At 72.4% G+C, this 57,671-nt stretch carries 50 protein-coding genes and 1 riboswitch (2 of these 51 cut by a window edge); of the genes, 12 read left to right on the top strand and 38 right to left on the bottom strand.

Translation table 11 applies throughout. The features are described from left to right. From ACIA77_RS37615 to ACIA77_RS37605, 3 genes are all read right to left on the bottom strand, one after another. Positions 1–428, bottom strand: the beginning of a protein-coding gene (locus ACIA77_RS37615) for a helix-turn-helix domain-containing protein (RefSeq protein WP_395890869.1). The gene continues 841 nt to the left of window position 1, outside the view; 428 of the gene's 1,269 nt are visible here — the first part of the coding sequence; it begins with the start codon at positions 426–428; its stop codon lies off the left edge, out of view. A 181-nt stretch (positions 429–609) separates the two neighbouring features. Then, entirely contained in the window at positions 610–1,065 is a 456-nt protein-coding gene (locus ACIA77_RS37610) for a (2Fe-2S)-binding protein (protein WP_395890868.1), read from the bottom strand. 28 nt (positions 1,066–1,093) lie between these two features. Next, the gene (locus ACIA77_RS37605) at positions 1,094–3,340 is read right to left on the bottom strand and encodes a molybdopterin cofactor-binding domain-containing protein (protein ID WP_395890867.1); all 2,247 of its coding nucleotides are present in this window, start codon (positions 3,338–3,340) and stop codon (positions 1,094–1,096) included. Between the two features lie 389 nt (positions 3,341–3,729). On the opposite strand from ACIA77_RS37605, the gene ACIA77_RS37600 reads away from it, so the two are divergent. After that, on the top strand, positions 3,730–4,878 hold the full coding sequence (locus ACIA77_RS37600; protein WP_395890888.1) for an ROK family protein: 1,149 nt from the start codon (positions 3,730–3,732) through the stop codon (positions 4,876–4,878). Between the two features lie 3 nt (positions 4,879–4,881). Here ACIA77_RS37600 and ACIA77_RS37595 read toward each other — a convergent pair whose 3' ends face one another. Further along, the gene (locus tag ACIA77_RS37595) at positions 4,882–5,370 is read right to left on the bottom strand and encodes an SRPBCC family protein (RefSeq protein ID WP_395890866.1); all 489 of its coding nucleotides are present in this window, start codon (positions 5,368–5,370) and stop codon (positions 4,882–4,884) included. Between the two features lie 177 nt (positions 5,371–5,547). On the opposite strand from ACIA77_RS37595, the gene ACIA77_RS37590 reads away from it, so the two are divergent. The 3 genes from ACIA77_RS37590 to ACIA77_RS37580 are packed head-to-tail and all read left to right on the top strand — an operon-like array spanning position 5,548 to position 9,036. Continuing rightward, on the top strand, positions 5,548–5,916 hold the full coding sequence (locus ACIA77_RS37590) for an ArsR/SmtB family transcription factor (protein WP_395890887.1): 369 nt from the start codon (positions 5,548–5,550) through the stop codon (positions 5,914–5,916). Positions 5,917–5,926: 10 nt separating this feature from the next. Then, positions 5,927–6,658: an HAD family hydrolase gene (locus tag ACIA77_RS37585; protein WP_395890865.1), complete on the top strand. Its 732-nt coding sequence runs from the start codon at positions 5,927–5,929 to the stop codon at positions 6,656–6,658. Beyond that, the gene (locus tag ACIA77_RS37580) at positions 6,655–9,036 is read left to right on the top strand and encodes a glycoside hydrolase family 65 protein (RefSeq protein WP_395890864.1); all 2,382 of its coding nucleotides are present in this window, start codon (positions 6,655–6,657) and stop codon (positions 9,034–9,036) included. Before ACIA77_RS37585 ends, ACIA77_RS37580 begins: the two co-directional genes overlap by 4 nt. A gap of 29 nt (positions 9,037–9,065) precedes the next feature. On the opposite strand, the gene ACIA77_RS37575 is transcribed toward ACIA77_RS37580, so the two are convergent. The 5 genes from ACIA77_RS37575 to ACIA77_RS37555 all read right to left on the bottom strand — a co-directional run bounded on the left by ACIA77_RS37575 (position 9,066) and on the right by ACIA77_RS37555 (position 16,104). Further along, complete coding sequence (locus tag ACIA77_RS37575; RefSeq protein ID WP_395890863.1) at positions 9,066–9,254, bottom strand: hypothetical protein; 189 nt, start codon at positions 9,252–9,254, stop codon at positions 9,066–9,068. A gap of 42 nt (positions 9,255–9,296) precedes the next feature. Continuing rightward, positions 9,297–10,262: a Ppx/GppA phosphatase family protein gene (locus ACIA77_RS37570; RefSeq protein WP_395890862.1), complete on the bottom strand. Its 966-nt coding sequence runs from the start codon at positions 10,260–10,262 to the stop codon at positions 9,297–9,299. A gap of 210 nt (positions 10,263–10,472) precedes the next feature. Beyond that, positions 10,473–11,513, bottom strand: a complete 1,041-nt coding sequence (locus ACIA77_RS37565; protein WP_395890861.1) for an LLM class F420-dependent oxidoreductase — start codon at positions 11,511–11,513, stop codon at positions 10,473–10,475. A gap of 65 nt (positions 11,514–11,578) precedes the next feature. Next, entirely contained in the window at positions 11,579–12,784 is a 1,206-nt protein-coding gene (gene fahA / locus ACIA77_RS37560) for a fumarylacetoacetase (RefSeq protein ID WP_395890860.1), read from the bottom strand. Further along, positions 12,781–16,104 (bottom strand): DUF885 domain-containing protein, encoded by a 3,324-nt coding sequence (locus tag ACIA77_RS37555; protein ID WP_395890859.1) that lies wholly within the window; start codon positions 16,102–16,104, stop codon positions 12,781–12,783. The genes fahA and ACIA77_RS37555 overlap by 4 nt, the downstream gene beginning before the upstream one ends. A gap of 264 nt (positions 16,105–16,368) precedes the next feature. Here ACIA77_RS37555 and ACIA77_RS37550 point away from each other — a divergent pair, with 264 nt between their 5' ends. Both ACIA77_RS37550 and ACIA77_RS37545 read left to right on the top strand, forming a co-directional pair. Beyond that, positions 16,369–17,457, top strand: coding sequence for an AsnC family transcriptional regulator (locus tag ACIA77_RS37550; RefSeq protein WP_395890858.1), 1,089 nt, complete (start codon positions 16,369–16,371; stop codon positions 17,455–17,457). Between the two features lie 129 nt (positions 17,458–17,586). Beyond that, positions 17,587–18,045: an alpha/beta fold hydrolase gene (locus tag ACIA77_RS37545; protein WP_395890857.1), complete on the top strand. Its 459-nt coding sequence runs from the start codon at positions 17,587–17,589 to the stop codon at positions 18,043–18,045. Positions 18,046–18,057: 12 nt separating this feature from the next. Here ACIA77_RS37545 and ACIA77_RS37540 read toward each other — a convergent pair whose 3' ends face one another. The 5 genes from ACIA77_RS37540 to ACIA77_RS37520 all read right to left on the bottom strand — a co-directional run bounded on the left by ACIA77_RS37540 (position 18,058) and on the right by ACIA77_RS37520 (position 23,357). Beyond that, positions 18,058–18,987, bottom strand: a complete 930-nt coding sequence (locus ACIA77_RS37540; protein ID WP_395890856.1) for an RluA family pseudouridine synthase — start codon at positions 18,985–18,987, stop codon at positions 18,058–18,060. Next, a complete protein-coding gene (gene lspA, locus ACIA77_RS37535) occupies positions 18,984–19,652 on the bottom strand; it encodes a signal peptidase II (RefSeq protein ID WP_395890855.1) in 669 nt (222 codons plus the stop codon). The genes ACIA77_RS37540 and lspA overlap by 4 nt, the downstream gene beginning before the upstream one ends. A 92-nt stretch (positions 19,653–19,744) precedes the next feature. Then, positions 19,745–21,088, bottom strand: coding sequence for an aminotransferase class V-fold PLP-dependent enzyme (locus ACIA77_RS37530; RefSeq protein ID WP_395890854.1), 1,344 nt, complete (start codon positions 21,086–21,088; stop codon positions 19,745–19,747). A 40-nt stretch (positions 21,089–21,128) separates the two neighbouring features. Beyond that, a riboswitch (SAM riboswitch) is annotated at positions 21,129–21,243 on the bottom strand. Between the two features lie 79 nt (positions 21,244–21,322). Continuing rightward, entirely contained in the window at positions 21,323–22,144 is an 822-nt protein-coding gene (locus tag ACIA77_RS37525) for a phosphoenolpyruvate hydrolase family protein (RefSeq protein ID WP_395890853.1), read from the bottom strand. A gap of 1 nt (position 22,145) precedes the next feature. Next, positions 22,146–23,357, bottom strand: a complete 1,212-nt coding sequence (locus ACIA77_RS37520) for a Tm-1-like ATP-binding domain-containing protein (protein WP_395890852.1) — start codon at positions 23,355–23,357, stop codon at positions 22,146–22,148. Between the two features lie 84 nt (positions 23,358–23,441). Here ACIA77_RS37520 and ACIA77_RS37515 point away from each other — a divergent pair, with 84 nt between their 5' ends. Beyond that, positions 23,442–24,821, top strand: a complete 1,380-nt coding sequence (locus ACIA77_RS37515) for a PLP-dependent aminotransferase family protein (protein ID WP_395890851.1) — start codon at positions 23,442–23,444, stop codon at positions 24,819–24,821. Between the two features lie 10 nt (positions 24,822–24,831). On the opposite strand, the gene ACIA77_RS37510 is transcribed toward ACIA77_RS37515, so the two are convergent. The 5 genes from ACIA77_RS37510 to ACIA77_RS37490 form a co-directional block, all read right to left on the bottom strand. Continuing rightward, positions 24,832–26,310 carry a potassium/proton antiporter gene (locus ACIA77_RS37510; RefSeq protein ID WP_395890850.1) on the bottom strand — a complete coding sequence of 493 codons (1,479 nt, stop codon included), beginning with the start codon at positions 26,308–26,310 and terminating at the stop codon, positions 24,832–24,834. A 96-nt stretch (positions 26,311–26,406) separates the two neighbouring features. Beyond that, a complete protein-coding gene (locus tag ACIA77_RS37505; protein WP_395890849.1) occupies positions 26,407–27,102 on the bottom strand; it encodes an ArsR/SmtB family transcription factor in 696 nt (231 codons plus the stop codon). 43 nt (positions 27,103–27,145) lie between these two features. Continuing rightward, entirely contained in the window at positions 27,146–28,744 is a 1,599-nt protein-coding gene (locus ACIA77_RS37500; protein ID WP_395890848.1) for a penicillin-binding transpeptidase domain-containing protein, read from the bottom strand. Between the two features lie 184 nt (positions 28,745–28,928). Continuing rightward, complete coding sequence (gene ileS / locus ACIA77_RS37495; protein WP_395890847.1) at positions 28,929–32,099, bottom strand: isoleucine--tRNA ligase; 3,171 nt, start codon at positions 32,097–32,099, stop codon at positions 28,929–28,931. A 280-nt stretch (positions 32,100–32,379) separates the two neighbouring features. Next, entirely contained in the window at positions 32,380–33,681 is a 1,302-nt protein-coding gene (locus ACIA77_RS37490) for an MFS transporter (protein WP_395890846.1), read from the bottom strand. Positions 33,682–33,746: 65 nt separating this feature from the next. On the opposite strand from ACIA77_RS37490, the gene ACIA77_RS37485 reads away from it, so the two are divergent. Continuing rightward, on the top strand, positions 33,747–34,490 hold the full coding sequence (locus ACIA77_RS37485; protein ID WP_395890845.1) for an ArsR/SmtB family transcription factor: 744 nt from the start codon (positions 33,747–33,749) through the stop codon (positions 34,488–34,490). A 65-nt stretch (positions 34,491–34,555) separates the two neighbouring features. On the opposite strand, the gene ACIA77_RS37480 is transcribed toward ACIA77_RS37485, so the two are convergent. From ACIA77_RS37480 to ACIA77_RS37430, 11 genes are all read right to left on the bottom strand, one after another. After that, entirely contained in the window at positions 34,556–35,242 is a 687-nt protein-coding gene (locus tag ACIA77_RS37480) for a hypothetical protein (RefSeq protein ID WP_395890844.1), read from the bottom strand. Between the two features lie 1,380 nt (positions 35,243–36,622). Beyond that, positions 36,623–37,471, bottom strand: coding sequence for a DivIVA domain-containing protein (locus ACIA77_RS37475; RefSeq protein ID WP_395890843.1), 849 nt, complete (start codon positions 37,469–37,471; stop codon positions 36,623–36,625). Between the two features lie 52 nt (positions 37,472–37,523). Further along, positions 37,524–37,799, bottom strand: coding sequence for a YggT family protein (locus ACIA77_RS37470; protein ID WP_204097040.1), 276 nt, complete (start codon positions 37,797–37,799; stop codon positions 37,524–37,526). A 115-nt stretch (positions 37,800–37,914) separates the two neighbouring features. Next, positions 37,915–38,511: a cell division protein SepF gene (locus ACIA77_RS37465; protein ID WP_395890842.1), complete on the bottom strand. Its 597-nt coding sequence runs from the start codon at positions 38,509–38,511 to the stop codon at positions 37,915–37,917. An 80-nt stretch (positions 38,512–38,591) separates the two neighbouring features. Beyond that, positions 38,592–39,323: a YggS family pyridoxal phosphate-dependent enzyme gene (locus ACIA77_RS37460; RefSeq protein ID WP_395890841.1), complete on the bottom strand. Its 732-nt coding sequence runs from the start codon at positions 39,321–39,323 to the stop codon at positions 38,592–38,594. Further along, positions 39,320–40,027, bottom strand: a complete 708-nt coding sequence (pgeF, locus tag ACIA77_RS37455; protein ID WP_395890840.1) for a peptidoglycan editing factor PgeF — start codon at positions 40,025–40,027, stop codon at positions 39,320–39,322. The genes ACIA77_RS37460 and pgeF overlap by 4 nt, the downstream gene beginning before the upstream one ends. Positions 40,028–40,105: 78 nt before the next feature. Beyond that, positions 40,106–41,416, bottom strand: coding sequence for a cell division protein FtsZ (gene ftsZ, locus ACIA77_RS37450; protein ID WP_395890839.1), 1,311 nt, complete (start codon positions 41,414–41,416; stop codon positions 40,106–40,108). A gap of 241 nt (positions 41,417–41,657) precedes the next feature. Further along, positions 41,658–42,422 (bottom strand): anti-sigma factor domain-containing protein, encoded by a 765-nt coding sequence (locus tag ACIA77_RS37445; protein WP_395890838.1) that lies wholly within the window; start codon positions 42,420–42,422, stop codon positions 41,658–41,660. Next, positions 42,419–43,021 (bottom strand): ECF RNA polymerase sigma factor SigK, encoded by a 603-nt coding sequence (gene sigK / locus ACIA77_RS37440; protein ID WP_395890837.1) that lies wholly within the window; start codon positions 43,019–43,021, stop codon positions 42,419–42,421. Before sigK ends, ACIA77_RS37445 begins: the two co-directional genes overlap by 4 nt. Beyond that, complete coding sequence (locus ACIA77_RS37435) at positions 43,014–43,763, bottom strand: DUF1365 domain-containing protein (protein WP_395890836.1); 750 nt, start codon at positions 43,761–43,763, stop codon at positions 43,014–43,016. The genes sigK and ACIA77_RS37435 overlap by 8 nt, the downstream gene beginning before the upstream one ends. Next, entirely contained in the window at positions 43,757–45,049 is a 1,293-nt protein-coding gene (locus ACIA77_RS37430) for an NAD(P)/FAD-dependent oxidoreductase (protein ID WP_395890835.1), read from the bottom strand. Before ACIA77_RS37430 ends, ACIA77_RS37435 begins: the two co-directional genes overlap by 7 nt. A gap of 82 nt (positions 45,050–45,131) precedes the next feature. Between ACIA77_RS37430 and ACIA77_RS37425 the strand changes: the two genes are divergently transcribed. After that, on the top strand, positions 45,132–46,409 hold the full coding sequence (locus ACIA77_RS37425) for a class I SAM-dependent methyltransferase (protein WP_395890834.1): 1,278 nt from the start codon (positions 45,132–45,134) through the stop codon (positions 46,407–46,409). Further along, entirely contained in the window at positions 46,409–47,194 is a 786-nt protein-coding gene (locus tag ACIA77_RS37420) for a DUF1295 domain-containing protein (RefSeq protein WP_395890886.1), read from the top strand. Before ACIA77_RS37425 ends, ACIA77_RS37420 begins: the two co-directional genes overlap by 1 nt. Here ACIA77_RS37420 and ACIA77_RS37415 read toward each other — a convergent pair. Then, positions 47,181–47,690: a DinB family protein gene (locus tag ACIA77_RS37415; RefSeq protein ID WP_395890833.1), complete on the bottom strand. Its 510-nt coding sequence runs from the start codon at positions 47,688–47,690 to the stop codon at positions 47,181–47,183. The two genes, ACIA77_RS37420 and ACIA77_RS37415, sit on opposite strands and share 14 nt — an antisense overlap. A gap of 137 nt (positions 47,691–47,827) precedes the next feature. Here ACIA77_RS37415 and ACIA77_RS37410 point away from each other — a divergent pair, with 137 nt between their 5' ends. Both ACIA77_RS37410 and ACIA77_RS37405 read left to right on the top strand, forming a co-directional pair. Next, positions 47,828–48,262 (top strand): OsmC family peroxiredoxin, encoded by a 435-nt coding sequence (locus tag ACIA77_RS37410; RefSeq protein WP_395890832.1) that lies wholly within the window; start codon positions 47,828–47,830, stop codon positions 48,260–48,262. A gap of 226 nt (positions 48,263–48,488) precedes the next feature. After that, positions 48,489–49,703, top strand: a complete 1,215-nt coding sequence (locus ACIA77_RS37405; RefSeq protein WP_395890831.1) for an MFS transporter — start codon at positions 48,489–48,491, stop codon at positions 49,701–49,703. A gap of 1 nt (position 49,704) precedes the next feature. On the opposite strand, the gene ACIA77_RS37400 is transcribed toward ACIA77_RS37405, so the two are convergent. From ACIA77_RS37400 to mraY, 7 genes are all read right to left on the bottom strand, one after another. After that, entirely contained in the window at positions 49,705–50,538 is an 834-nt protein-coding gene (locus ACIA77_RS37400) for an NAD(P)H-binding protein (protein ID WP_395890830.1), read from the bottom strand. An 80-nt stretch (positions 50,539–50,618) separates the two neighbouring features. Then, the gene (locus tag ACIA77_RS37395) at positions 50,619–51,464 is read right to left on the bottom strand and encodes a cell division protein FtsQ/DivIB (RefSeq protein ID WP_395890829.1); all 846 of its coding nucleotides are present in this window, start codon (positions 51,462–51,464) and stop codon (positions 50,619–50,621) included. Then, positions 51,461–52,882: a UDP-N-acetylmuramate--L-alanine ligase gene (murC, locus tag ACIA77_RS37390; protein ID WP_395890828.1), complete on the bottom strand. Its 1,422-nt coding sequence runs from the start codon at positions 52,880–52,882 to the stop codon at positions 51,461–51,463. Before murC ends, ACIA77_RS37395 begins: the two co-directional genes overlap by 4 nt. Further along, positions 52,875–53,999, bottom strand: a complete 1,125-nt coding sequence (gene murG, locus ACIA77_RS37385) for an undecaprenyldiphospho-muramoylpentapeptide beta-N-acetylglucosaminyltransferase (RefSeq protein ID WP_395890827.1) — start codon at positions 53,997–53,999, stop codon at positions 52,875–52,877. The genes murC and murG overlap by 8 nt, the downstream gene beginning before the upstream one ends. Then, positions 53,996–55,495, bottom strand: coding sequence for a putative lipid II flippase FtsW (gene ftsW, locus ACIA77_RS37380; protein WP_395890826.1), 1,500 nt, complete (start codon positions 55,493–55,495; stop codon positions 53,996–53,998). The genes murG and ftsW overlap by 4 nt, the downstream gene beginning before the upstream one ends. Then, positions 55,482–56,912 carry a UDP-N-acetylmuramoyl-L-alanine--D-glutamate ligase gene (gene murD, locus ACIA77_RS37375; RefSeq protein WP_395890825.1) on the bottom strand — a complete coding sequence of 477 codons (1,431 nt, stop codon included), beginning with the start codon at positions 56,910–56,912 and terminating at the stop codon, positions 55,482–55,484. Before murD ends, ftsW begins: the two co-directional genes overlap by 14 nt. 3 nt (positions 56,913–56,915) lie before the next feature. After that, on the bottom strand, positions 56,916–57,671 hold the 3' portion of the coding sequence (gene mraY / locus ACIA77_RS37370; RefSeq protein ID WP_395890824.1) for a phospho-N-acetylmuramoyl-pentapeptide-transferase. Its footprint extends 327 nt past the window's final position; only the last 756 of its 1,083 coding nucleotides appear in the window; its start codon lies off the right edge, out of view; the stop codon is at positions 56,916–56,918.

The following is a 57,671-nucleotide window of genomic DNA, read 5'->3' as shown; positions in this document are numbered from 1 at the left end:
GCGTAGTCGTCCACCAGCGCCCACACGGCCGACGTCGCCGCGACCAGCCCGGCGAGGTCCTGGTTCTCACCGCGCGCGGTCAGCAGCACGAACCGGTGCCACACCTCGGTGAGCCCGATCCGGTACGCCCGCAGCACCTCCGGCAGCGGCGCACCCTGCAACGCGCGCGCCCGGCCCGTCGCGCGGGCCTGCGAGAGGTCGGGCATCCGCTCGCCGCGCAGCGTGCGCATCACGTAGTCGAGGTTGGCGCGCACCGAGTTGCGAAGCTCGGCGTGCGTGACGAACCGCTGCTCGCGGTACACCGGCATCTGCTCGAGGATCTGCCGGGTCGTGCTCTCGATCAGCTCCGGCAAAGCGGGTTCGACCTCGGCCGCGAGCGCCGAGACCACGGGTGCGAGCCCGTCACTCAGAACAGTCCGGTAGTGCATCGACGCCCTCCAGGCCGAGGCGAGGGGCGCTCGCACGCCCCTCGCCCGTGACCGTACGGGGACTCGCCGTTGAGCCCTCGGGAAGGTCATCTAACACGACACCCGCTCACTCGGCCGGGTGAACTTGTGACAGTTACCGCGTATGCGGACATTCACCTGTAGAACGTCCCGCATCCGCGGGTCACATCTTGGCGGCGGCCGACTTGATCGCCTCGCGGATGCGGAAGTACGAACCGCAGCGGCACACGTTCTCGATCGCGTCGATGTCGGCGTCGGTCGGGTTCTTGGTCTTCTTCAGCAGCGCGACAGCGGCCATGATCTGGCCGGGCTGGCAGTAGCCGCACTGCGCGACGTCCTGCTCCAGCCACGCTTCCTGCACGGGGTGCAGGTCGTCGCCGTCCGCGAGGCCTTCGATCGTGGTGACCTCGCGGCCCGCGCACTCCGACACCGGCACGACGCACGGGTTCACCGCCTCGCCGTCGAGGTGGCTCGTGCAGGCCTTGCAGACGTTGATGCCGCAGCCGTACTTGAGGCCGCGCACCTTCAGCTTGTCCCGCAGCGCCCACAGCAGCGGCAGGTCGGCGGGCGCGTCGACGGTGACGGTCTTCCCGTTCACCACGAAGGTGTAGTTGGGCATGCGAGAACTCCTTGGTGTGGTGGGGAGATCAGCGGGGGAACGGGTCGAAGTCGACCGGGAAGTTGATCGGGAAGCTGCGCGGCTTGGTGCCCGTGGCCCGCGCGTACGCATTGGCGATCGCCCCCACCGGCGCGGGCAGGCCGAGCTCGCCGGCACCGCCGATGTCGCTGCCGTCGGCCGGTATCACGTGCACGGTCACGTCCGGCGGCGAGTTCTTCTGCCGCGCGTAGTGGAACTGCGAGTAGCTGCCCTCCAGCGGCAGGCCGTTGTCGATGTGCAGGCCCGCGGTGAGCGTGGTCGAGATGGCGTCGGTGAGCCCGCCGAGCATCTGCGACTGGATCCCGCGCGGGTTCACCGGCTTGCCGACGTCGACGGCGATCGTCGCCTTCGTGACCCGCGGGTGCTTCCGGTCGCGCGCGTCCATCTCGACCAGGCACGCCGTGTAGGACTTGTACTCGCCGTGCACCGCGATGCCCTGGGCGAAGCCCTTCGGCATCTTCTTGCCCCACTGGCCGAGCTCGGCGACCTTGTCCAGCACCGCCTTCTGCCGCGGCTCCTTGATGAACTCGCGGCGGAACTCCAGCGGGTCCTTGCCGAGCTTCGCCGCGATCTCGTCGACCATGATCTCTTCCGCGCCCCGCGTGTTCGCCGAGTACACCGAGCGCCACGCCGAGGTGTGGAACTTGAGCGGCACTTCGTTGAGCAGCTGCGTGGTGACCCCGAAGTTGTAGGGCGACTTCACCGTCAGCAGGAACACCGTCTGCGCGAAGCTCAAGTTGCCGCCCACGGGCAGCTTCGCCGCGAACGCGGTGAGGATCTCGCCCAGGCCGTGGGCCCAGTCGGTCTCGACGCTGGCCACGCGGTGCTCGAACGTGAGCACCTGCCCGAGCGCGAACGTCGCGCGGATCTTGTGGTGGCTCGCGGCGCGGGCGCGGCCGTGGCGCATGTCGTCGATGCGGCTCCACATGAGCCGCACGGGCTTCTTCATCGCCTTGGAGATGTGCGCGGCCTCCAACGCGGCGTCGAAGAACAGCCGGCGCCCGAACGAGCCGCCGCCCTGGATCACGTGCACGGTGACCTTGTTCTCCGGCAGCCCCAGCTCTTGGGCGATGGTCTGCTTCGCGACGATCGGCGACTTCAGCCCCGCCCAGATGGTGGCGCTGTCCTCGCGGACGTCGGCGACCGCCGAGTTGGACTCCATGGGCGCGTGGCTGACGAACGCGAAGTCGAACTCGCCGTCCACGTGCTGCGTCAGCAGCGGCGGCACCGCGAACGGCAGCGCCGCGCCCTGCAGCTTCTTCTTGATCGTCTCGTTGTTCTCGCCGTCGACCGTGCCGGCGTTCCACGTGACGTCGAGCGCGTTCTTGCCGTCGAGCGCCTGGCCGAACGTCTCGGCCATCACCGCGACGCCGGTCGGGACCACGGCGAGGTCGATGATGCCGGGCATCGCGCGGACGGCGGCCTCGTTGTTGACCTTCTTCACGGTGCCGTTGATCGTCGGCGGGCGCCGCACCATCACGGGCATCGCGCCCGGGATGTCGAGGTCGAGGGTGTAGACCTGCTTGCCGGTGACCATCGCGCGTGCGTCCTTGCGCGAGGTCGGGGTGCCCACCAGCGTGTGCGCGGTCTCGGCCTTCGGCTGCACGGCCGAGACCGGCAGGTCGGCCCGCGCGGCCGGGCCGGCGAGCACACCGTAGGACGCCTTGCGCCCATCGGGGGCGTGCACGAGACCGTCGCGAGTGGACAGCCGCGAACCGGGCACGTTCCACCGGGCGCTCGCGGCGGACACCATGCGGGCGCGGGCCGTGGCGGCGGCCGCGCGGACGGGGTCATAGAGCGAGCGCAGCGTGTTCGAGCCGCCGGTCAGCTGGTTGAACAGCAGCTCGGAACGGGCGTCGGACAGCACGACTTCGACCTTGTCCAGCGGCAGGTCCAGCTCCTCGGCGACGAGCATGGCGGTGGCCGTGGTGATGCCCTGGCCCACCTCGCAGCGCGGCAGTTGCAGCCGCACGCGCCCGTCGGTGGTCACCTCGAGCACCAGCATGCCCTGCGTCGGGGCGCACGAGAGCGTGAGCACGTCGCCGAGGTCGAGGATCTCCGCGGGCTGCGGCAGCGTCGGCACGACAGCCTCGGCCTCGGCCGGCACGAGCGTGTCGAACGACAGCTTCGCGGCGACCGTGAGCGTCGGCGCGGCGACGAGGTAGGTGAGGAAACGACGGCGGCCGACCCGCCCCTCGTCGTCCGGCGCGTCGGTGTCTGTGGTGGGACTGGCCATGGGGAATCCCTTCGGGGCAGGTTTGGCGCGTCACGGTATGGACACGACAGAACGGGCGCAACGCGCAGTAGTCGTGTCGAACGATGTCTGTGACGAGGTGACAGCAAGCCGGGTCCGAATGTGTGCCGGGACACAGCCGGGGCTGGTCGGATCGGGGGTTCGTCCTCGCCCGGGCGGCGGAACGCGGGGTGCGCCGTCCGCGTGGCTCCCGGGGTTCCGGCGCACACCCCGTATCGTTTCCGGAACGCCCTGCCGCTGGTCACCGGACGGGTGAAAAGAAGGTTTCCTGCCGAAGGGCCCGGGAAGCCGGATACCTTGGCAGGACGAACCTCGGGACGAGAAGGAGCGGGCGGCACGTGGGGACTCCGCAGGTCGGCACGCCGGCCGGGATGCGCAGGATCAACCAGCGGGCGGTGCTCGACCTGCTGCGGCGTGGCGGAGCGGCGACGCGGCCGCAGGTCGCGAAGGACACCGGGCTGTCCAAGCCGACCGTGAGCCAGGCGCTGCTGGCGCTGGAGGCCGCGGGCCTCGCGCGGGCGACCGGGCACACGTCCACCGGCACCGGCCGTTCCGCCGTGCTCTACGAAGCCGACCCCACCGCCGGGTACGTCCTCGGCGTGGACATCGGGCGCGAGCACCTGCGCGGCGCCGTGTCCGACCTCGGCCGCACGATGGTCGCCCGCCGCGACGCGCGCAACACGGCCCGCTCCGGCAGCGCGCTCGTCGCCGCCGTCGGCAAGCTGGCGAGCGAGCTCGTGACCGAGGCCGGGCTGACCGACGCCGACATCGTGGTGCGCGTGCTCGGCTCCCCCGGCGTCGCCGACCCCGTGAAGCGCTGTTTCCGGCACGCGCCGAACCTGCCGGGCTGGGGCCGGCCGGGCCTGCTGGACGACCTGGAAGCCGCGCTGGGCCCCGACCTCGTGGTGGAGAACGACGCGAACCTCACCGCCGTCGGCGAGTGGGAGAGCGGCGCCGCGCGCGGCGCGTCCGTGGTCGGCTGCATCATGATCGGCACCGGCATCGGCATGGGCCTGATGGTCGACGGCCGGGTCTTCCGCGGCGCCACCGGCGCGGCCGGCGAGATCGGCTACCTCCCCTACGGGCGCACGCAATCGGGCGGCGAGGTCCCGGCCCGCGGCCACCTCGAAGAGGCCACGGCAGCCCAATCGGTCGTCCGCGGCGCCCGCGAACTCGGCCTCGGCACGGCGAAGTCCGCCCGCGAGGTCTTCCGCCTGGCCCGCGAGGGCGATGAACTGGCCCAGCGCGCCGTGCAGACCGAAGCCGACCGCCTCGCCTACACGGTCGCCTCGGTCGCCGCCGTGGTCGACCCCGAGCTCATCGTCCTCGGCGGCGGCATCGGCACGGCCGCCGACCTCCTGCTCGACCCCATCGACCGCGCACTGCGCTCCTTCACCCCGCTCGTCCCGACCGTCGTCCAGGGCGAACTCGGCGACGACGGCGTCCTGACGGGGGCGATGAGCGTGGGGCTGCGGGCCGCGGAGGGGCTGGTGTTCGAACGGCGGGTCGGCGGCGCCTGACCCTTACCGCGGTCCCGCCGCGAGCCGGGACGCTTCGGCGAGCTCGGCCAGGTGGTGCAGCGAGTTGACGAGGTGGTCAGGGGGGAACGGCGGGAAGTTGATACCGCGGTCGCGGATGAACTGCGGTACCGCCGACCAGTCGTAGGAAAGCGTGACCTCCGTGCCGGCCGGACCGAGCGGCGTGAGGTCGTAACGCCAGGTCCAGCCGCCGAACTCCAGCTCACCGTCGTCCTTCTCCTGCCCCGTGAACCAGCCGATGGCGCGCGGCGGTTCGAGCACCTGAACCTTGTTGACCACCCGGTAGCCCTCGCCGTAGTACATGTCCATCCGGAACAGCTGCCCCACCTCGGTCAGCACCGTCCGGTCGACGGGTTGCCGGACCCAGCCGGTGCCGTCGATCGCGGAGTGGGTCGCCGGATCCGCCAGGATCGCGAAGACCACGGTGGCGGGCGCGGCGATCGTCAGGGTGGCGCTCACGTTCTCCTCGGCCATGATGGGCACACTCCTCGTCTGCTCGACTCGGGCTTCCTCCCGTGTGAAGCCCTGTGCACCCAGCCGACGAACGCGCCGGCGCCGGTTCGACACCTCGGCTGAACTTTCCCGCGCGCCGATCCCGTCGGCCGCAGTGGTCGGCGGGCGGCTCGGGTGGAATCATCGGTCGCTGTGAGCATCGAGGGCGACCGGAAGTTGATCGACCCCGAACGCGTGGCCGCGGCGATCGCCGGGCTGGGCGATCGGGCGGTGATCGACGAGTGGGCGGGGCGGTTCGCGGTGGTCGCCGATCCGTCGCGGCTGGCGTTGCTCGTGTCCATCCACTACGCGCGGGAAATCAGCGTCACGGACCTCGCGGCGGCCACGGGCATGACCGACACCGCGGTTTCCCAGGCGCTGCGGCTGTTGCGCGCCCACGGTCTGGTGACCGCGCACCGCGACGGCCGGGTGGTGCGTTACCGGCTCGCCGACGCCACCGTGCACGAGCTCATCCACCGCGTGCGCCCCCACCCGGCGGGTGCCGCGGCGGAGGACCCGGACCGGTAGGTTTGCCACCATGATCGGACTGCCGGACACCATCACCGCCTGTCTGTTCGACCTCGACGGCGTGCTGACCGGAACGGCCGTGCTCCACCGCGAGGCGTGGAAACGGACGTTCGACGAGTTTCTCCGCAGCCGGGACGGCGAATCGTTCCGCGAGTTCACCGACCACGACTACGCGGCCTACGTGGACGGCCGCCCGCGCGCCGACGGCGTGCGTGAATTCCTCCGCTCCCGCGAAATTCAGCTGCCGGAAGGAAAGCCGGACGACGGGGTGGCCGAGCCCACCGTCAACGGCATCGGCAACCGCAAGAACGAACTGGTCCTCAAGATCATCGACGAACGCGGCGTGAACCCCTACCCCGGCTCCGTGCGCTACCTCGAAGCGGCGAAGGCGGCCGGGCTGCGCATCGCCGTGGTCACGTCTTCGGCCAACGGCGCCAAGGTCCTCGCCGCGGCGGACCTCACGAAGTTCGTCGAGGCGCGCGTCGACGGGATCGTGATCCGCCGCGACCACCTCAACGGCAAGCCCGCACCCGACTCGTTCCTGGCGGGCGCGAAGGCGCTCGCCGTCGACCCGGCGCACGCGGCCGTGTTCGAGGACGCGTTGTCCGGCGTGCAGGCCGGGCACGCCGGGAACTTCGGGTACGTGGTGGGTGTCAACCGCGCCGACCAGGCCGACGAACTGCGAGCTCACGGCGCCGACGTCGTGGTCGACGACCTCGCCGAACTGCTGGAGAAGGAATGACCGAGACGGGTTTCGGCTACGAGTGCTCGCCGTGGGAGCTGCGGTGGCGCGGCCTCGACGTCGACGCGCTGCAGCGCACGGAGTCGGCGTTCGCGCTGTCCAACGGCCACATCGGACTCCGCGGCACGCTCGAGGAGGCCGAACCTCGCGGGCTGCCCGGCACGTACCTCAACGGCTTCTACGAGCAGCACGAACTGCCCTACGCCGAAGGCGGCTACGGCTACCCCGAGGAGGGGCAGACGGTCGTCAACGTGACCGACGGCAAGGTGCTGCGCCTGCTCGTCGAGGACGAACCGCTCGACATGCGCTACGGCACCGCCAACGAGCACGACCGCGTGCTCGACTTCCGCAGCGGCACCCTGCGCCGCTCCACCGAATGGTCCTCCCCCACCGGCCGCCGCGTGCGCGTGAAGACCGAACGGCTCGTGTCGTTCACCCAGCGCGCCATCGCGGCGATCCGCTACGAGGTCGAGCCGCTCGACGAGGACCTGCAGCTCGTGGTCCAGTCCGACCTGCTGGCCAACGAGCCGATCGAGTCCGACACGCGTGACCCGCGGGTCGCCGCGGCGCTCGACACGCCGCTGGTGTCGCAGTTCCACCGGGCGGCCAACTACCAGGCCGTGCTGGTGCACCAGACCCGCAACTCGGGCCTGCGCATGGCCGCCGCGATGGACCACAAGATCGAGGTCGACGACGGCATCCGCACCCGCATCCACTCCGAGGACGACCTCGCGCGCCTGACCGTCGCGGTCGACGTGCCGAAGGGCGGCCGGCTGCGGATCACGAAGTTCCTCGCCTACGGCTGGTCCGCCCAGCGGTCCGTGCCCGCGCTGCGCGCGCAGGTCGAGGCGGCGCTGGCCGGCGCGCGCCAGACGGGCTGGAAGGGCCTGATCGCCGAGCAGCGCCAGTACCTCGACGACTTCTGGGCCACTTCGGACATCGAGATCGACGGCGACCCCGAACTGCAGCAGGCCGTGCGGTTCGCGCTGTTCCACCTGCTGCAGGCCGGTGCCCGCGGCGAGCAGCGCGCGATCGCCGGCAAGGGCCTCACCGGCCCCGGGTACGACGGGCACGCCTTCTGGGACACGGAAACCTTCGTGCTGCCGGTGCTCACGTACACGATCCCCGGTGCCGCAAGGGATGCGCTGAGCTGGCGGCACTCCACAATGGACAAGGCCAAGGAACGCGCGAAGCAGCTGGGCCTGCGCGGCGCGGCGTTCCCGTGGCGGTCCATCACCGGCGCCGAGTGCTCGGCCTACTGGCCGGCGGGCACGGCGGCGTTCCACGTGAGCGCCGACATCTCCGACGCCGTGCTGCGCTACGTCAACGCGACCGGCGACGACGAGTTCGAAGGCGGCTGCGGCGCCGACCTGCTGGTGGAAACGGCGCGGTTGTGGGCTTCGCTCGGGCACTTCGACCGCCACGGGCACTTCCGCATCGACGGGGTGACCGGTCCGGACGAATACTCGGCGGTGGCGGACAACAACGTCTACACCAACCTGATGGCGCGGCGGAACCTGCTCGCCGCGGCGCAGGTGTGCGAGAAGTTCCCGGACGTGATCCAGCGGCTGGAGGTCGACGTCGCCGAGCTCGACAGCTGGCGCGCGGCGGCCGACGCGATGTTCCTGCCCTACAACCAGGAACTCGGCGTGCACCCGCAGTCGGAGGGTTTCCTCGAGCACGACGAGTGGGACTACAAGGGCACCGATCCCGCGTTCTACCCGCTGCTGCTGAACTACCCGTACTTCGACCTGTACCGCAAGCAGGTCGTGAAGCAGGCGGACCTCGTGCTGGCCCTGCACCTGTGCGGCGACTCGTTCAGCCCCGAGGAGAAGGCCCGCGACTTCGCCTACTACGAGGCCCGGACGGTGCGCGACTCGTCGCTCTCGGCCGGCACGCAGGCCGTGATCGCGGCGGAGGTCGGGCACCTGGACCTCGCCTACGACTACCTGGCCGAAGCCGCGATGACGGACCTGCACGACGTGCACAACAACGTCCGCAACGGCCTGCACATGGCCTCGCTCGCCGGCGCCTGGCAGGGCACCGTCGCCGGGTTCGGCGGCCTGCGCGACCACAGCAGCCAGTTGTCCTTCGCCCCGCGGCTGCCCCGGCAGCTCGGCGGCATCACGTTCCGCCTGGCGTTCCGCGGCACGCGGTTCCAGGTCGCCGTCCGCCACGGCGAGGCCACCTACCACGTGCTCGAGGGCGCACCGCTGCAACTCGTCCACCACGGCGAGCGCTTCACGGTCACGAAAGAGCCCGTGACGCTTCCCATCCCGGACATCGACGCGGGCGAACCGCCGGTGCAGCCCCACGGCCGCGCCCCGCAGCGCCGCGATTCCTCGCGCGTGCGGGAGTTCGTGACGCCGCAGGAGTGACCCGGTGCGGCTGACCGGCGCCGCGCCGGTCAGCCGTCCGCGGGGTCCGCGGCGTCCTCGGTGCCCGGCGGCGCGTCGACGTCCTTCGTGTGGCTCGGCGTCAGGTCGGGCCCCGGTGCGGTCGCGACCTCGGAGCGCAGCTTCTGCGGGTCGGGCAGGCCGGCGAGGTCGTCTTCGTCGTCGGGGTGGTCGTCGCGCGGGAAGAACTCACGTGTCATGAGTCCGGAATACCCCTTCCGCCTGCCACCGCACCAGGAGTGTCACGCGGCCGGACGCGAACCGGCGCCGGCCGGGGCGTCGAGGGCGAGCGCGTCGAGCATGCTCAGCAACAGGCCGTCGCGGGTCGACCACGGGCAGATCGCCATCGTGCCGCCCGTGATGGTCAGCAGGGCTTCGGCCACCACGGCGCCGCCGAGCGCCTGCTGGGCGCGCTGACGCGAGATCCCCGGCAGCTCCGCGCGCTTCGCCGTCGGCATGGCGGCCAGGCGCGGAATCCACACGCGCAGGTCGTCCAGGTGCAGCTCACGGCCCCGGCCCGGGCGGTCGCCGGCGAGGCGCGCCAGCTGGCGCAGCACCTTCGAGCAGCCGGCCACGCGGTGGTCGGCGATCTCGTCCGCCACGTCACCGAGCGCGCCGGTCACCTCTTCGAGCACGTGGTCGCGCAGGGCGCGCACCTTCTTCGACCGCACCGGCGGATCGGCGGGCAGCCAGTCGCGCGTGACCGAGCGGGCACCGAGCGGCAGCGAACGCGCGAACTCGGCTTGCGAACCGCGCCCGGCCGACAGCTCGACGGTGCCGCCGCCGATGTCGAGGACCAGCAGCGGGCCGACGGACCCGCCGTACCAACGGCGGGCGCCCACGTACGTCAGCTCGGCTTCGCGCCGGCCGGAGAGGAACTGCAGGTCAACACCCGTGTCGCGGCAGACTTTTCGCACCACGTCGGCCGCGTTCGCCGCGTCGCGGATCGAGGACGTCGCGAGGGGGAAGACGTTGGGGACGCCGTGGTCCTTCGCCACGGCCATGCCCTCGGCGACCGCCGCCGAGATCGCGGCGATCCCGCGGTCGCTCAGCACACCCTCGTCGTCGAGTTCGCGGTCGAGCCGGAGCCGGGTCTGGTGGGTCAGCGCGGGCTCGATCGGCGTGCCGCCGGGTTCGAGCACCACGAGCCGAGCGCTGAACGAGCCCACGTCCAGCACACCCGCTGCCGGCCCCGAAAATCTGCGCACGGTCAGGCCTACCTCGCTTTCGCTTCGCCGTCGTGTTCCCCCGGACCACCGTTCCTACACCTGGTGCGACCCACCAGGGCGGGATTTACGGTTTTCCCACCACAGCACCGATCCCGAGGTGCGACTTTTTCACACCCGTAATCACAACATGATAAACCGAGGGCCTGAACGAGCCCGGTTCGTCCTGCCCGTCGGCGCGTCAAGCGCAGGTCAGCCGATGATTTCCTTCAATTTCGCGACCGCCTGGACCCGGGCTTCGCGCCCGGGCTGCAGCGGGCTGACGACCACCGTGGTCACCCCCGCTTCCTTGAACGCGGCCACCCGCTCGGCGACGTGGGCTTCGGGCCCGACCAGCGAAATCGCCCGCAGCAGCTCCACCGGCACCGCCGCCGCGGCTTCGTCCTTCTTGCCGTCGAGGTAGAGGTCCTGGATCTCCTTCGCCTCGGCCTCGAAGCCGTAGCGCGCGGCGAGCGTGTTGTAGAAGTTCTTCCCACGCGCGCCCATGCCGCCGATGTACAGGGCGAGGTGCGGGCGCAGGTGGTCGAGCAGCGGTTCCACGTCGTCACCGATCGCGAGCGCCGGGCCCGCGAACACGTCCAGCTCACCCAGCGCCGGGTCGCGCTTCGCCTTGCCCTCGGCCAGCGCCTCGCCCCACACGTCGGCCGCCTTCTCCGGGTGGAAGAAGATCGGCTCCCAGCCCTCGGCGAGCTCCGCCGTCAGCGCGACGTTCTTCGGGCCCAGCGCCGCGAGCAGGATCGGGATCCGTTCGCGCACCGGGTGGTTGATCAGCTTGAGCGGCTTGCCCAGGCCCGTGCCCTGGTCCGCCGGCAACGGGATCGGGTAGTGCTTGCCCTCGTGCACCAGGCGTTCGCGGCGCCAGACCTGGCGGCAGATCTCGATGATCTCGCGCGTGCGGGCCAGCGGCGCGTCGTACTTCACGCCGTGGAAGCCCTCGATCACCTGGGGTCCCGACGCGCCCAGGCCCAGCGTGAACCGCCCGTCGGACACGAAGTCCAGCCCCGCCGCGGTCATCGCGGTCAAGCTCGGTGTGCGCGTGTAGATCTGGAAGATGCCCGACGCCAGCTGCACGCGCTCGGTCTTCGCCGCCAGGTAGCCCAGCTGGCTCACCGCGTCGAAGCTGTAGGCCTCCGGGACGAACGCGATGTCGAGCCCCACCTTCTCCAGCTCCACGATGTCCGCGACGCTGTCGGCGAACCCGCCCGAGTAGTTGATGCCCGTCCCGATCCTCATCGTGCTCCCTCGATCTGCAGCCCGGGACCACAGCGTCCCGGCACCCGGCTAAGCGTTCGCTTACCCTACCGGGGCACCACGCGCCCGCGCACCTCGCCGAACCCGATCCGGCTGCCCGCGGGGCCGGGTGCGGTCGCGCTGATCACGACCTCGTCGCCGTCCTCGAGGAACGTCCGCGTCTCGCCGGCACCCAGCGCGAACGGCTCGCGCCCGCCCCAGCTCAGCTCCAGCAGCGACCCGCGCTGGTTCTTCTCCGGCCCGGTCACCGTGCCCGACGCGAACAGGTCGCCCGTGCGCAGGCTGGCGCCGTTGACGGTCAGGTGCGCGAGCTGCTGCGGCGCGGTCCAGTAGTGCGTCGCGAACGGCGGGCTCGACACCAGGTGGCCGTTGACGCGGATCTCCAGCGCGAGGTCCAGCCCCCACGGCTCGGTGGTGCGCAGGTACTCGAACGGCTCGGGGTCCTGCACCGGCTGGGGCACCCGCGCGTGGTCCAGCGCCGCCAGCGGCACGATCCACGGCGCCATCGACGTGGCGAACGATTTCGCGAGGAACGGCCCCAGTGGCTGCGCCTCCCAGCCCTGGATGTCGCGCGCGGACCAGTCGTTGACCAGGCACACGCCGAACACGTGTTTCGCGAAGTCCTCGACCGGCACCGGGGTGCCCAGGGTCGAGGGCGTGCCGACCACGAACCCGACCTCCGCCTCGACGTCGAGCCGCTGCGACGGCCCGAACGACGGTTCAGCGGCCGAGCGCGGTTTCCGCTGCCCGGCCGGGCGCACGATCGGCGTGCCCGACACCACGACGGTGCCGGCCCGCCCGTGGTAGCCGATCGGGAGGTGCTTCCAGTTCGGTGCCAGCTCGTCGTCGGGCCCGCGCAGGATCTTGCCGGCGTTGATCGCGTGCTGCTCGCTCGAGTAGAAGTCGACGTAGTCCGCGACCTCGATCGGCAGGTGGTTCGTGATCTCCGCGAGCGGCACCAGGTGCGGGCGCACCTGGTCGGCGTAGCGCTCCTCGGTGAGCCACTCGTGCACCTGCTCGCGCACGTCGTGCCACGTCGCCGGACCGGCCGCCAGCAGCGGGTTCAGCACTCCCGCGGTGAGCAGCTGCGCGAACGGCGCCGCGGCTTGCTCCGCGGCCGCGGACAGGTCGAGCACGTGCTCGCCCACCGCGACCCCGGCGCGGCGTTCGGGCGCACCGCCGCGGGAGAACACGCCGAAGGGCAGGTTGGCCAGGCCGAACCCCGTGCCCTCGGGCAGGTCGAGCCAGGTCACCGCGCGCCCTCCCGCTTGCGCGCGACCCACTCCGTCACCAGAGTATCCACTGTGGACAAAGGCAGGTTTCCGTTGCCCAGTACGACGTCGTGGAACTCGCGGATGTCGAAGGCCTCGCCCAGCGCGTTCTCGGCCGCGGCGCGCACGCGCTGGATCTCCAGGCGCCCCACCATGTAACCGAGCGCCTGGCCCGGGTTCGCGACGTAGCGGTCGATCTCCGCCTCGATCTCGATCCGCGCCATCGGCGTGTTGGCCACGACGTAGTCCACGGCCTGCTGCCGGCTCCAGCCCAGCGCGTGCAGCCCGGTGTCGACCACGAGCCGGGCGGCGCGCATCGAGTCCTGCGTCAGCATGCCCAGGCGCGTGACGTCGTCGGAGTACAGGCCCATTTCGTCGGCCAGCCGCTCGGAGTAGAGGCCCCAGCCCTCGATGTAGGCGTTGAACGGCACCAGCCGGCGCAGCAGCGGCAGCTCCGTGAGCTCCTGCGCGAACGACAGCTGGAAGTGGTGCCCGGGCACTGCTTCGTGGAACGCGATCCCCTCGCTGGTGAAGCGCGGCCGCGAACTCGCTTCGTGGGTGTTGGCGTAGTACGTGCCCGGCCGCGAACCGTCCAGCGCCGCCGGCAGGTAGTAGGCGATCGTGCCGCTCGCCGCGTCGGCCGCCGGCACGGGCGCCACCACGCACTTCGCCGCCGGGACGCGCGAGAACCACTGGGGCGCCACGGCTTCCGCCCGCTCGATCGCCGAGCGCGCACCCGCGAGCAGTTCCTCACCGTCGCGCCAGCGCAGCGCCGGGTCGGAGCGCAGGTGCTCGAAGATCTCCGCCAGGTCCCCGGTGCCGAACACCTTCTCGCCCAGTTCGCGGTACTCCGCCGCGAGCTGCTCGGCGATGGCGAGGCCCGTGTCGTGCAGGTCCTGCGCGGTGCGGTCGGTGGTCGTCTCCGCGCGGATCAGGCCCTGGTACTTCTCCTGCCCGCCCGGCAGGTGCCCGATGCCCGGCTCCGACTCCGGCTTGGCGACCGGCAGCACCTCGTCGGCCAGGAACCCGCGGTAGCGCCCGAACGCCGGCCGGACGACCTCGGCCAGCAGCCGGTCGCGCTCGTCGGCGAACCCGGCCACCTCGACGGAAGGCGTGACCCGCAGCGGATCGGCGTCCTCCGCGGCGAGGTAGCGCTCGACGTACCCGATGCCGACGCGAACCAGGAAGTCGGGCGGCGCGAACCCGTCGGCCACCGTGGCGCGCTGGGCCTCGATCACGGCGTCGAGGTACCCGCCGATCGCTGCCAGCCGGCTGAGGTAGCCGCGGGCCCGCTCCTCGTCCTCCGGCACCAGCGCCGACAGGTTCGTGATCAGGTACAGCGCGGGCGAGCTGAAGCCGTCGCTCACCGCGAAGCCGGCCAGCCGCGAGTCGAGCGTGTCGACCACGCCGCGGGCGCGGGCGATCACCACGTCGCGGGTCACGGCGTCGGTGGCCGAGAGCCCGCCGCGGTCGATCGCTTCAGCGCGGTCCGCGAGGTCGGTGAAGCGCGCGCGGAAGCGCTCGGTCGCGGCGAGACTCGGATCGGCGAGCACACCGTGATCGCCCGGCAGGCCGTACATCGTGCGCTCGATCGGCTCGCGTTCGAACTCGAGCTCGAGCAGGTCCTCGGCCAGGCCCGCGACGGTGTCGCCGTGGCTCGCGACCCAGGCGCCGACCACGGAGTCGAGCACCGACAGCGGCAGCGCACCGCCGGAGAGCACCACGTCGTGGAACGCCCGGACGTCGAAGCGGCTGCCTAGGCGCGCCTCCGCAGCGCGGCGGATCTGCTGGATCTCCAGGCGCCCCACCATGTACGCCAGCGCCTGGCCCGGGTAGCCGAGATAGCGGTCGACCTCGGACTCGATCTCCAGCCGGCCCATCGGCGTGTTCTCGACGAGGTAGTCGATCGCCTGCTGGCGCGTCCAGCCCAGCGCGTGCAGCCCGGTGTCGACCACGAGCCGCCCGGCGCGCATCGACTCCAGCGTGAGCATGCCGAGCAGCGACACGTCGTCGGAGTAGAGGCCCATCTCGTCGGCGAGTCGCTCGGTGTAGAGGCCCCAGCCCTCGACGTAGGCGTTGAAGTCGCCGAGCCGGCGCAGCAGCGGCAGCTCCGTGAGCCCGAGCGCCGTGCTCAGCTGGAAGTGGTGGCCCGGGATGGCCTCGTGGAACGCGGTGGCCTCGGCCGTGTGCCGGAAGCGCTCGGTGGCCTCGTAGGTGTTGGCGAAGTACGTGCCCGGGCGGGACCCGTCGGCCGCCGGCGGCATGAAGTACGCGGGCGGCGCGCCGGGCGCGGAGTCCTCCGGCACGGCCTCGACGGTCCACGGCTGTTCCGGGATGTGCCCGAACCACTTCGGCGACTCGGCGGCCGCGCGCTCGATGGCCGAGCGCGCCGTGTCCAGCAGCTCCTCGGCGCTCGTCCAGCGCAGCTTCGGGTCGGTGCGCAACCGCTCGAAGATCTCCGGCAGCTCGCGCGTGCCGAACACGCGCTCGCCCAGCGCCCGGTACTGCTCGGCCTGGCCCGCGATCACCTCCAGACCCGTGTCGTGCAGCTCCTGCGGTGTGCGCGGTGTAGTCGTGTGCATGCGCGCCAGGCGTGCGTAGATCTCGTCGCCGCCGGGCAGCCACGAGACGCCGGCGCGGTCGTCGGGCCGGCCGTGCGGGAGGATCTCGGCCTCGAGGAAGTCGCGGTACTCCTTGAAACCCGGGCGCACGACGTCGCGCAGCAGCTCCTCGCGCCGGGCTGCGAACGCGTCGTCCGGCGCGGGCTGGCGCAGCAGCGGGTCGCCCGCCGGCTCCGCGAGGTAGCGGTCCAGGTGCGCGATCGCGCCCTTCACCAGCCGTTCGACCGGCACCAGCCCGGCCTCGATGCCCTCGCGGTGCCGCAGCGCGACGGCCCGCAGGTAGTCCGGGATCGCGGCGAGCCGGCCGAGGTGCACGTCGGCGGTGGCGGGCAGCACGGGGACCATCGGCAGGGCGGACAGCAGCCCGGCCGCGGGCGCGACGAACAGGTCGGTCACGGTGAACTCCGCGAACCGGGTGTCGATGAAGTCGAGCTTGCCCTCGATCGAGTTGATCACGACCTCGCGCGTGACGCGGTCGGTCGCGTCCAGGTCGTCCACCGGGACCGCCCGCGCCCGCTCCAGCAGCCCCGCGAGCCGCCCGCGGTAGGCGGCTTCGGCGGCGGCGCTCGGGTCGCCGAGGCCCGGCGCGTCGGGCTTGATGCCCAGGATCGCGGCGGAGAGCGGCTCGAAGCCGAACAGCTCGTCGACGAGCTCGTCGGCCAGATCGGTGACGACGGTCATGGGTGCGGACTCCCGGGGGTTCGTGGTGCCGTGCGCTGCCGACCCTAATGGAGACCGGGGGCTCCGGGTGTCGTTCCGGCACGAGCGTCCCGTTCACACGTGGTGAACGGCCGGATCGAACCGGTCCGGCCACGGGGCGCCACGGGCGCTCCCCCGGTTCCGCGGGAACTCACCCACGCGGGGCCCGGGCGCCACCCACCGGACCGGGCGACGCGAGCGCCGGGCCGGCGCGCCAGGGCGGGCTCGGACGGTAGCGTTCAGCGGGTGGCCGTGACCGATCCCGTGGATGTTCGCCTGCTCGCCGCCCTCGCCGAGGCGGGGACGACGGCCGTGCACGACCTCGCGGCGAAGGTGGGCATGGATCCGCGCGAGGTGGCGTACCGGCTGGTCTCGTTGTCCGGCAGCGGGTTGCCGCTGCTGGTCGGCGTCGAGAGCGACCCGGCGGGGCTGCGCGCGGCGATCGCGGGCGCGCCGGCGTCGTGGCAGCAGGCGCCGCCTTCGGGCGGACTGCCGGTCGTGGGGCCGGGTGGGCGGCCCGGTGCGCCACCGCAGCCCGGGGTGCCGACGGGGCAAGGGTTTCCGGCCGCGCCGCCGCCGAGCGGGCCGATGCCCCAGGCACAGCAAGGGATGCCGGCCAGGCCCGGGCCACCGGCCCAGCCGGGGGTGCCGTCCGGACCGCCCACGGGGCCGGCTGGGCAGCCCGTGCCCGCCGGGAAGCCGATGCCGTCCGTCCACGGTGGACCGTCCGGACCGGTGCGCGGCGTGCCTTCGGGACCCTACGGAGTTCCCTCGGGTCCGTATGGCGTGCCGTCCGGCCACTTCGCACCGCCGCCCGGTCCGGCGCCGGACCCGGTACTCAGCACGTGGGGCGTGCCGCAGACCGCGTCCTGGGCCCGCGGCGACGAGCCGCCTCGCGGCGGCCCCGCCGAGGGCAAGCACGGCCGCATCGGCGAGCCACTCCCGACGCACGGACTCGAGGGCGAGCAGCTCACCATCCAGCTGCTCGAGGTGCAGGACCCGGCCGATTTCCTCTTCGGCGCCGCCGGCTACCGGCTCGAAGCAGGCGAGCGGGCCGTCGTCGTGCACACCGAGATCACCAACCGCGGCGCGATCCCGTTCGCGTCCCTGCCCGACAACTACCTGGAACTCGTCACGGCCGACGGCACGACCGTCACCAAGGCCCCCGTGTCGCTGACCTCCCGCCCGCCGCACAAGATCGGCGTGCGGCCGGGCGAGACGCTCGGCGGCCACACCGTGTACGTCATCCCGGAGGCGATCCGCGTCGTCGCGGTGCGCTGGAGCCCGCGGCCCGAACCGGACGAGCGGTCGCTGACCTGGACGGTCGAGGGCTAGCGGGAAACCCGTCCTTCTGGACAGAAAATCTCCGCTTCTGGCCACTTTCACCCTGTTCATGGTGTCCTTGATCAACCGCGTGTCTGCTGGGAAGCGCGCACCGTTTGTCCTTCCCCATCAGGAGCCGCCATGACCACGGTGCTCGTCCACGGCAACCCGGAAACGTCGGTGATCTGGCGTGACTTCGTCCCCGAACTCGAGCAGCGGGGTGTGCGCGACGTCGTACTACTGTCGCCGCCCGGTTTCGGGTCGCCGATCCCCGACGGGTTCGGGGGCACCATGACGAATTACCGCGACTGGCTGGTCGGCAAGCTCCAGAGCATGCGCCGGCCTGATCCATCCCGACTACCGGTGGCACCCCGCCGCGCAGGACCTCCAGACCCCGGCGCCGGCGAGGATCTCGTCGCCGAGCAGCCGTCCGGCCTGATCTTCGACGCGACCGCCGATGCGTTCGTCGACCCGGCTCTCTCGAGGGAGATGGCCCATCGGCTGGGCCTGCCGACACTCACCCTGGCCGGACACGGGCACTGGTGGATGATCGACCAGCCGGCCAAAGCCGCCGACGGTCTCCTCTCCTTCTGGGGCTAGGACGGTCGAGGGCTAGTAGCTCTCCTCGCGCAGGACCTCGAGCGCGTGGGCCAGGTCGTCGGGGTATTCGGCTTCGAACTCGACCCAGCGGCCGTCGGCCGGGTGCGCGAAGCCGAGCGTGCGGGCGTGCAACCACTGCCGGGAGAGGCCGAGGTGGCGGGCCAGCACGGGGTCGGCGCCGTAGGTCAGGTCGCCGACGCACGGGTGCCGCAGCGCGGAGAAGTGCACGCGGATCTGGTGCGTGCGGCCGGTCTCGAGCTTCACGTGGGCCAGCGACGCCGCCCGGAACGCCTCCACCACCTCGTAGTGCGTCACGCTCGGCCGCCCGCCGGCGACCACTGCGAACTTGTAGTCGTGGCGCGGGTGGCGGTCGATCGGGGCGTCGATGGTGCCGCGCATCGGGTCCGGGTGGCCCTGGACCACGGCGTGGTAACCCTTGTCGACGGTGCGCTCCTTGAACGCCCGCTTGAGCACCGTGTACGCGTGCTCGCTCTTGGCCACGACCATGACGCCCGTGGTGCCGGCGTCGAGGCGGTGCACCACGCCCTGGCGCTCGGCCGCGCCGGACGTCGCGATCCGCAGGCCCGCCGCCGCGAGCCCGCCGACGACCGTCGGGCCGGTCCAGCCCGGGCTCGGGTGCACGGCGACGCCCACCGGCTTCGAGATCACGACGATGTCGTCGTCGTCGTGGAGGATCTTCATGCCCTCCACCGGCTCGGCCACGACCTGCACCGGCGCCGCCGGATCGGGCAGCGTCACCTCGAGCAGGCCGCCGGCGGCCAGGCGGTCGGACTTGCCCGCGGGCCTGCCGTCGAGCAGCACGTCACCGGACTCGGCGAGCTCCGCCACCGCGGTGCGCGAGAGGCCCAGCAGCTTGGCCAGCCCGGCGTCCACGCGCATGCCGTCGAGCCCGTCCGGGACGGGCAGCATCCGGGCGCTCACGCAGCTTCCCCGGCCTTCTTCTTGCTCCGGGTCGTGGTGCCGTCGTAGTCCTTGCCCAGCAGGGAGAGCAGGACGATGAGCGCACCGCCGACGCAGATCGCGGAGTCGGCGATGTTGAAGATCGCGAAGCCCTCGCCGTTGGGCGCGAAGGCGGAGATGAAGTCGATGACGTGGCCGCGCAGCGGGCCGGGCGCGCGGAAGATGCGGTCGGTGAGGTTGCCGAGCGCGCCCGCGAGCACGAGGCCCAGGCCGATCGCCCAGCCGACGGACCGCAGACGGCGTGCGAGCCACACGATGGCGACCACCACGGCCGCCGCGATCAGCGCGAGCACCCACGTCATGCCGGTCGCCATGGAGAACGCGGCGCCGGGGTTGCGGATCACTTGCAGGTAGATGAGCCCGCCGAGGATACGCACCGGCTCCTTGCCCTCGAGGTTGGCCGCCACGAGGTTCTTCGACACGAGGTCGATCACCCAGATCACGACCGCGACCGCGAACACGAGCCCGACCCGGCGCTTCGGCAGCAGCGGCGCCGGCTCGCCCACCTGGTCGAGCGGGGTTTCGGCCGGGGTCGCGGCACCGCCGCCCGCCGGTTCGGGTGCTTCGGCGGGCCGGGCGGCGGCCTCGGACAGGCCGGGTTCGGACGAGGAGGGCTCGGTGCTCACGGCTCCATTGTCCACGCCCGCGTGACCGGCACTCCCCCCGACGCCCGTTCACGCACTTCACGGGCGCCGCGAGCCGTCCGACCAGTGCGGACTCAGGCGCAGAAGGGCGGCAGCTCACGCGGGTCGCCGACCGGCGCCCACCGGCCGTCGACCTTGGCGTACTCCCAGCGCGGGCCGCGCGCGACGAGCTGGCGCAGCGCGAGCACGAGCCGGTCGACGTGCTCCTCGGTGCTGCCGAGGCCGAGGCTCACGCGCACCGCCTGCTGCCCCTCGCGGCCGGTCGTGCCGATGAGGCGCTTGGTCGCGACGTGGGCGCAGAACGCGCCGTCGCGCACGCCGATGCCGTACTCGGCCGAGAGCACCGCGGCGAGCCAGCCCGGCTCGAACCCGTCGACGACGAAGCTCACTGTGCCCACGCGATCCACCGGCGCGTCGAACAGGCGCAGCTCGGCGCAGCCGGGAATGCCGGCGAGGCCCTTGAGCAGCCGCTCCAGCAGCGCCGCCTCGTGCTCGCCGACCGCGGCCCAGTTCGCCGCCAGCTGCTCGCACGCGACGCCGAGCGCGTACACACCAACGGTGTTGGGCGAACCGGCCTCGTGCCGCTCCGCGCCGGTGTTCCACACGACGGCGTCTTCGGTCACGAGCTTCGTCGCACCGCCGCCGGCGAGGTACGGCTCGGCCGCGCGCAGCCAGTCGCCGCGGCCGATCAGCGCGCCGGCGCCGAAGGGCGCGTACAGCTTGTGGCCCGAGAGCGCGACGTAGTCCACGTCCAGCTCCCGCAGGGAAATCCGGCGGTGCGGCGCGAGCTGCGCCGCGTCGAGCGCCACGCGCGCGCCGTGCTTGCGGGCCACGGCGGCGATCTCGGCCACCGGCAGCAGCTCACCGGTCACGTTGGACGCTCCGGCCACGACCACGAGGCGCGGGCCCTCCGGGGACGCCGCGAGCGCTTCGTCCACAACGGACACCGCGGCCAGGCGCGTGCGCGGCAGGCTCACGCGGCGCACGTTCGGGCCGCGCCACGGCAGGAGCGCGGCGTGGTGCTCGGTGTCGAAGACGACGACGGAAGTCTTGCGCGGCAACGAACGCGCCAGCAGGTTGAAGGAATCCGTGGTGTTGCGGGTGAACACGACGGTGTCGGTGCCGCGAGCGTCGACGAACCGGCGCAGGATGTCGCGCGTGCGCTCGTAAAGCCGCGTCGAGACCTGCGAAGCGAAGCCCGCGCCGCGGTGCACGCTGGCGTACCACGGCAGGAATTCGTCGACGGCCGTGCGGACCGCGTCGAGACACGGCGCGCTCGCCGCGTGGTCGAGGTTGGCGTACCCGATCTCGTCCCCGGTCACCAGCGGCACCCGCACCGTGACACCGGCGACGGCGGGGATCCCTTGCGCACCAAGGGTTTCGGTGGTTTCAGCGGTGCGATCGAGGGCGAGAGTCATGACGGTGCCTCCTCGGCGTTCCGGGGGACCCCCGGCGAGGGGCCCGCGCTTGCCCGTCGCGCTCCGCGACCGGCCTGGTCCTCACCCGGGGCACCCCACCGCGGTAGGAGGGTTGCCGGCCAGCAAGCCGGGGCTGAACGCTGGCACTCATGACCTGACTCAGAAGGTAACCGAACGAAGCCGCGGGACGCCAGAGGTGTCCCGTGAGCTGAGACGGCGCTCACACGGAGACGATCACCGCCGCAGCGCGCGGAACGCCTCCGTCTGCTCGCGGATCGCGCGCTCCGTCGGGAGCCGCTCGATCGAGGAAGCGCCGAAGAAACCGACCACTCCTTCGGTGTGGTCGAGCACGTACTGGGCGTCGGCGGGTTCGGCGATCGGGCCGCCGTGGCACAGCACGAGCACGTCGGGATTCACCCGCTTGGCGGCGTCGTGCATCTCCTGCACCCGCGCGGCGGCTTCGTCGAGCGTCACGGCGGTGCGCGCGCCGATCGTGCCGCTCGTGGTGAGCCCGAGGTGCGGCACGAGCACGTCGGCGCCCGCGCGGGTCATGTCCTCGGCCTGCCCCGGGTCGAAGACGTAGGGCGCGGTCAGCAGGTCGCGTTCGCGGGCGAGCGCGACGAGGTCGACCTCCAGGCCGTAGCCCATGCCGGTTTCCTCGAGGTTCTGCCGGAAGACGCCGTCGATCAGGCCCACCGTCGGGAAGTTCTGCACGCCGGCGAACCCCAGGCGCTTCAGCTCGTCGAGGAACGGGCCCATGAGCCGGAACGGATCGGTGCCGTTGACGCCGGCCAGCACCGGCGTGTCCCGCACGACGGGGAGCACCTCGCGCGCCATGTCGACCACGATGCCGTTGGCGTCGCCGTAGGCCAGCAGCCCGGCGAGCGAACCGCGCCCGGCCATGCGGTAGCGGCCGGAGTTGTAGATGATCAGCAGGTCGATCCCACCGGCCTCGGCCGCCTTGGCGGACAGGCCGGTGCCCGCGCCGCCGCCGATCACCGGCCGTCCCCCGGTCACCGCGGCGGTGAGCCGGGCCAGCGCCTCCGTGCGGTCCACGTCAGGACTTCCTCTCGCCGATGAGCCGGTGCAGCTCGCGCGCCGCGGCCGCGCCGAACCCGGGGTCGTTGATGGCTTCTTCGCGCCGCTGCACGGAAACCGCGGACCCGGCGAGCTCTCCGGTCAGGGTGGTGAACAGCGCCTCGTCGGCGGCCGGGTCGTGGAACGGCCCGCCGGGAACGTCCACTGCGGACACCCCGCCGAGCGGCAGGAGCACCGACACGGGTCCTCGTGCGGTCCGGAGTTTGCGCCCGAGCAGCGTGCCCAGCTCCGCGGTTTCCTCGGGCGTCGTGCGCATGAGCGTGACAGTCGGATTGTGCACCAGCAGGTTCCGCTCGGCGAACCGCTCCGGCACGGTGGCGGCCGGCCCGAAGTTGACCATGTCGAGCGCGCCCACGCTGACCACCTGCGGCACTCCCACGCGGCCCGCTGCCTCCAGTCGGTGCGGGCCCGCGGACAGGACGCCGCCGACGAGCTCGTCGGCCAGCTCCGTGGTGGTCAGGTCGAGCACGCCGGCGACCAGGCCGTCGGTCACGAGCTTCTCCATGGCCCGCCCGCCGGAGCCGGTCGCGTGGAACACGAGCACCTCGTAGTCCAGCCTGGCCAGCTCGGCCCGGGCTTCGTCGGCCGCCGGCGTGGTGACGCCGAACATCGTCACCGCGACCACCGGCCGCTCCGGCGCCGGAACGCCTTCGTCGCGCCGGCGCGCCATGGCGGCGATCGCGGCCGCCGCGTTGCCGAGCACGGTCTCCGACACGGCGTTCAGACCCGCGATGTCGACCACGGAGTACATCAGCGTCACGTCGGTTTCGCCGACGTACGGGCGCACGTCGCCGGACGCCATGGTCGACACGAGCAGCTTCGGCACGCCCACCGGCAGCTCCCGCATCACCGCCGCGGCGATCGACGAACCGCCGGACCCGCCGACCGCGAGCACCCCGTCGACCCGTCCCTCGTCGAACAGCCGCCGCACGACCACGGCCGCACCGCGCGCCATCGTCTCCACGGCCCGGCCCCGGTCACCGCGCAGCGAAGCCAGCTCCGCCCCGGCGGCGCGCGCGACCTCCTCGGCGGGCACGTCCGCGCCCTCGGAACCCGAGGACCCGGCGTCGACCAGCAGCGTGTGCACGCCGTCGACTTCGAGCCGCGTGCGGAGCCAGTCGTATTCGGCGCGTTTCGTGTCGAGGGTGCCGACGAGGCAGACCGTGGCCATGTCCGCCATGGTGGCCCGGCCGGGCCCGACGCCGATGGGCCACTTCCGCCGAAGTGGTCCAAACTGGCAGGTGAGGAGGTCCACGTGCACCGGGTCGCGGCGGCGGAACTGGCACGGCTGCTCGGCGCGTGGCGCGGCTGCGGCCCGACGCTGCCCGCCGCGCTCGCCACCACGCTGGCCGAGCTGGTCGACTCCGCCGTGCTGCCCGAAGCCGCGGTGCTGCCCGCGCAGCGGCAGCTCGCCCGGGCGCTCGGCGTGGCGCGCGGCACCGTGGCCACGGCGTACGAGCAGCTCGCCGCGGGCGGGCGGCTCACGGCCGCGGCCGGGTCGGGCTCGCGCGTGCGGCGCCGCCAGCCCGGTGGCCCGGGCGTGGCGGGCGGCCGGCTGGTGTCGTTCACCGGCGCCGAGCCCGCACCGGCCGACCTGTCCAGCGGCGCCCTCCCCGGCGCCGGCCTGACGGCGGACGCACTCGCCGCGCTCGGCCCCGCCGACCTCGAGCCCTACCTCGGCACCGATGGCTACTTCCCCGCCGGCGTCCCGCGGCTGCGCGCCACGATCGCGCGGCTGCTCACCGACGACGGCGTGCCCACCACCCCGGACCAGGTGCTCGTGACCGCGGGCGCCCAGCAGGCCGTGTGGCTCGTGGCCAACACGCTGGTCACGCCCGCCGACCTCGTCGTGGTCGAGGAACCCAGCTACCGGGGCGCGCTCGAGGCGTTCGCGGGCGCCGGCACCCGCCTGCGGGGCATCCGCTGGACGGCGGACGGAATCGACCGCGGTCACCTGCGAGCGGCGCTGCGCCACTCCCCCGCGCTGCTCTACTGCCAGCCTTCGGTGCACAACCCGACCGGCGAGCGGATGCCCGCGGCCGCCCGGGCCGAGCTGGGCCGGCTGGTGACCGCAGCCGGGCTGCGCACGGTCGAGGACCGCAGCAGCGCCGACCTGGTGTTCCGCGGCCCGGTCCCCGCGCCGGGGCTGGCCGCGCACGTGCCGCCGGAGCTGCTGGTGAGCATCGGCACCGCGTCGAAGCTGTTCTGGGGCGGGCTGCGCATCGGCTGGCTTCGCGCGGACGCGCAGACGATCACGCGGCTCACCGAAGCGCGCAAGGCGATCGACCTCGGCTGCTCGGTCGTCGACCAGCTGCTCGCGGCGGGGCTGCTGCGCAAGATCGCGGACGCCCGGGCAGCCCGGCGCGCGCTCCTCACCGACCGCCTGGAGTCCACTGTGGACGTGCTCGGCCGGCTGTTCCCGCGCTGGCGCTGGACGCGGCCGGCCGGGGGCACCGGGCTGTGGGCCGACACCGGCGAGGACGCCGTGCGGCTGGCGCAGCGCGCGCTCGCCGCGGGCGTGAAACTGGCGCCCGGACCCGCGTTCTCCGCCTACGACGGTTTCCGATCCCACCTGCGGCTGCCGTTGTGGCACGCGCCGGGCGAGCTCGAACCCGTCCTCGCGGCCCTGCGGTGACCCGGCTGCGTCACCGCCCCAGCTCACCGCGCCAGCGCGCGAGGCGCCCGGCCCGGTCGACGGCGCGGATCCGGCGTTCGGTCGCCTCGCGGACCCCGGCCGTGGTCACCACGAGCAGCTGGTCGTCCTCCTGCAGGCGGCTCGTTTTCTGCGGGGTGAACCCGGTGCCGCCGCGGACCACGAGGCTCACGGTCGCGCCGGCGGGCAGGCGGAGCTCGGACACGTAGACGCCGTGCAGCTTCGAACCCTTCTGGATGCGCACCTGCAGCAGCTCGGCGCCGAGCTCGTCCAGCGGCGCGGCGTCGACCTCGATCTCGTGCGCTTCGGAGGGCTTCGCGAGACCCAGCAGCCGCGCGAACGGGCCGAGCGTGGCCCCTTGCAGCAGCGTCAGCACGATGACCAGCACGAACACCGCGTCGACCAGCCGTTCCGCCCCCGGCACGCCTTGCGACAGCGGGATCAGCGCCAGCACGATCGGCACCGCGCCGCGCAACCCCGCCCACGACAGGAACGTCTGCTCCCGCCACGGCAGCCGGAAGGGCAGCAGGGAGAACAAGACCGACAACGGGCGCGCGAGCAGCAGCACCACCGCGGCCGCGACGAGCCCGGGGACGAGCGCCTCGAGGATCCGGCCCGGCGACGCGTAGAGACCGAGCAGCACGAAGAGCCCGATCTGCGCGAGCCAGCCGAGCCCCTCGGCGAACGAGAGCGTGTCGGAGCGGTGCGGCAGCCGCGAGTTGCCCAGCACCAGCCCGGCGACGTAGGTGGCCATCAGGCCGGACGCGTGCGCCAGCTGGCCACTGGAGTACGCGAGGATGCACACGGCCACCGTCGCGAGCGGGTACAGGCCCGTGGCCGGCAGCGCCGCCCGGCGCAACGCGATCGCGCCCAGCCACCCGAACAGCAAACCGAGCACGAGGCCGGCGGCGAGTTCGTAAGCGACCAACAGCGGCAGAGTCCAGTCCAATGTGGCGACCGACGCGAGCGCGACCACGGCGATGTACGCGGGCGCGTCGTTGAGCCCGGACTCCAGCTCCAGCGCACCGGCGAGCTTCGGGCGCACCACGACGGTGCGCAGCACCGAGAACACCGCCGCCGCGTCGGTCGACGCGAGCACGGCGCCCCACAACAGCCCGATCCGCCAATCGAGGCCGAGCAGCCAGTGCAGCGCCGTGCCGGTGACCACGATGCTCACGATCACGCCCACTGTGGACAGCAGGATTCCGGGACCCAGTGCGGGTTTCACGGCGGCCCAGCGCGTGGTGAGCCCACCTTCGGTGAGGATCATGACGAGCGCGGCGAGCCCCAGGGACTGCGTCAGGCTCGAGTTGTCGAAGTGGATCCCGATGCCCGATTCACCGAGTGCCACCCCGATGCCGAGGTACAGCAGCAGCGACGGGAGACCGAGCCGGGTCGACACGCGCACGGCGAGCACCGCCGCGAGCAGCACGACTCCGCCGACGCCGAGCACGACCGGAAGGTGGTCCATGTCCGTCCCCTCCCGGTCGCCGTGGGCTTCCAGGATAGAGAGGGGGATGATGTCACTCGTCCGTGTACCACCGGACAACCCGGACGAAGTGGTGTGTTAGGACACTCGTCCGGCACCGAGCGTCGCGAGATCGACACCGAGCGCGGCGAACGGCCGCCCGGCGGCGGGCCGCAGGTGCACTGCGCGCTGGCGATCACGCGTGACCCAGCCCGCGTCGACGGCCCGCGCCAGGATCGCCGCGGGCACCGCACCCGCGAGGTGCTCGCGCCGCTCCGTCCAATCCAGACAGTCGCGCAACAGCGGCCGCCGGCCGCGCACCGGCACGTCGACGCCCAGCCCTTCGAGCACCTCGCGCCCGGCCGTCGTCAGCGTCAGCCCGTCCGCGGTGTCCACGATGCCGTTCGCGATCAAGCCCTCGCGCAGCGCGACACCGACGGTGCCGGCGAGGTGGTCGTAGCAGCTGCGCGCGAAGCTCAGCCGCTGCGTCCGCAGCGACGCCTTCAGCCCCACCGGCTCGCGGTGCTCGGCGTGCTGGGCGAGGTGCTCGATCAGTTCGGCCACCCGCGGGTCGGCGATGCGGACGTAGGCGTGGCGGCCCTGCTTCACGCGCGCGACGAACCCCGCGTCGTGCAGCCTCGTGACGTGCTCGCTCGCGGTGGACACGGCGATCCGTGCCGCCGCGGCGAGTTCGCCGATCGTCCACGCGCGCCCGTCCAGCAGCGCGAGGCACATCGTCGCCCGGCTCGGGTCGGCGAGCACCGCGGCCACCTCGGCCAGCGCGACGGTTTCCATGCGTCCACCGTAGGAGCGCGACGCTTCGGCCGCCGCCGAAGCGCTATTTCGCCTCGGACAGGAACTTGGCGCCCAGTGTGACCGCCGGACCGGAGTCGTTGCTGCCCTCCAGGAACACCGAGAACGCGAGGTCGCCGCGGTAGCCGACGAACCAGCCGTGGGCCTCGGCGCCGCTGCCGAACTGCGCGGTGCCGGTCTTGCCGTAAACGGTGCCGGACCGCGCGAGGCCGGTCGCGGTGCCGCCGGTGACGACCTCGCGCATCATCGTGCGCAGCGAAGCCAGCACACTCGCCGGCGGCGCGTGGTAACCGTCGTTCACCGTGGTCTCGGTGCCGCCGGAACCCTGCCACAGCTTCGGGGTCACGGCCTTGCCCGCGGCGACCGTCGCGGCCATCAGCGCTTCGCCGAGCGGGCTGACCTGCACGGTGCCCTGGCCGATGCCGTCCTCGACCTGCTCGTCGGCGCCGCTCGCGGCGACGACCTTGCCCATCTCGGTGGTCAGGCCGGGGATGTCGAAGTCGGCGTTGAGCCCGTACTGGCTCGCGGCCTTCTCCAGCGCGTCGGGCGGCAGCTGCGAAGCGAGCTGGCCGAACGTCGTGTTGCACGACCTCGCGAACGCCTTGTGCACGGTCGTCGTGCCGAGGTCGAAGCCCTCGTTGGAGATGGTCCGCGTGCCGATCCGCGCCGTGAGCGGGCAGGGCACCTGCGAGTCCTTCGTGACCACGCCCGCTTCGAGCGCGGCTGTCGCCGTGGCGATCTTGAACGTCGAGCCCGGCGCGTACAGGCCGTTCAGCGCCGACGGGCCGGTGCCCGCTGCCGCGTTTTGCGCCACGGCCAGCAGCCCGCCCGTGGACGGCTGGATCGCCACGATCACGGCCTTGCCCTTGTACGAGTCCACGGCCGACTGGGCGGCAGTCTGCACGGCGGTGCTCAGGGTCGACTTCAGCGCCGGCTCCCCGCTCTCGACCTTGCCGAAGAGCGTTTCGAGAGCCTTGCCCGAGGTGTCGACGCGCTGCACCGCGAACGCGTCGGAGGAGGACGAGGTGACTTGCCCGGTGAGCGCCGAGAGCAGTAGCGGCGACTTCACCGCGGTGTCCGGCCTGACCCCGCCCGGGCCGGTCACGACCAGTGTCTTGCCCTCGCGGTCCACCACGGCCGGCTGGTCGGCCGCCGCGGTCGAGATCACGAGCCGCTGGCCGGCCTGAAGCTTCGGGTGCAGCACGGCGGGCGTCCAGTGCACGTCCCAGCTCGCTCCGGCTTTGACGACGTCGAACGTGCCGCTGTAGGACCAGATGTGGCCGGCGCCGAGGTTCCAGGTGAGCGTGTAGCTCGCCGTCGTCTTCGCCGCGCCCGCGGCCACGGGCTCGACTTTGTCGACCTTGGCCTGCACGTCCTTCGGCTTGAGCGTGTACCAGGCGTCGCGCAGCGCCGGTGCCGCCGCGTGCGGGTCATCGGTGAGCAGGCTCGCGTCGTCGGTGTGGTTGCCGGCGAAGTCGTTCAAGTAGAGCTGCGCGGCCGACGTCGGATCGGGGGCGACCGGTCCCGTCACGGCCGCCGCGGAATCGGAGGGCTGCGCCGCCGCCTCGGGTGCCGGCGAACCGCCGGTCAGGATCACCACTGCTGCCACGACGATCGCGGCCATCGCGACCGCACCACCGATCAGGACTGCTCTCTTGCCGGCAGGACTCACCGCGTATCTCCCCCAGACCGTGCGACGTGCGCGCACCCGGCCCAGCTTGCCCATCGCTGACGGACAAGGGGTGTTACAGGTGAGAAAGCGGCCTTCCCGACGCCGATTCGTGATCGACACCGGGAAGGCGCGTACCTCAGGCCTTCTCGACCGCCACGCGGACCTTGACGCCCTCGCCGACAGCGCCTTCGAACCCGTCGGGTGCGTCGCCGTAGGTCACCGAGGTGGCCAGCGTCTCCGAGGCCACGAACTCCTCGAACTTCTCGACCGCGGCCACCACCTCGTCCGGTGCGTCGATCGTGAGCGAGATCCGGTCGGACACGTCGAGGCCGGCTTCACGGCGAGCCTGCTGCACCACGCGCACGAGGTCGCGAGCCACGCCCTCGTCGGCCAGGTCGGCGGTGACCTCGGTGTCGAGCTGCACGAGCCCCGTGCCGCCCGGCAGCTCGGCCGCCGCGCCGCCGCCCTTGGCCACCAGCCGCCGCTCGTACTCGGTCTCGAGCAGCTCGACCCCGGCCGCCACGACGGCACCGGACTCGTTCGTCGTCCAGTCGCCGGCCTTGACGGCCTTGATCACCTGCTGCACGGCCTTGCCGAGCCGCGGCCCGGCCGCCCGCGCGTTCACGGCGACCTCGAACGAACCGTGCGCCGCGACATCGGTGGTCAGCTCCACCGACTTCACGTTCACCTCGTCGCGCAGGATGTCCGTGAACTCGCGCAGCGCCTCCACGTCCTCCGCCGCCACCAGCAGCTTCTGCAGCGGCAGCCGCACGCGCAGCTTGTTGGCCTTGCGCAGCGACAGCGCCGTCGACGCCACCTGCCGCACGCGGTCCATCGCGGTGACGAGTGCGGCGTCGGCCGGCAGGTCGAGCGAGCTCGGCCAGTCGGTCAGGTGCACCGAGCGGCCGCCGGTCAGGCCGCGCCACACCGTTTCCGTGGTGAGCGGCAGCAGCGGCGCGACGACCCGGCAGGTCACCTCGAGCACCGTGTGCAGGGTGTCGATCGCGTCCTGGTCACCCGCCCAGAACCGGTCGCGCGAGCGGCGCACGTACCAGTTCGTGAGGACTTCGAGGAAGTCGCGCACGGTCTGGCACGCGCCGGCGATGTCGTAGTTGTCCAGCGCGTACTCGACGTCGGTGACGAGCTCGTGGGTCTTCGCGAGCACGTACCGGTCGAGCAGGTGCGTGGAATCCGTGCGCCACCGGCCTTCCACGCCCTCGGCGTTCGCGTACAGCGCGAGGAAGTAGTACGAGTTCCACAGGGGCAGCACGGCCTGGCGCACGGCGTCGCGGATGCCCCGGTCGGTGACGACGAGGTTGCCGCCGCGCAGGATCGGGCTCGCCATCAGGTACCACCGCATGGCGTCGGACCCGTCGCGGTCGAACACCTCGGTCACGTCCGGGTAGTTCCGCAGCGACTTCGACATCTTCTGCCCGTCGGAGCCGAGCACGATGCCGTGGCTGATGCAGGTGCGGAACGCCGGCCGGTCGAACAGCGCCGTCGCGAGCACGTGCAGCAGGTAGAACCAGCCGCGCGTCTGCCCGATGTACTCCACGATGAAGTCGCTCGGGTAGTGGTGCTCGAACCACTCGCGGTTCTCGAACGGGTAGTGCACCTGGGCGTAGGGCATCGAGCCCGAGTCGAACCACACGTCGAGCACGTCCTCGACGCGGCGCATGACGGAGTTCCCGGTCGGGTCGTCCGGGTTCGGCCGGGTCAGCTCGTCGATGTACGGGCGGTGCAGGTTGTCCAGCCGCACGCCGAAATCGCGCTCCAGCTCGTCGAGCGAGCCGTAGACGTCCGTGCGCGGGTAGGCCGGGTCGTCCGACTGCCACACCGGGATCGGCGAGCCCCAGTACCGGTTGCGGGAGATCGACCAGTCGCGGGCGTTCTCCAGCCACTTGCCGAACTGGCCGTCCTTGACGTTGTCCGGGTACCAGGTGATCTGCTGGTTGAGCTCGACCATGCGGTCCTTGAACTGCGTGACCGCGACGAACCACGACGACACCGCGCGGTAGATCAGCGGGTTGCGGCAGCGCCAGCAGTGGGGGTACGGGTGCTCGTAGGTCTCGTGGCGCAGCAGGATCGGGCCTTGCTCGGCCGCGGAACCCGTGCCGTTCTTGAGGTCGCGGATGATGTTCGGGTTGGCCTCGAACACCTGCTGGCCCTCGTAGTCGGGCACGGTCGCGTCGAACCGCCCGCGCGCGTCGACCGGCGTGGCCGGCGTGATGCCCGCAGCGTCGGTGACGACCTTGTCCTCCTCACCGTAGGCGGGCGCGATGTGGACCGCGCCGGTGCCGTCTTCGGTGGTGACGTAGCCGGCCGACAGGATCCGGTGCGCGTTCTCGCGGCCGACGAAGTACGGGAACGGTGGGGCGTAACGGTTTCCGAGCAGCTGCTCGCCGGTGTAGTGCGCGACGACCACCGGCTCCTCGCCGAGTTCCCGCGCGTAGGCCGCCACCCGGTCCTGGGCGAGCAGGAACCGCTTGCCGGGGAAGTTCTCGCTCTCCACCACGACGTAGCGCACCTCGGGGTGCACGGCGGTGGCGAGGTTCGACGGCAGCGTCCACGGCGTCGTCGTCCAGATGAGCAGGTACGTGCCGTCGAGCTCGTTCCCGTTGCCCTCCAGGCGGAAACCGACGGTGACGGCCGGGTCCTGGCGCGTGCGGTAGACGTCGTCGTCCATCCGCAGCTCGTGGTTGGACAGCGGCGTCTCGTCGCGCCAGCAGTAGGGCAGCACGCGGTAGCCCTCGTACACGAGGCCCTTGTCCCACAGCTGTTTGAACGCCCAGATGACCGACTCCATGTAGGACAGGTCGAGCGTCTTGTAGTCGTGGTCGAAGTCGACCCAGCGCGCCTGCCGGGTGACGTACTCCTCCCACTCCTTGGTGTAGCGCAGCACGGACTCGCGGGAGGCCTCGTTGAACTTGGCGACCCCCATCGCCTCGATCTCTTCCTTCTCGGTGATGCCGAGCTGGCGCATCGCCTCGAGTTCGGCGGGCAGGCCGTGGGTGTCCCAGCCGAACCGGCGGTCGACGTGCTTGCCCTTCATCGTCTGGTAGCGCGGGACGATGTCCTTCACGTACCCCGTGAGCAGGTGCCCGTAGTGCGGCAGGCCGTTGGCGAACGGCGGGCCGTCGTAGAACACGTACTCGTTGTCGCCGTTCTCGCCGGCCGGGCGCGTGTCGATCGAGGCCTGGAACGTCCGGTCGGTCTCCCAGTACTCGAGGACGCGCTGCTCCAGCGCGGGGAACGACGGCTGGGCCGGGACGGTGCCGTCGCCGTCCAGCTGGGCCTGGGGGTACATCGGGGTGTGCTCCTTGCGTTCGTCGCTCGCGTACGGACGACCGGCGCCTACCGGTCACCCACACGGGGACGAGACGCTCGCGCGTCACGCGGTACCACCCCGCTTGCCCGGCCAGCGCTGCCGGGCCACTCGTTCGTCGGCTGTGACGGGCCGTCCCGTCCGGTTCTACTGGGGGCTTGCGGCCCCGTTCTTCCGGAGGCTCCCCGGTGATGGCCGGATCGACACCTTGCTGGTACCAGATTAGCCGGGGTGCGCAAGCGGGTTCCCGGGTGCCCCGGCCTCAGGTCGTGCGGACGGCCAGTACCGCGGCCGCGAGCCACAGCGCGCCGGCAGCCGCGCCGAGCACGTGCAGCCCGTGGACGAACGCGCCGGCTTGGGCCGGATCCCCCGCCACGGCACCGAAAACGGCGACCCCGAGCGCGCCCGCGGCCTGGCGCGCGGCGTTGTTCACGCCGCCGGCGATGCCCGCGCGTTCGGCCGGTGCGCCGTCGACGGCCGCGGTGACGACGGCGGCGGTGAGCACCCCCAGGCCGATGCCGAGGCCGAGCAGGGCCGGCAGGACGCCGGCGTAACCGGTGGTCCCGGCGCGCAGGAGGGCGAACAGGCCCAGCGCGCCGAGCACGAGCCCGGCGACGATCGGCGGGCGCGTGCCGAACTTCGCGGCGAACCGGCCGCTGAGCGGACCGAGCAGGGCCAGCGGCAGGAACAGGGGGAGCATGGCAAGCCCGGCGTCGAGCGGCGGGAGGTGCAGCACGCCCTGCAGGTACAGCGTGAAGACCAGGATCGAGCCGAGGCCGGCGAAGTTCATCGCCGCGGAGATCGCGTTGGCTCCGGCGGTGCGGCGCGAGCGCAGGAGGCCCGGCGGCAGCATCGGGTCCGCCGAGCGGTGTTCGATCAGGACGAACGCCGCGGCGGCGAGGACGGCCGGGACGGCGGCCGGCGGTTGCCGGCCGATGACGGCGTAGACGCCGGCGCCGAGGGCGAGCGCGGCCGTCGCGGCACCGGGGAGGTCGACGCGGCCCGGCTTGCGGACGCCGGGCCCGACCAGCTTCCGGGTGGCGAGCGCGGCCACGGCGACGATCGGCGCGTTGATCAGGAACACCGGCCGCCAGCCGGCGACGGCGATGAGCGCGCCGCCCAGCAGCGGCCCGGCGGGCAGGGCCAGCGCGGACACCCCGGCCCAGATCCCGAGGGCCCGGGCGCGCGTGCGGCGGTCGGGGCACTCCTGGTTGATGACCGCGAGCGTGCCGGGCAGCAGCAGCGCCGCGCCGGCACCCTGCACCGCGCGGGCGGCCACCAGCCACGGTGCCGACGGCGCGAACCCGCACGCGGCGGAGGCAGCGCCGAACACCGCGAGCCCGGTGAGCACGACACCGCGGTGCCCGAGTACGTCGCCGAGCGCACCGCCCGTGAGCAGCAGCGCGGCGAGGACCACGGAGTAGCCGTCGACGACCCACTGCAAGAGGCCGACACCCGCGTGGAGCTGCTCGCCGAGCGAAGGCAGGGCCACGGTGACGACGGTGACGTCGAGCTGCACCAGGAACATCCCGGTGCACAGGGTGATCAGCAGGGCCGGTCGCACGTCCGCCAGTGGACCTCGCGGACGCTTCCGTCGCGGTGGAAGTGTGGCGGGTGCACCCTGGGGGCATGGCGACCGGAGGAGACGTCGACATCGCCCGCACCGCGGCCCTGTTCGCCGACCCGGCGCGGGTGCGGGTGCTGCTCGCGCTGGGTGACGGCCGGGCGCTGGCGGCGTCCGTGCTGGCCGGGGAGGCGGGACTGTCGGCGCAGGGCGTGAGCGCGCACCTGGCGAAGCTGCTCGCCGCGGGCCTCGTCACTGCCGAACGCTCCGGGCGGCACCGCTTCTACCGCCTGACGGGAGCGGCGCCGGAGCTGCTGGAGACGCTGGCCCGGTTCTCCCCCGCGCGGCCGGTGCGGTCCCTGCGGGAGGGCACGCGCGCACAGGCGCTGCGCTCGGCCCGGACGTGTTACGACCACGTCGCGGGGCAGCTCGGCGTGGCGATCACGGCAGCGCTCGTCGCGCGGCGCGCACTGGTCACTGTGGACGGTGATCCGACGACGGCGCGGCGCCCGGGTGACGCGCTTTCCGCGCAGCTGCCCGAGCACCCGTACGCACTGGGGCCGGCGGCCTCGGAGGTCTTCGGCGCGCTGGGCGTGGATGTTGACGCGGCTTCTTCGGCGCGGCGCCCGCTGCTGCGCTTCTGCCTGGACTGGAGCGAGCAGCGCCACCACCTGTCGGGTGCGCTCGGCGCGGCCGTACTGGCGCGGCTGCTCGACGCCGGCTGGCTCCGCCGCCGCGCGGACGCCCACCGCGCGGTGCGGCTGACGCCGTCGGGGCGCTCGGTGCTCGGTGACGTGCTGGGGCTCTAACGCCTGCGGTCAGCTCGGGCGAGCACCGCGCCGGAGCGCTCGGTGCTCGATGACGTCCTGGGGCTCTAACGCCTGCGATGAGCTCGGGCAAGCACGGCGTCGGGCCCGCAGCGGCCGCACGGCGTGAACCCGAGCTGGCGCGCCTCGCCGACCCCGATGGGGATCGCGTCGCGGCCGGAGAGCCACGGGCAGTCGACCAGGTGGTAGCGCGGGTACTCGTCCACCACGACGACCTGGTCGTCGAGCTCTTTGACGACCGCGAGGTCGTCCGTGCTCGTCTCCTCCTCGGCCGGCGCCGCATCACGGGCGAGTGCGGCCGTCTCGTCGGTTGCTTCGGCGGCGGCTGTGGTTTCGGCGGTCGCCCCGGTTTCGGCGGTCTCCGGGGCTTCGCTGGCCGCTGCGGGTTCGGCGGTGGCTACTTCCGCGGTCTCCGCGGGTTCGGCCTGCGGCTCGGGCTCGACGTCCGGCTCGGGAACGTCGGCGGGATCACCGAGTTCGCCGGTCGAAGGCAGCAGGACGGTCTGCTCGGCGTCGTCGCTCTCGGTGTCCTTCTCCGCGCTCTCCCCCGCGGCCGGTTTCGCGGGCGCGGACTCCGGCTGGTTGCGCCTGCGCAGCCAGTCCGCGAGCAGCAGCAAGCCGGCCAGCACCGACAGGCCGATCGAGACCCAGGCCCACAGCGAGCCGGCGGTGATGAGCGCCGTGACGAGCAGCGCGAGCGCTGCCAGCACCAGAACGAGGACGATGTAGAGCACGCTGAATTACAGCACGCGAAACCCGCGTACCCCCGGCACGACCCGCCCACGCCGGGTACCCCACCGGCTCCCGTCCGTGTCCACCCGGCGGGCGCGAGATCACCCGGCCACGCGGCCTCACCCCAGCCCGCCCGCCTCGACCCGGACCGACCTCACCGGCTGTGACGGGTACCCGCTCACCGACACCCTGACCGACGCCTGCCGCGCGGAAGGCACCGCCCAGCGATCGACTGGCGGCCGGCGCTCACGGCGACCCGGACGAACCGCCGAGTAACTGCCCGGCCACCCATCGCAGCATCCACCTCCAGCGGCACTGGGAATTCGCCTGGACGAGGGCCGAAAACTGCTGATCCACATCGGCCCGAAGAGGCACCTTCGAAGCACGAACGACCACTTGCCAAAACACGGCCACTGCATTCCGTGCGCATTCGATCACCGCCAGCCCCCGCAGATCACAGCGGATCACAAAACGATCACCACGAATTGCGACTGCCCGGTTACGGAAATGGAGAATGCCCGGTCAACGCGGCGTGGCGGCACGGCCGCGAGGAAACCACCCCCTCGCAAACCCGAAACCCAGCTCCGGCCGCCGGAGCAAGACGGCCCACCCACGCCGGGTCAGCACGCCGGTCGACGCACAGCCGCAACCAGCCAGCGCAGGGCCAAAACAGCAGCTCAAGCCGCCGGAGCCCGCCAGCGCCGAAGCCAAGCCGGCAGGCCGGCCAACTCAACTCGGCACCGGCCAGCGCCCGCGAGCAGACCAAGGCTCAGCTCCGGCCGCCGCCGGAGCCCGACGGCCCCGAAGCCGGGCAGCAGGCCGGTCAACTCGAGACCCCAGCCAGCCTCACCACGGGCCAAAACAGCAGCTCGAGTCACCGCCCGAGCCCGACGGCCCCAAGCCAAAGCCACCCAGGCAAGTTCAGCGGGAGGCGCCGGCCTGCCTCAGCGTGCAGGACGACGGCGCAGGTCGACCCGTCGCCGAAGCAACCGACCCCGCGCCGAGCCGGCCAGCCAGCCAGGCCACCGCGGGCCCCCAGCCAGACTCACCACAGGCAAAACCGCAGCTCCAGGGGCCATCGACGCCCCGCAAGGCCGAAGCCGAGCCAGCAGGGCAGGTCAGCGCAACGCCTCAGATCCAACCTCATCGCAGGACGAAGCCGCAGGTAGACCGGCCGCCGAAGCAAACGACACCCGCGCCAAGCAAGGCAGGCCTGGTCAGCGCGCGGCCCGCAGCCAGGCTCAGCGAACGCCGAAGCCGCAGCTCCAGGCACCGACGAACCGAGCCACCGAACCCGGCGCCCTACGACGCAGCAGGCACGGCGAAGCCCCGCCGGGTCCTGGGGGTCAGGATCGGCGGGGCGTCACGCGCGGAGAGGAGCCTCAGCCGGCTTCGGCGCGCGGGCCGAAGGAGTAGCCCTGGCCGCTGCTGGAGCCGGCGGACTGGCTGGAGCCGGACGACGCCGAGGCCGGGGCCGCGGAGCCGCGGTCGTCGAGTTCGCGCAGCTGGGATTCGAGGAAGCCCCGCAGGCGGGTGCGGTACTCGCGCTCGATGGTGCGCAGTTCCTCGATCTTCTTGCCCAGAGCGCCCTTCTCGGCGTTCAGGTTGTTCATGGTCTCGGTGTACTTGCGCTGCGACTCGCGCTCCAGCGTGGTCGCCTTGTCGCGGGCCTGGCGCTCGAGCGTCTCGGCGCGCGTGCGCGCGTCGTTCAGCATGGTCTCGGCGCGGGTGCGCGCCTCGTTGACCATCGAGTCGGACTTCGCCCGGGCGTCGGACAGGAGCTGCTCGGACTTGGTCCGCGCCTCCGCCAGCATGCCGTCGGACTCGGTCTTCGCCTCGGCGGTGAGCCGGTCGGCCATCTCCTGGGCCAGGCCCAGGACCTTCGCGGCCTGCACGTTCGGCTCGCCGCTGTCGCCGACCATCGAATGGGCCTGCGTCTGCTCCATGGCCGAAGCGGGCGGCGGCACGGGGGCCAGCCGGCGGGACGGCTCGTCCCGGACCGGCGGAGGACCGCTCACCTTCGCGTTCTCGAGCTCACCCCGGGTCGACTCCAGCTCGGCATCGAGCTGTTCGACCTGCTGGCGCAGCTCGTTGTTGTCCTCGATCAGGCGGGCAAGCTCGGTCTCCACCAGGTCGAGGAACGCGTCCACCTCGTCCTCGTTGTAGCCCCTCTTGCCGATGGGCGGCTTGCTGAACGCGACGTTATGCACGTCAGCGGGGGTCAACGACATCAGATCACCTCACGCACTCCATGGCCTGCAGGGTCCACCCAAGTTTCCCCGATCACCTGGGAGTTGCCAGTTGCATCGCGAAGAACACAACCAACAGCAGCACCATAATCGATAAGTCCAGTCCCATCCCGCCGATCCGAACCATCGGGATGATTCGCCTGAACAGACGAACCGGCGGGTCGGTCACTGTGTAGATGGTCTCGAGCGTCACCGCAACCCCTCCGGCGGGACGCCACTCGCGCGCGAAGGTGCGCACGAGCTCGATCACGATACGCGCCGTCAGCAATAGCCAGAAGGCGAACAGCACGTACCAGATCACCAGCCACACAGCGTTCACGCGACCACTCTAGCGGGGGACGCCCCGCCATTGCGCAGCCAGCACGCCCGACGTGCCGCCGAGTCGACAAAATCACGTCTGGCTGCGCCCAGCGGTCCGGTGGTCTTCAGCCGCGCAGGAAAAGTCCGCCCTCGGCGATCCGCCGGCGGTCCTCGGCCGTCACGTCCACGTCCGGCGGTGAGAGAAGGAACACCTTGTTGGTGACCTTGTCCATCGACCCCCGCAGCGCGAACGCGAGCCCCGCGGCGAAGTCGACGAGCCGCTTGGCGTCCGCGTTCTCCATCTCCGTGAGGTTGATGATCACGGGGATGCCCTCGCGGTAGTGCTCGCCGATCGCCCGCGCCTCGACGTAGCTCGTCGGGTGCAGCGTGGTGATCCGGCTCAACGGATCGCGTGACGGCGGTCGCGCGGGCTCCGTGACCGGCCGCAGCCGGGCGACGGGCTCGGGCTGGCGGTCCACGGCGAGTGCACCGTGCGTGGTCGGCTCCGAAGCCGTGACCGACCGTGACCGGGCCCGGGGCGCGGGCTCGTCGTACGTGTCGTCGACGTCGCGGTACCGTGAGCGCGACCGGGCCGGCGGCTCGTCGTAGGAGTCGTACTCGTCGTCGTAGTCACGCCGGTAGTCCTCGTCCTCGACGTCATAGCCGTCTTCATCAGCGGGCACCATCCCGAAGTAGGCCTTCAGCTTCTGCAGCGCGCTCATGCCTCTCCCTAGCCCTAGCCGCTCCCGCACCGTGCTACCCCACCCGGCCGTGCACAAAACGTGACGGCCGACCGGACTCCCTACGGCGAGGCTAAACCGCGCCCACCGAGCAACGCGGTTCCGACACGCACACAGGTCGAGCCGTGCGTGATCGCCTGTTCGAGATCATGGCTCATCCCGGCTGAGACTTCTGCGGCATTGGGGTGATCTTTCCGAAGTCCGTGCGAGACCTGGGCAAGCAGGGCAAAAGCGCTGCCCGGATCCTCGGCCAGCGGCGCGACCGCCATCACACCGCGCAACCTCAGCTCACCCACGTGGGTTAGGTGCTCGGCCAGCGCCGGGACGTCGGCCACGGGGACACCGCCCCGGGCCGGGTCGCCGTCGAGGCTCACCTGGATCAGCACGTCGAGCGGGTCCGTCCGCTCCCCCGCGTCCCGCGCGTTGCCCACCGCGCGCCCCAGTGCGTCGGCCAGGCGCGCGGAGTCGACCGACTGGACCTCCGCCGCCCAGCGGACCACCGAACGCGCCTTGTTGCGCTGCAGGCTCCCGACCATGTGCCAGCGCGGCGGCGCCCCCGGGCTCAGCCCCGCCACCTCGGCGGCCTTCGGGCCGGCCTCCTGGTCCCGGTTCTCGGCGAGGTTCCGCAGCCCCAGTTCGACGAGGAGCGCCGCGTCGGCCGCCGGGAAGGTCTTGGTGACCCCCAGCAGGCGCACGTCCTCCCGCGCCCGTCCGGCGGCCGCGCAGGCGGCGGCGATCCGTTCCTCGACGGCGGCGAGCGACGCCTTGAGCTCCTCGCGCCGCGCCTCGCTCACTCGGCCTCCAGCCACGTGATGCCCGCGAGCCGGCCGGTGGTCCCGTCGCGGCGGTAGCTGAAGAGCGTCTTGTCCTCGGCCGTGCAGCGGGGGTCCACGCCGATGCGGCCGACGCCGAGCTCGGCGAGCTGGCGGTACAGCCCCGCGCGCAGGTCGAGACCCGCCGTGCCGCGGCGGGTCTTGCAGGCGCTGCCGGGCACGTGCTTCTCGACGTCCGCGGCCATGTCGGCCGGGACCTCGTAACAGGCGCCGCAGATGGCCGGGCCGAGCAGCACTTCGGTGCGGGCCGGTTCGGCCCCGAGGTCGCGCATCGCCGCCACCGCGGCCGGGACCACGCCGATGCGCGCCCCGACGCGCCCGGCGTGCACCGCGGCGACCACACCCGCCTCGGGGTCGGCCATCAGCAGCGGCACGCAGTCGGCGACGAGCACCACGAGCGCGACCCCCGGCGTCGCCGTGACGAGCGCGTCGGTGGCCTCCGCGGCCTTCGTCTCGGTGCCGTCCACGACGGTGGCCGTGCGGCCGTGCACCTGCTCCATCCACGCCAGGCGGTCCTCGGTGAGCCCGAGCTCGGCCGCCAGCCGCTTGCGGTTGGCGTACACGTCGCCCTCGTCGTCGCCGACGTGGTCACCGAGGTTGAAGCTCTCGTACGGCGGCCGGGAAGCCCCGCCCGCCCTGGTCGTCACGACTCGTCGTACTCGCACCCCGCCATCCTTCCAAAAAACGCCGAAGGCCACCCCGGCCGAGGGTGGCCCGGGGTGGCCTTCGCGACGAAACGAACGCTAGCGGCGCATGAACGGCGGCACGTCGACCTCGTCGTCGGTCGGGTCGTCGTGCACCGTCGCCGGACGGCTCGGCAGGCTGCCGGACGCGGGCCCGGAACCGATCGGCGAGTAGCCGCGCGAGCCACCGCCCGGCTGGGGCAGCCCGCCCGGCGGCGTGCCACCCGGCTGCGGCAGCGGCGGCTGCGTGCGCGGCGGCGCCACCGGGTACCCGCCGCTGCCCGCCGGCGGCACCGGCGTGGCGCCACCCGACGGCGGACCGGCGGGCGGCTGCGCGCCACCCACGTGCCCGGCCGCGGCCGACGCCGTGCTGCCGCCCGAACGCGAGCCGAAGGCCGGCGGGTCGAGCTTCTTGTGCGTGGGCGCGCCGGCGTCGAACCCGGCCGCGATCACCGTGACGCGGACCTCGTCGCCGAGGGAGTCGTCGATGATCGTCCCGAAGATGATGTTCGCCTCGGGGTGCGCGGATTCCTGCACCAGCGACGCGGCTTCGTTGATCTCGAACAGGCCGAGGTCCGAACCACCGGCGATCGACAGCAGCGCGCCGTGGGCGCCGTCCATCGACGCCTCCAGCAGCGGCGAGTTGATCGCCTTCTCCGCCGCCTGGATCGCGCGGCCCTCGCCGCGCGCCGAGCCGATGCCCATGAGCGCGGAACCCGCGCCGGACATGACGCTCTTGACGTCGGCGAAGTCGAGGTTGATCAGACCGGGCGTGGTGATCAGGTCGGTGATGCCCTGGACACCGGAGAGCAGCACCTCGTCGGCCGAGCGGAACGCGTCCATCAGGGACACCCCGATGTCGCCGAGCTGCAGCAGCCGGTCGTTCGGGATCACGATCAGCGTGTCGCACTCGTTGCGCAGCTGCTGGATGCCGTCCTCGGCCTGCTTGCCGCGGCGCTTGCCCTCGAAGGTGAACGGGCGGGTCACCACGCCGATGGTCAGCGCGCCCAGCTTGCGGGCGATCTGCGCGACCACGGGGGCGCCACCGGTGCCGGTGCCGCCGCCCTCGCCGGCGGTCACGAACACCATGTCGGCGCCCTTGATGACCTCTTCGATCTCCTCGCGGTGGTCTTCGGCCGCCTTCTGCCCCACCTCGGGGGCGGCGCCGGCACCGAGGCCGCGGGTCAGTTCCCGGCCGATGTCGAGCTTGACGTCGGCGTCGGACATGAGCAGTGCCTGCGCGTCGGTGTTCACCGCGATGAACTCGACACCCTTGAGGCCGACCTCGATCATCCTGTTCACGGCGTTCACGCCGCCGCCGCCGATGCCGACGACCTTGATCACCGCAAGGTAGTTGTGCGGGGGCGTCATCGGGTCCGCCTTCCTGATCGTGATGTGCTCGTACTGCCCGCCGGGGCCGCAACCCTCACCCTCAAGTCGAGAATGAGAGTTATGTCAACCACCAGCGTTAGAGCAGGACGGTAGGCACCGGGCAGGCACTAATCCAGTAGCCACGCCGTGTGCGGCAAAGGTGTTTTGCCACAACGCGAACGCGTGCGCAAGGGCGGGAACCCGATCTCCCGGTGATCCACTCGTCTGCTATGCAGCCGCATCACGCGGGCATGGGCATCACCAGGACGACGTCGTCCGACGGCTTCCCGGTGGGCGAACCACCGGCCTGCTCGACGCTGATGGCGAACTGGTCCGCACCAGCCAGGCCGTCGGCCACGACCAGCGAACCCGCCGGTCCGCCCGGCAGCAGCCCGGCCGGGCGCGGCGCGAGGTGCGGGCCCATCAGCCACGCCTGGTAGACGTGGCCCGCGGGGTAGGGCGGCAGGCCCGACTCCATGAACATCATGCGGTCCAGCTGCTTGGACACCACGACGGTGCCACCGCCCCCGCCGGGCGCGGTGCCGTGCAGGGTCTGGGCGTCCGGCGCGGCCAGCAGCTCCCCCACGGGCTGGTAGCGCACGCGCGCCTGGTCCAGCTGCGACTGCGCGGCGTCGAGGCGGCCCTGCGTGGTCACGGCGATCCCGCCGAACACGCCGGCGAGCGCGAGCCCCACCACGGCGGCGGCCGCCGTCGTGATCAGTGGCCAGCGCCGGCGACCGCGGGAGCGCTCCCCCGGCTCGGGGCGGCTGCGCGGCGGGAGCTGGCGCGTCGCGCGCATCTCGGCGAGTACGCGTTCCCTCAGCGCGGCGGGCGGTTCGTCGGCCATCGCCGCGCCGAGCCTGCCCGCGGTGGCGCGCAGCTCGCGGACCTCCTGAGCGCAGGCCTCGCACTGCTCGAGGTGGCGCTGGAACTGCGCGCGCTCGGTGTCCGACAGGGCGTCGAGCGCATACGCACCGGTCAACGTGTGCATGTCCGGCGTGCTCACGCGGTCACCCCCAGGCAGTCGCGCAGGCGGATCAGCCCGTCGCGCAACCTCGTCTTGATCGTCCCCTGCGGGGTCGCCAGCACGTCGGCGACCTCGCGATACGTGTAACCCTGGTAGTAGGCCAGGAGAACCGACTCGCGCTGCAGCTCCGTGAGTGAGGAGAGGCAGCGGCGCACCTGCGAGCGCTCGAGCCGGGCGGTCACCGATTCGGCCACCTCGTCGAACGGGCGGCCCCGCGCCGCTTCGAACGTCGCCTTGCGCTCGCGTTCGGTGCCGGCGCGGGCGGAGCGCACCCGGTCGACGGCGCGGCGGTGCGCGAGCGTCATGGCCCAGTTCAGCGCGCTGCCCTTCTCGGGTGTGTAGCGCGTGGCCGTGCGCCAGAGCTCGACGAGCACTTCCTGCGCCACCTCCTCCGACTGCGCCGAGTCGCGCACGATGCGGCGCACGAGCCCGTGGACGGGTCCGGCGAGCTGGTCGTAGAGCAGCTCGAACGCGCGCTCGTCCCCCTTGGCGACGGCCACCATGAGCTCCTCGGCCGTCGCACCGGCGGCCGGTTCGGGTACCGCCGCGACCGGGCGCGGGCGGGCGGGCTCATCCATGGAGCGCTCCTGTCGAATTCTGCGGGGTCCGGGCGACCATCGGGGCCTTGCGCAGCCACAGCGCGACTCCGTGGCGGCGGATCAGCGCCGCCACGCGCTGCGGCTGCAGGGGACGGCCGAGCACGAGCCGCGCGAACGACCGCGCGCCCGACGGCCTCCGGACACCTCGAAGCGTAGCGAGCAACGGCGTCGTGTCACCGCGCCGCAGCGCGACGGTGAGGTCGAGCAGCGCGTCCGGCCGCGGCAGGCGCAGGCGGTACTCGCCGTCGAGCTCCTGGAACGGCGACACGTAGAACTCCTTCTGCGCGCGGTAGGTGTCCACGCGGGACGGCTCGGCCGCACCGGGGCGCAGCAGGTACGCGTGCCGCCCGCCGTAGGTGTTGTGCACCTCGGCGACGACGCACTCCAGCTCGCCGTCCGGGGTGTGGCACCAGTAGACGGTGATCGGGTTGAACACGCAGCCGAGGACCCGGGCGGACGCGAGCATCGTCACCGGCCCGCCGCGCAGGTCCACCCCGCGGCGCGCGAGCCAGCGGTCCAGTTTGGACCGGATGTCGCCCGGGTCGCCGGGTTCGAAGTGGTCGCGGCCGTCGAAGCGCGCGAAGGGCCGCAGCCACCACGGCAGCCGCGGCGGCGCGTCCAGGTCGGTCAGCCACAGGGAGAGCTTGTGGACGAACGCGTGCGGCGGGTCGGCGCGGCGCACGTGGGCGACCGTGGCGTCGTACAGGACGGCGGTCACCACGCCACCCCGAAGCTCGCGGCGGCGCGGACCCCCGAGGAACAGCCGTCCTCGTGGAACCCCCAGCCCTGGTAGGCACCGGCGTAGGCGAGCACCCCGTCGTTCAGCGCGGCGAGCTTGCGTTGCGCCGCAACGGATTCCGGCGTGTACACGGGGTGCTCGTAGCTCATCTTCGCCACCACGGACCCGTCGGCGGGCTCGTTTTTCGGGTTGAGCGTGACGACGTAGCCGGTGGGTTCGTCGAGGCGCATCAGGCGGTTCATGTCGTAGCTCACCTGCACGGCATCAGCGCCGGCACCGCAGCCGGGGGTGCGGTAGTTCCAGCCCGACCGCGCGGCCGCGACGGTCGGCAGCACGCTCGTGTCGGTGTGCAGCCAGGCCTCGTTGCGGGAGTAGCGGAACGCGCCGAGCACGGCGCGCTCGGCGGGCGTCGGGTCGGCGAGCAGCCGCAGCGCCTGGTCGGCGTGCGTCGCGACCACGACCCGGTCGACGCGGTGGGGCGTGTCGGCGTCGTCGCGGAGCTCGACGCCGCGCGCGGTCCGCCGCACCGACCGCACGGGCGTCGACAGGTGCACGGCCGTGAGCTGCTTGGCGGCCCGCTCGACGTACTCGCGTGAACCTCCTTCGACGGTGCGCCAGGCCGGCGAGTTCTTCACGGTGAGCATCCCGTGGTTGCGCAGGAACTCGAACAGGTAGCGCGCCGGGTACTTGAGCGTGTCCGTGCGGTCGGCCGACCAGACCGTGGACACCAGCGGCAGCACGAAGTGGTCCACGAAGTAGTGCGAGTACCCGCCGATGGCGAGGAACGGGCCGAGGCCCACGTCGCCGGCGTCCTCGCGCTGCAGCAGCCGCACCGCGTGCCGGTGGAAGCGCTTGACCTCGGCGAGCATGCGCAGGTACCGGTGGTCGGTGGTGTTGCGCCGCTGCGCGAACAACCCGCGCAGCCCCTTGGCGCCGGCGTACTGCAGGCCGCAGCCGTCGCAGCGGATGCTCATCGACATCTCGGTCTCGCGCGTGCGCACGCCGAGCTCGCCGAAGAGCCTGATCAGCGTCGGGTAGGTGCGTTCGTTGTGGACGATGAACCCGGAGTCCACGCCGACGGTGCCGCCGTGGGAGCTCGGGACGTCGTGGGTGTGGGCGTGCCCGCCGAGCCGGGGAGCGGCCTCGAACAGCAGCACCTCGTGGCGGCGCTGCAGCAGGTAGGCGGCCGTGAGGCCGGCGACCCCGCTGCCGATGACGGCGATGCGGTGTCCCGTGTGGTGTCCCTGGGGGTTTCCGGTGTGGTGCACGACCGGGATTCGGCACCGGTGCCAGCCCGGATTGGTCGCGATTCCCACCCATCCGCGCCCGCGGCGGCGCCGAACACCCGGTATGCCGAACAGCACCGCGCACCGCCTGGCCACCTTCGCCGAACGCGTCCTCGGCGCGCCGCTGCCGGTCGCCGTCCGCACGTGGGACGGCGAACGCGTGGGGCCCGAGGGCCCGGCCGTCGTCCTCGAGAACCGCCGTGCCTTGCGGTGGCTGCTCTACGCGCCCGGCGAGCTGGGCCTGGCGCGCGCGTACGTCTCGGGTGACCTCGACGTGGAAGGAGACCTCGCCGACGGGTTCCGGCGGATCTGGGCGCTGACCCGCTCGGGCGAGCTGCGCAGGGTGAAGCTCGCCCCGCGGGACTGGGCCGCCGCGGCAGGGCTGGCCGCGCGGCTGGGTGTCCTGGGCCTGCCACCGAAGCCGCCCGCGGAGGAGGCGAGGCTGACCGGCGTGCTGCACAGCCTGCGGCGCGACCGGTCGGCCATCGCCCACCACTACGACCTGTCCAACGCCTTCTACCAGCTACTGCTCGACGACTCGATGGCCTACTCGTCGGGCTACTGGACCGCCGACGACCCTGGCTACGGCCTCGCGCAGGCGCAGCACGACAAGCTCGAGCTGATCTGCCGCAAGCTCGGCCTGGGGCCCGGGACGCGGCTGCTCGACGTCGGCTGCGGCTGGGGTTCGCTGCTGGTGCACGCGGCCAAGCACCACGGCGTGACCGCGGTCGGCGTGACGCTTTCGGCCGAACAGGTTCAGCACGTGAAGGGCCGCCTGGCGCACCACGACCTCGAGGACCGCGTCGAGGTGCGGCAGCAGGACTACCGGGAGCTGGCCGGCGAGCCGTTCGACGCCGTCGCGTCGGTCGAGATGGGTGAGCACGTCGGCGAGGAGAACTACCCGGCTTACGCGCATACCCTGTTCCGCATGCTCCGACCCGGCGGGCGGCTCGTGCTGCAGCAGATGTCGCGCGGCCGCGCCGGCGACACGGCTCCCGGCGGCGGCGCCTTCATCGAGCGCTACATCGCGCCGGACATGACGATGCGGCCGCTGAGCCGCACGCTCGGGCACGTCGAGGCGGCCGGGTTCGAGATCCGCGACGTGCACGCGCTGCGCGAGCACTACGTGAAGACGGTGCGCGCGTGGCTCGCCACGCTGGAGGAGCACTGGGCCGAGGCCGTCGCGCTCGTGGGCGAGCACGAGGCGCGCGTGTGGCGGCTCTACCTCGTGGGCGGAGCGCTGGCGTTCGAGGAGAACCGCATGGGCGTGGACCAGATCCTCGCCGTGCGGCCCGGCGCCGAAGGGGCCAGCGGGATGCCGGCGACGCGGGAGTGGGCGTGATCGGCCCCGGCCCGCTGGCGGGCCTCACCGCCGGCGCCGTGCTGGTGGCCGTCGTCGTCACGTTCGGCATCGCCCGCCTGCGTGGCCGCTACGACACGATCGACACGTTCTGGGGCCTCGGGTTCGCGCTCGTCGCGGTGATCGCGTTTCCGCTGGGTACCGGTCCGCTGTCGCTACGACTGGTGACGGCGGCGCTCACCGTGGTGTGGGGCGTGCGCCTCGCCGTCCACCTGCACCTGCGCAACCGGCGCGGCCCGGAGGATCCGCGCTACCAGCGGATGGTCGAACGGGCCGGCGCCAACCCGGGCGCGCGGATCTTCGTGCGCGTGTACCTCGTGCAGGCGGTGATCCTCTGGTTCGTTTCGCTGCCGGTGCTGTTCGCGATGTACGGCACCGGTCTCGGCGTCCTGGGCTGGGCCGGCGTGGCCGTGTGGCTGGTGGGCTTCACGTTCGAGTCCGTCGGCGACGCGCAGCTGAGCCGCTTCCGCGCCGACCCGGCCAACCGCGGCAAGGTCCTCGACACCGGCCTGTGGCACTACACGCGGCACCCGAACTACTTCGGCGACGCCTGCGTGTGGTGGGGCCTGTACCTGCTGGCGTGCTCGACCTGGCCGGGCGCGGCGACGATCCTGTCGCCGATCGCCATGACGTACACGCTCGCGCGCGGCACCGGCAAGCCGATGCTGGAGAAAAGCCTCGCGCGCAGCCGGCCGGGCTACGCGGCCTACGTGGCGCGCACGAGCGGCTTCGTACCGCTGCCGCCGAAGCGGCTCACTCGCCCGTGAGCCCGTCGGTCAGCTCGCGCAGCAGGTCGAGGTGGCCCAGGTGGCGGGCGGTCTCCTCGACCATGTGCGTGACGACCCAGCGCACGGTGAGCGGCTGCTCCCCCTTGAACAGCACGGTGTCGGTGAACTCGCGCGCGGCCACGACCTCGCGGCAGCGCGCGGTTTCCGCCTCGTAGGCGGCGATGAGCCGCTCGATCGGGGTTTCGAGCGCGACGCGGAACTCGGCGTCGCGGTCGAGCTCCAGCGCTTCGTCCCACTCGTCGGGCTGGCCGTCGAGGACGACGCGGAACCAGTAGGCCTCGACGAGCGTGAGGTGCGAGAGCAGACCGGCGATCGTCGTCAGCTCGCTGGGCACGTGGGTGCGGCGGGCCTGCTCGTCGGTGAGGCCGCTGCACTTCCAGACGACGCTGGCGCGCAGGAAGTCGAGGAAGCCGGTGAGCTGGGTGCGCTCGTCGGCGTCCATCGGCGGGTCGGGGCGTTCGGGCGGAGTGGTCACGGGATGCAGCCTGCCGCACTGGGCAACCCCTTTTTCCGTACTACCTTGCGCGCAACTTAATTGCGCACTATGTTGAAGGTCAGACGTTCCGGGTACCACCACGGAAGAACCGAAGAACCACCACCGAGGAGGCAGTTGTGCCCAGCCGTGACGCCACCACCCACTGGACCGGCGGATTGCAGAAGGGCAAGGGTGAGGTCACGCTCGACTCGTCCAACGCCGGCTCGTTCGAAGTGTCGTTCCCGACCCGCGCGGGCAACCCCGACGGGCAGACCAGCCCGGAGGAGCTCATCGCCGCCGCGCACTCCTCGTGCCTCGCGATGAACCTGTCCGGCGTGCTCGAGGCCCAGAAGCTCGAGGCGGAGTCCATCGACGTCTCCGCCGAGGTCACCCTCGGCCCCGCCCAGGGCGGCGGCTTCGAGATCAGCGGCATCGCCATCACCCTGCGCGCCAAGCTCGCCGGGGTCACACCCGAGCAGTTCGCGGAGTTCGCCGAGACGGCCGAGAAGACCTGCCCGGTCTCCAAGGCCCTCGCCGGCACCACGATCACACTGGACGCGGCGCTCGCCTGAAGCCGCGCGCACTCCGCCGAAGGCCGTCCCGGATCGTCCCGGGGCGGCCTTCGCACTGTCCACAGTGGCCGGAGCGGGCTCCGGAAAAGCCGGACACCACGGGCGAAAGACGGCGGGCGTCCCCGGAACGGGGGTCGCGCAGATCACCCCCGAGCCGGCCGGACCCACCGTGACCGGCTGTTAGACTCGGGTACCGGTCGATCCGGTTTCCGAGAACGAGGTGTCCGTGGCCCAGCCCGAAGCCGTGACCCCGTCCCCCGCAGCGCAGCAGCAACAACAGACGCCGCCCGCGTGGCTCGTGCTGCTGCTGGCCGTCTCATGTGGACTCACGGTCGCGAACCTCTACTACGCGCAGCCGTTGCTCAACGAGCTGCGCGAGGCGTTCGGCGTGGGCGAGGCCGCGGCGGGCGGAGTGGTCACCGCCACGCAGATCGGCTACGCGGCGGGCATGCTGCTGATCGTCCCGCTGGGCGACCGCGTGGAGAACCGCAGCCTCGTCTCGCTGCTGCTGGCCATCACGTGCGCCGGGCTCGTCGCCACGGGCCTCGCACCGCAGTTCTCCGTGCTGCTGATCGCCTCCCTCGTCGCCGGGTCGACGTCGGTGGTGGTGCAGATCCTCATCCCGCTCACCGCCGACCTGTCCCCCGACCACGCGCGCGGGCGCATCGTCGGGCGGGTGATGAGCGGGCTGCTGTTCGGCATCCTGCTCTCGCGCGTCGCCGCGAGCCTGCTGGCCGAGGTCACGAGCTGGCGCGTCGTCTTCCTGATCTCGGCCGGGCTGATGGCCGTGCTCGCCGTGGCGCTGCGGTTCGGCCTGCCGCTCCGCGCGCCGAAGACGTCCGTCCACTATGGAGAGCTGCTGCGCTCGACGCTGCGGCTGGCCCGCGACCACCCGGCACTGCGCCGTCGCGCGCTGTACCAGGCCGCGATGTTCGGGGTGTTCAGCGCGTTCTGGACGACGATCGCGTTCGTGCTCACCTCGGCGCCGTTCCACTACTCACAACTGGGCGTCGGGCTCTTCGCGCTCGTCGGCGCGGCCGGGGCCGCGATCGCGCCGCTGGCGGGACGCTGGGCCGACCACGGCCACGGCCGCGTGGCCACGGGCGCGGCGTTCCTGCTGTGCGCGGTCTCGTTCGCGATCGGCGGGTTCGGCTCGCACAGCGTGATCCTGCTGGCCGTGGCCGCCGTCGCGCTCGACATGGCCGTGCAGACGACGATGGTGTCGGGCCAGCACGTGATCTACGCGCTCGACCCCACCGCCCGCGCCCGCGTGAACAGCATCTACCTGGCCACGTTCTTCGTGGGCGGCGCGGCCGGGTCGGAAATCGGCTCGGTCGCCTACCACCTCGGCGGGTGGCCGGCCGTGTCGGTGTTCGGCGCCGCGATCCCGCTGATCACGCTGCTGTGGTGGACCACCGAACGCCGCGCGGCCGACCACTGACTCAGGAGAACGCCCGCGCGTGCGCCGCCGCCCACTCGGCGTAGGTCACGCCGCGGCGGCCGAGCAGCTCCTCCGTGACGCCCGTCGGTTCCTGCGGCTCGGCTTGCGCGGCCGCGAACCCGTCGAGCAGCCAGTCGGCGATCTCGGCGGGCATCCCCAGCTCGACCCACTCGGCGTGCTGCTGCTCGCGCGTCAGCTCGACGAACGGCACGTCCTCGCCCAGCGCTCGCGCGATCGCCGCCGCCATCTCCTCCAGCGTGAGCGCTTCCGGTCCACTGAGGACATACGTGCGCCCGGCGTGCCCGTCGGTCGTGAACACGTGCGCGGCGACGGCGGCGATGTCGGCGAGATCGATCGGCGTCTGCGTCGCCTTCGCGTACGCCGAGCGGATTTCCCCGTGCGTGCGCACGGAATGCGCCCAGCCGAGCGAGTTCATCATGAACACGCCCGGGCGCAGGAACGTGCGCTCGAACCCCGCCTTCGTCACCGCCGCTTCGACCGCCGCGAACTCCGGGCCGCTCGACCCGGCGGTCTCGTCCCCGACGCTGCTGCCCGACAGCGCGACCACCCGCCGCACCCGCGCGTCGGCAGCCAGTTCGCAGAACCGCGTGACCGTGCGCGCCATCGGCGCCAGGTACACCTCGTCGATCCCCTTCAGCGCCGCCGGCAGCGTCGCCGGCCGCGCGAGCGACCCCACGACGACGTCGACGCCGTCGGGGAGCTTCGCGAGCGCCGGATCCTTGGTCAGCGCCCGCACCGGCACACCCCGCGCCAGCAGCTCGTCGACCACGAGCCGTCCGACGTTGCCGGTCGCGCCCGTCACCAGGACCGTCATGTCGCCCCCACTTTCCTCGTATGACGTACGGAGATAAAACAGCGTACAGCATACGGAGAAGAGTGGGCCAGGAAGAACCGTCAGGACGAGATCGTCGGCAGCTCGGGTGCCGACACGTCGTAGACCTTGCCCTTCTGGGTCAGCAGGGCGGCCAGGACCTTCGCCTTGCGGTCGGTCTTGTCGGCGTCCCCCCAGCGGACGATCTTGCCGTCGGCCAGGGTGAACTGGACGCTGGCCGGGGTCTGCGCCGTGGCCGACGTGACCTGTTTGCGCAGCTCCGGCGGGATCACGCCGAGCACGGCGGTGACCGCGCGGGTCACCGGGTCGTCGGCCGAGACCTTGGGGAGCTTGAGTTCCGGGAGCCCCGCCGGGCGCGCGGTGACGGTCTTGAAGACCACACCACCGCCGTCGACGAGGTGGACGCCGTCACCGCCGGGACCGCTGTCGAAGAACGCGATGGCCGTGCGTTCGGTCACCGTGATCTCGACCGTGTTGGGCCACGAGCGGGACACGTCCACGGTCGCGACGTCCGGCACCCGGGCCACGCGGTCGCGGATCGCGTCGACGTCGACCAGGAGCATCGGTTTGCCGACCGGCACCGCCGCGACGTCGCGGAGCTGGCCGGCGGACACGGTTTTCGCGCCCAGCACCGACACTTCCTTCACCCCGAGCAGCGAGCTGAAGAACAGCAGGTACCCCAGCGCCACGATCGTGACGACCGAGAGCAGCGCGATCCAGCGGCGCCGGATCTCCTTCTTGCGCGTCGGCCGCGCGCGCAGGGCCGACGCGCGCGTCGGGCGGCTCGACCGGGTGCGGCGGCGCTCTTCCTCCGAGCGCCGCCCCCGCCGAGCCCGTGCCAGGGCAGCCCGGTCCCGCTCGTCCTGGTCGGCCGAGGACGGGCGACGGTGCTCCCTGGTCGACGTCATGCGCCCGCGGTCCGCCGGTCGAGTTCCGCCAGGATCTCCGGGCCCAGCTGCGTCACGTCACCCGCGCCCATGGTCACCACGAGGTCACCCGGCTTCACGAGGTCGGCCACGAGCCCGGCCGCGACGTCGAAGGCCGGCTGGTAGTGCACCGGGCTCGTCACGCGGTCGGCGATGAGCGCACCGGTCACGCCCGGCACCGGCTCCTCGCGGGCGCCGTACACGTCGAGCACCACGACCTCGTCGGCCAGCGAGAGCGCTTCGGCGAACTCCGCGGCGAAGGTCTGCGTGCGCGAGTACAGGTGCGGCTGGAACACCACGAGCACCCGGCCCGCGCCCGCGGCCGTGCGCACGGCCTTGAGCTGCGCCGCCACCTCGGTGGGGTGGTGGGCGTAGTCGTCGTACACGCGCACGTCGCCGGAGCGGCCCTTGAACTCGAACCGGCGGCGCACGCCCCCGAACGCGGCGAGCCCCTCGGCCAGCCCGTCGGCGGGCGCGCCCAGCTCGAGTCCGGCGAGCAGCGCCGCTACCGCGTTGAGCGCCATGTGCTCCCCCGGCACCGCGACGCGCAGGTCGAGCTCGTCAGCCTCACCGGCACCGCCGAGCGCGATGCGCACCTGGCCGCCGTCCGGCGCGGGCTTGTAGTCGAGCACGCGCACGTCGCCCTCGCCGGCCGCCGTGCGGCCGTAGCGGCGCACGCGCACCCCGGCGGCCGCGGCCTGGTCGCCCAGCGCGGCGGCACCCGGGTCGTCGGCGCAGACCACGAGCAGACCACCCGGCTGCAGGCGCCCGACGAACTCGGTGAACACCTGCACGTACGCCTCGGCGGTGCCGTGGTGGTCCAGGTGGTCGGGCTCGACGTTGGTCACCACGGCGACCGACGGCGAGTACGTGAGGAACGAGCCGTCGCTCTCGTCGGCCTCCGCGACGAAGATCCCGCCCTCACCGTGGTGCGCGTTGGCGCCCGATTCGTTGAGGTCACCACCGATCGCGAACGACGGGTCGAGCCGGCAGTGCTGCAGCGCCACGGTGAGCATCGACGTGGTCGACGTCTTGCCGTGGGTGCCGGCGATGCAGGCCACGCGGTGGCCCGCCATCAGCCCCGCCAGCGCCTGGGCGCGGTGCAGCACCGGGACGTTGCGCGCGCGGGCCGCGGCGAGCTCCGGGTTGGACTCCTTGATCGCCGTGGACACCACGACGGCCGACGGCGCCTCGGCGAGCGCGTCGAGGTTCTCCGCGCGCTGGCCCACGAACAGCTCGGCGCCCTGGGCGCGCAGCGACAACAGCGCCCGCGACTCCTTGGCGTCCGAACCGGACACGGCCGCCCCGCGGGCGAGGAGGATGCGCGCGATGCCGGACATGCCGGCGCCCCCGATGCCGATCAGGTGCGCGCGGCGCAGTTCTTCGGGCAGCTCAAGCACCGGCGGCCTCCAGCACGATCTTGGCGAGCGTCTCGTCGGCCTCGCGGTGTCCCATGCCCACGGCGGCCGTGCTCATCTTCGCGACCCGGTCGGCGTCGGTCACCAGCGGCACCACCAGCTCGGCCACCTTGGCCGGGGTGAGCTCCGCGTCGGGCACCAGCAACGCGGCGCCGGCGTCGACGGCGGGCCGGGCGTTCGTGGCCTGCTCGCCGTTGCCGTGCGGCAGCGGCACGAACACCGCGGGCAGCCCGACGGCGGACACCTCGGCCGCGGTCATCGCGCCGGAGCGGCACAGCACCACGTCCGCGGCGGCGTACGCGAGGTCCATGCGCTCCAGGTACGGCACCGGCACGTACGGCGGCTTGCCGGGGAACTCCTGGACGACCAGCGTGTTCTTCGGGCCGTGGGCGTGCAGCACGCCGACGCCGGCCTCGGCCAGCTCCTTCGCGGCCCCGGACACGGCGCTGTTGATCGACTGCGCGCCCTGCGAGCCGCCGAACACCAGCAGCGTCGGGGCGTCGGGGTCGAGGTCGAAGAACTTGCGGGCCTCGGCGCGCAGCGCGGCGCGGTCGAGCGACGTGATCGAGCGGCGCAGCGGGATCCCGACGACCTCGGCCTTCGGCAGCGGCGTGCCCGGCACGGCCACGGCCACGCGGGCGGCGAAGCGCGCGCCCACCTTGTTGGCGAGACCGGGCGACTGGTTGGCCTCGTGCACCACGATCGGCGTGCGGCCGCGCGCGGCCAGGTACGCCGGCAGCGCGACGTAGCCGCCGAAGCCGACGACCACGTCGGCACCGACGCGGTCGAGCACGTCTCGGGTGCGGCGCACGGAGTCGCGGACCTTCAGCGGCAGGCGCAGCAGCTCGGGCGTCGGCTTGCGCGGCAGCGGCACCGGCGGGATGAGCTCCAGCGGGTAACCGCGGGCGGGCACGAGCTTGTTCTCCAGGCCGCGTTCCGTGCCGAGCGCGATCACCTTCGCGTCGGGACGCAGCCGCAGCACGGCGTCGGCCAGGGCGAGCGCGGGTTCGATGTGTCCTGCGGTACCACCTCCGGCGACGACCACCACGGGCACTTTGCCTGAGGGGGATCGCTCGGCTCCCTTGACGGGCTTACTCACCAATGACCTCTCCGGTTCGCGGTGCCCCTGGCACCGCGGTTCGCTGTTGTCCGCGCCGCGCTCGTCCGGGCGGCGCTGCTGCGCCGCACCGGTTGCCGGACCGACCTGCGGCGCTCCTGCGCCGGTGCGGGCCGGGCCGCGCGTGGCGCCGGCCGGGCCGCCTTGGCCCCCGTGCCGGTCCCCCGGCCGGCCTGGCCCTTGCGGGTCGTGGGCGGACGGTACGGGTCGGGCGCGGGCAACCTCAGCAGGCGTCCGAATTTACCCGGGCCCTGCGAGCGCAGTGCGGCCACCGCCTCCGGTTCGTGCCGGGCGGAGTTGGCGAGCACCCCCATGATGAGCATGGTGATGAGCAACGAGGTGCCGCCGTAGGAGATCAGCGGCAGCGTGACACCGGTGACGGGCAGCAGGCCGACGACGTACCCGATGTTGATGGCCGCCTGCGCGACCAGGAACATCGTCAGCGTGCCTGCCACGATCCGGATCCACGGGTCGATGTTGCGCGTGGCGATGCGCAGCCCCACCACGGCGACCCCGGCGAACAGCGCGAGCACGACGACGCAGCCCACGAACCCGAGCTCCTCGCCGACGAGGGCGAAGATGAAGTCGTTCTGCACGTTGGGCAGGTAACCCCAGTTGGACGCGCCCTGGCCGAGGCCCTTGCCGAACAGGCCGCCGTCGGCGAGCGCGAGCTTCGCCTGGTTGGCCTGGTAGCCGGCGGAGCTGAGATCGGTGTCCGGCGACAGGAACGACAGCACGCGGGTGAGCCGGTACGGCGCGATGATCGCCAGCACCAGGACACCGGCGAGACCACCGGCCAGGATCACCCCGAAGAGCCGCTTCGGCGCGCCGGCGAACCACAGCAGCGCCAGCAGCACCACGGCGAGCGTGATCGTGCCGCCGAGGTCCGGCTGCAGCATGACCAGGGCGAACATCACGAGCGCGACCGGGACGACGGGCACGAGCAGGTGGCGCCACTGGTGGATCACGTTGTACTTGATCACCAGGATGTGCGCGCCCCAGAACGCCAGCGCGATCTTCGCGGCCTCCACCGGCTGGAACGTGAACACGCCCAGCTTGAACCAGCCCTGCGAGCCGTTCACGGTGGAGCCCAGCGGCGTGAGCACCAGCATCAGCAGGCCGAGGCACACCACGACCATGGTCGCCGACATGCGCCGGATGCGCTCGAGCTTGATCCGCAGGCCGACCCAGAACGCCACCGAGCCGATCGCCACGAACAGCAGCTGCCGGTAGAACAGCGAGTACACCCCGCTGCCGGTGGCCGGGTCGTAGGACGCGACGGACGACGCGGACAGCACCATCACGATACCGATCACGGTGAGCACGCCGGTGAGCGCGAGCACCAGGTGGAACGACGCCAGCGGCCGCGAGAGCCACGCCGTGAGCGCCGTGCGGAACGCCACGAACGGGCTTACCTTGCGCTCCCGCCGGGGCCGCTCCGGCCGGTCCTGGGTCCGCTTCTCGTCAACTACCGTCATCCGCCGCCCCCGCCGCGCCACCCGCCAGGACCCGCACCGCGGCGGCGAACGCGTCGCCGCGCTCGCCGTAGTTGCGGAACATGTCCAACGAGGCGGCGGCGGGTGCGAGCAGCACCACGTCACCAGGTCGAGCCATCGCGCTGGCCGCATCCACCGCCGCAGTCATGGGTTCATGGTCACCCGGACGGAGGCTGTTCACGGGGACATCCGGCGCGTGTCGCGCCACAGCGGCGGCGATCACGGGTGAATCGACGCCGAGTAGCACAACTCCGCGCAGCCGGCCAGCGATCGAGGCCACGAGTTCGTCGACGGAAGCGCCCTTGAGCTGCCCGCCGGCGATCCACACGATGCTCTCGTGCGAGTGCAGTGAACCGGCCGCGGCGTGGGGATTGGTGGCCTTCGAATCGTTGACGTAGCGCACGCCGGAGACTTCGGCGATCTCCTGCGCGCGGTGCGGCGCGGGCTCGTACTCGCGCAGCCCGCGCAGCACGGCTTCGGGCCCGACGCCGTGGGCGCGCGCGAGTGCGGCGGCCGCCAAGGCGTTCGCGATGTTGTGCGGACCGGCGGGGCGCACGTCGGCGACCGTCGCCAGTTCCTCCGCGCTGGTCGCCGGATCGGGGACGAAGGCGCGGTCCACGAGGAGATCCTCGACCAGGCCCAGCTCACCGGCGTACGGCGTGTCGAGGCGGAACCCGATGCGGCGGGCGCTCCCGGGAGCGTGGTCCTCGGCGATGCGGGTGGACCACGGGTCGTCGGCGTTGTGCACGACCACCCGCGAGCGTTCGTGGACGCGGCCCTTGGCCGCCGCGTACTCGTCCATCGAGCCGTGCCAGTCGATGTGGTCCTCGGCGAGGTTGAGCACCACCGACGCGTCGGGCGCGACCGTCGAGGACCAGTGCAGCTGGAAGCTGGACAGCTCCACGGCCAGCACCGCGTGGCCGGCCCGCACGGCGTCGAGCACCGCGTAGCCGACGTTGCCGCAGGCCACCGCGTCGACCCCGCCCGCGCGCAGCATCGCTTCGAGCATGCCGACGGTGGTGGTCTTGCCGTTGGTGCCGGTGATCACGAGCCACGACGGCGGCCGCTCGCGCAGCTGCCCGACCCGCCAGGCCAGCTCGACGTCGCCGATCACCTCGACGCCGGCGGCGGCCGCGGCCACCAGCAGCGGCGACGTGGGCCGCCAGCCGGGACTCGTGACCACCAGCGCGGTGCCGGGCGGGGGCTCGCTCAGCCCCGGCACCAGCTCGGCGCCGAGACCCTGCAGCTCCGCCAGGCGATCGGCGTTGCCGTCGGTGACCGTGACGTGCGCGCCCAGCTCCCGCAGGACCGGGACCACCGACTTGCCGGTGACCCCGGCGCCGGCGACGAGGACGCTGCGGCCCTCGAACGCGAGTGCCCTGTCTTCCCTGCCGGCCAAGGCTCAGCTCCCGACGCCGAGCTGTTCGCTGTAGAACAGCCCCAGCCCGAACATGCAGCAGATCGCCGACAGCAGCCAGAACCGGATGATCACCGTGGTTTCCGCCCACCCGGCGAGCTCGAAGTGGTGGTGGAAGGGCGCCATCCGGAAGAGCCTTCGCCGGGTCGTGCGGAAGACGGCGATCTGCGTGACCACCGAGATCATCTCGACCATGAACAGGCCGCCGATCACGATGGCGAGCAGCTCGGTGCGGGTGGTCATCGACAGGCCGGCGACGAGCCCGCCGAGGGCGAGCGATCCGGTGTCCCCCATGAAGATCTTGGCGGGCGCGGCGTTCCACCACAGGAAGCCGACGCACGCACCCGTGGCGGCGGCGGCCACCACGGCGAGGTCGAGCGGGTCGCGGACGTAGTAGCAGGCGGTCGCGGGCCCGTCGGCGCACGAGAGGCGCGCCTGCCAGAAGGAGATGACCACGTAGGTCGCGAGCACCATCGCCGCGGCGCCGCCGGCCAGGCCGTCGAGGCCGTCGGTGAAGTTCACCGCGTTCGACCAGCCGGAGATGACCACGTAGCAGAAGATCACGAACACGATCGACGGGAACGTGATCAGCGACAGGTCGCGCACGTACGACAGGCTCTGCGACGCCGGCGTCAGCCCGTGCTCGTCGGCGAACTGCAGCGACAGCACCGCGAACAGCACCGTGACCACGAGCTGGCCAACCAGCTTGGCCGTCTTGTTCAGGCCGAGGTTGCGCTGCTT

The sequence above is a fragment of the Amycolatopsis sp. NPDC051903 genome (assembly GCF_044452505.1).
Taxonomy (GTDB): domain Bacteria; phylum Actinomycetota; class Actinomycetes; order Mycobacteriales; family Pseudonocardiaceae; genus Amycolatopsis.
Note: the sequence above shows the minus strand (reverse complement) of the source record. Positions and strands in the feature narration are given on the sequence as shown.

Excerpts from the sequence above, each read along its gene's own strand:
- ACIA77_RS37565 (WP_395890861.1), bottom strand. The coding sequence starts at position 11,513 with ATGAGGATCGGGACGGGCATCAACTACTCGGGCGGGTTCGCCGACAGC.
- sigK (WP_395890837.1), bottom strand. The coding sequence starts at position 43,021 with ATGGATGAGCCCGCCCGCCCGCGCCCGGTCGCGGCGGTACCCGAACCG.
- ACIA77_RS37510 (WP_395890850.1), bottom strand. The coding sequence starts at position 26,310 with ATGGACCACCTTCCGGTCGTGCTCGGCGTCGGCGGAGTCGTGCTGCTC.
- ACIA77_RS37505 (WP_395890849.1), bottom strand. The coding sequence starts at position 27,102 with ATGGAAACCGTCGCGCTGGCCGAGGTGGCCGCGGTGCTCGCCGACCCG.
- ACIA77_RS37580 (WP_395890864.1), top strand. The coding sequence starts at position 6,655 with ATGACCGAGACGGGTTTCGGCTACGAGTGCTCGCCGTGGGAGCTGCGG.
- ftsZ (WP_395890839.1), bottom strand. The coding sequence starts at position 41,416 with ATGACGCCCCCGCACAACTACCTTGCGGTGATCAAGGTCGTCGGCATC.
- ACIA77_RS37395 (WP_395890829.1), bottom strand. The coding sequence starts at position 51,464 with ATGACGTCGACCAGGGAGCACCGTCGCCCGTCCTCGGCCGACCAGGAC.
- ileS (WP_395890847.1), bottom strand. The coding sequence starts at position 32,099 with ATGTACCCCCAGGCCCAGCTGGACGGCGACGGCACCGTCCCGGCCCAG.
- ACIA77_RS37465 (WP_395890842.1), bottom strand. The coding sequence starts at position 38,511 with ATGAGCGCGCTGCAGAAGCTGAAGGCCTACTTCGGGATGGTGCCCGCT.
- ACIA77_RS37595 (WP_395890866.1), bottom strand. The coding sequence starts at position 5,370 with ATGGCCGAGGAGAACGTGAGCGCCACCCTGACGATCGCCGCGCCCGCC.
- ACIA77_RS37545 (WP_395890857.1), top strand. The coding sequence starts at position 17,587 with ATGACCACGGTGCTCGTCCACGGCAACCCGGAAACGTCGGTGATCTGG.
- ACIA77_RS37575 (WP_395890863.1), bottom strand. The coding sequence starts at position 9,254 with ATGACACGTGAGTTCTTCCCGCGCGACGACCACCCCGACGACGAAGAC.
- ACIA77_RS37500 (WP_395890848.1), bottom strand. The coding sequence starts at position 28,744 with ATGGCCGCGATCGTCGTGGCAGCAGTGGTGATCCTGACCGGCGGTTCG.
- ACIA77_RS37610 (WP_395890868.1), bottom strand. The coding sequence starts at position 1,065 with ATGCCCAACTACACCTTCGTGGTGAACGGGAAGACCGTCACCGTCGAC.
- ACIA77_RS37400 (WP_395890830.1), bottom strand. The coding sequence starts at position 50,538 with ATGACGGTCCTGGTGACGGGCGCGACCGGCAACGTCGGACGGCTCGTG.
- ACIA77_RS37530 (WP_395890854.1), bottom strand. The coding sequence starts at position 21,088 with ATGACTCTCGCCCTCGATCGCACCGCTGAAACCACCGAAACCCTTGGT.
- ACIA77_RS37475 (WP_395890843.1), bottom strand. The coding sequence starts at position 37,471 with ATGTCGTTGACCCCCGCTGACGTGCATAACGTCGCGTTCAGCAAGCCG.
- ACIA77_RS37425 (WP_395890834.1), top strand. The coding sequence starts at position 45,132 with ATGCCGAACAGCACCGCGCACCGCCTGGCCACCTTCGCCGAACGCGTC.
- ACIA77_RS37585 (WP_395890865.1), top strand. The coding sequence starts at position 5,927 with ATGATCGGACTGCCGGACACCATCACCGCCTGTCTGTTCGACCTCGAC.
- ACIA77_RS37605 (WP_395890867.1), bottom strand. The coding sequence starts at position 3,340 with ATGGCCAGTCCCACCACAGACACCGACGCGCCGGACGACGAGGGGCGG.
- ACIA77_RS37555 (WP_395890859.1), bottom strand. The coding sequence starts at position 16,104 with ATGACCGTCGTCACCGATCTGGCCGACGAGCTCGTCGACGAGCTGTTC.
- ftsW (WP_395890826.1), bottom strand. The coding sequence starts at position 55,495 with ATGACGGTAGTTGACGAGAAGCGGACCCAGGACCGGCCGGAGCGGCCC.
- ACIA77_RS37600 (WP_395890888.1), top strand. The coding sequence starts at position 3,730 with ATGCGCAGGATCAACCAGCGGGCGGTGCTCGACCTGCTGCGGCGTGGC.
- ACIA77_RS37520 (WP_395890852.1), bottom strand. The coding sequence starts at position 23,357 with ATGGCCACGGTCTGCCTCGTCGGCACCCTCGACACGAAACGCGCCGAA.
- ACIA77_RS37485 (WP_395890845.1), top strand. The coding sequence starts at position 33,747 with ATGGCGACCGGAGGAGACGTCGACATCGCCCGCACCGCGGCCCTGTTC.